The organism is Variovorax sp. GW823-FHT02B07 (assembly GCF_058797695.1).
On the sequence record NZ_JBXAJX010000010.1, the window covers coordinates 1 to 54,090 of the forward strand.

General features: G+C 69.2%; 55 protein-coding genes (1 of these 55 only partly in view). 30 read left to right on the forward strand and 25 right to left on the reverse strand.

What is annotated here, in order from left to right:
* Window positions 1–206: 206 nt before the first annotated feature.
* The 4 genes from AC1RGU_RS29040 to gstA form a co-directional block, all read right to left on the reverse strand.
* Window positions 207–1,310 (reverse strand): alkene reductase, encoded by a 1,104-nt coding sequence (locus tag AC1RGU_RS29040; RefSeq protein WP_159279063.1) that lies wholly within the window; start codon window positions 1,308–1,310, stop codon window positions 207–209.
* Window positions 1,311–1,396: 86 nt separating this feature from the next.
* On the reverse strand, window positions 1,397–3,223 hold the full coding sequence (locus tag AC1RGU_RS29045) for an acyclic terpene utilization AtuA family protein (RefSeq protein ID WP_492699701.1): 1,827 nt from the start codon (window positions 3,221–3,223) through the stop codon (window positions 1,397–1,399).
* On the reverse strand, window positions 3,220–4,017 hold the full coding sequence (locus AC1RGU_RS29050; RefSeq protein ID WP_492699703.1) for an enoyl-CoA hydratase/isomerase family protein: 798 nt from the start codon (window positions 4,015–4,017) through the stop codon (window positions 3,220–3,222). Before AC1RGU_RS29050 ends, AC1RGU_RS29045 begins: the two co-directional genes overlap by 4 nt.
* Window positions 4,018–4,157: 140 nt before the next feature.
* Window positions 4,158–4,766, reverse strand: coding sequence for a glutathione transferase GstA (gene gstA, locus AC1RGU_RS29055; RefSeq protein WP_369645751.1), 609 nt, complete (start codon window positions 4,764–4,766; stop codon window positions 4,158–4,160).
* A 190-nt stretch (window positions 4,767–4,956) separates the two neighbouring features.
* Here gstA and AC1RGU_RS29060 point away from each other — a divergent pair, with 190 nt between their 5' ends.
* The 9 genes from AC1RGU_RS29060 to AC1RGU_RS29100 all read left to right on the forward strand — a co-directional run bounded on the left by AC1RGU_RS29060 (window position 4,957) and on the right by AC1RGU_RS29100 (window position 13,107).
* Window positions 4,957–5,142, forward strand: coding sequence for a DUF1328 family protein (locus tag AC1RGU_RS29060; protein ID WP_013538518.1), 186 nt, complete (start codon window positions 4,957–4,959; stop codon window positions 5,140–5,142).
* Window positions 5,139–6,026: a transglutaminase-like domain-containing protein gene (locus AC1RGU_RS29065; protein WP_492699705.1), complete on the forward strand. Its 888-nt coding sequence runs from the start codon at window positions 5,139–5,141 to the stop codon at window positions 6,024–6,026. The genes AC1RGU_RS29060 and AC1RGU_RS29065 overlap by 4 nt, the downstream gene beginning before the upstream one ends.
* A 197-nt stretch (window positions 6,027–6,223) precedes the next feature.
* Window positions 6,224–8,209, forward strand: a complete 1,986-nt coding sequence (gene mnmG / locus AC1RGU_RS29070) for a tRNA uridine-5-carboxymethylaminomethyl(34) synthesis enzyme MnmG (RefSeq protein WP_492699707.1) — start codon at window positions 6,224–6,226, stop codon at window positions 8,207–8,209.
* Complete coding sequence (gene rsmG / locus AC1RGU_RS29075) at window positions 8,206–8,850, forward strand: 16S rRNA (guanine(527)-N(7))-methyltransferase RsmG (protein ID WP_492686802.1); 645 nt, start codon at window positions 8,206–8,208, stop codon at window positions 8,848–8,850. The genes mnmG and rsmG overlap by 4 nt, the downstream gene beginning before the upstream one ends.
* Before the next feature lie 114 nt (window positions 8,851–8,964).
* Window positions 8,965–9,579, forward strand: a complete 615-nt coding sequence (locus AC1RGU_RS29080; RefSeq protein ID WP_095743039.1) for a LysE family transporter — start codon at window positions 8,965–8,967, stop codon at window positions 9,577–9,579.
* Window positions 9,580–9,608: 29 nt separating this feature from the next.
* The gene (locus AC1RGU_RS29085) at window positions 9,609–10,529 is read left to right on the forward strand and encodes a ParA family protein (protein ID WP_062473764.1); all 921 of its coding nucleotides are present in this window, start codon (window positions 9,609–9,611) and stop codon (window positions 10,527–10,529) included.
* Between the two features lie 48 nt (window positions 10,530–10,577).
* A complete protein-coding gene (locus AC1RGU_RS29090) occupies window positions 10,578–11,123 on the forward strand; it encodes an RBBP9/YdeN family alpha/beta hydrolase (RefSeq protein WP_492686803.1) in 546 nt (181 codons plus the stop codon).
* Entirely contained in the window at window positions 11,123–12,076 is a 954-nt protein-coding gene (locus AC1RGU_RS29095) for a ParB/RepB/Spo0J family partition protein (protein ID WP_062473760.1), read from the forward strand. Before AC1RGU_RS29090 ends, AC1RGU_RS29095 begins: the two co-directional genes overlap by 1 nt.
* Window positions 12,077–12,207: 131 nt before the next feature.
* A complete protein-coding gene (locus AC1RGU_RS29100; RefSeq protein ID WP_070061439.1) occupies window positions 12,208–13,107 on the forward strand; it encodes a CsgG/HfaB family protein in 900 nt (299 codons plus the stop codon).
* An 87-nt stretch (window positions 13,108–13,194) separates the two neighbouring features.
* On the opposite strand, the gene AC1RGU_RS29105 is transcribed toward AC1RGU_RS29100, so the two are convergent.
* Entirely contained in the window at window positions 13,195–14,619 is a 1,425-nt protein-coding gene (locus AC1RGU_RS29105) for an FAD-binding oxidoreductase (protein ID WP_070061438.1), read from the reverse strand.
* Window positions 14,620–14,695: 76 nt separating this feature from the next.
* On the opposite strand from AC1RGU_RS29105, the gene AC1RGU_RS29110 reads away from it, so the two are divergent.
* The 4 genes from AC1RGU_RS29110 to AC1RGU_RS29125 all read left to right on the forward strand — a co-directional run bounded on the left by AC1RGU_RS29110 (window position 14,696) and on the right by AC1RGU_RS29125 (window position 16,992).
* Window positions 14,696–15,196, forward strand: coding sequence for a DinB family protein (locus tag AC1RGU_RS29110; protein ID WP_095948436.1), 501 nt, complete (start codon window positions 14,696–14,698; stop codon window positions 15,194–15,196).
* Between the two features lie 14 nt (window positions 15,197–15,210).
* Window positions 15,211–15,810: a cob(I)yrinic acid a,c-diamide adenosyltransferase gene (locus tag AC1RGU_RS29115; protein ID WP_062473752.1), complete on the forward strand. Its 600-nt coding sequence runs from the start codon at window positions 15,211–15,213 to the stop codon at window positions 15,808–15,810.
* A complete protein-coding gene (locus AC1RGU_RS29120) occupies window positions 15,807–16,163 on the forward strand; it encodes a hypothetical protein (protein WP_492699710.1) in 357 nt (118 codons plus the stop codon). Before AC1RGU_RS29115 ends, AC1RGU_RS29120 begins: the two co-directional genes overlap by 4 nt.
* Before the next feature lie 304 nt (window positions 16,164–16,467).
* Window positions 16,468–16,992 (forward strand): class IV adenylate cyclase, encoded by a 525-nt coding sequence (locus AC1RGU_RS29125; RefSeq protein ID WP_492699711.1) that lies wholly within the window; start codon window positions 16,468–16,470, stop codon window positions 16,990–16,992.
* On the opposite strand, the gene AC1RGU_RS29130 is transcribed toward AC1RGU_RS29125, so the two are convergent.
* Complete coding sequence (locus tag AC1RGU_RS29130) at window positions 16,959–17,336, reverse strand: MerR family transcriptional regulator (protein ID WP_492699712.1); 378 nt, start codon at window positions 17,334–17,336, stop codon at window positions 16,959–16,961. The two genes, AC1RGU_RS29125 and AC1RGU_RS29130, sit on opposite strands and share 34 nt — an antisense overlap.
* Window positions 17,337–17,432: 96 nt before the next feature.
* On the opposite strand from AC1RGU_RS29130, the gene AC1RGU_RS29135 reads away from it, so the two are divergent.
* A complete protein-coding gene (locus AC1RGU_RS29135; protein ID WP_307696833.1) occupies window positions 17,433–17,894 on the forward strand; it encodes a hypothetical protein in 462 nt (153 codons plus the stop codon).
* Here the strand turns inward: AC1RGU_RS29135 and AC1RGU_RS29140 are convergent.
* Window positions 17,872–18,513 (reverse strand): GDSL-type esterase/lipase family protein, encoded by a 642-nt coding sequence (locus AC1RGU_RS29140; protein ID WP_492699713.1) that lies wholly within the window; start codon window positions 18,511–18,513, stop codon window positions 17,872–17,874. The genes AC1RGU_RS29135 and AC1RGU_RS29140 overlap by 23 nt on opposite strands.
* A 162-nt stretch (window positions 18,514–18,675) precedes the next feature.
* On the opposite strand from AC1RGU_RS29140, the gene AC1RGU_RS29145 reads away from it, so the two are divergent.
* From AC1RGU_RS29145 to AC1RGU_RS29170, 6 genes are read left to right on the forward strand one after another with little or no spacing between them, the layout of a single operon-like run.
* Entirely contained in the window at window positions 18,676–19,866 is a 1,191-nt protein-coding gene (locus tag AC1RGU_RS29145; protein WP_492699714.1) for an ABC transporter substrate-binding protein, read from the forward strand.
* Complete coding sequence (locus AC1RGU_RS29150; protein ID WP_492699715.1) at window positions 19,867–21,696, forward strand: ABC transporter permease; 1,830 nt, start codon at window positions 19,867–19,869, stop codon at window positions 21,694–21,696.
* A gap of 14 nt (window positions 21,697–21,710) precedes the next feature.
* Complete coding sequence (locus AC1RGU_RS29155; protein WP_492699716.1) at window positions 21,711–22,268, forward strand: OsmC family protein; 558 nt, start codon at window positions 21,711–21,713, stop codon at window positions 22,266–22,268.
* A complete protein-coding gene (locus AC1RGU_RS29160; RefSeq protein ID WP_492699718.1) occupies window positions 22,252–23,100 on the forward strand; it encodes an ABC transporter ATP-binding protein in 849 nt (282 codons plus the stop codon). The genes AC1RGU_RS29155 and AC1RGU_RS29160 overlap by 17 nt, the downstream gene beginning before the upstream one ends.
* Window positions 23,097–23,942 carry an ABC transporter ATP-binding protein gene (locus AC1RGU_RS29165; protein WP_492699720.1) on the forward strand — a complete coding sequence of 282 codons (846 nt, stop codon included), beginning with the start codon at window positions 23,097–23,099 and terminating at the stop codon, window positions 23,940–23,942. The genes AC1RGU_RS29160 and AC1RGU_RS29165 overlap by 4 nt, the downstream gene beginning before the upstream one ends.
* A 37-nt stretch (window positions 23,943–23,979) precedes the next feature.
* Window positions 23,980–24,873 carry a VOC family protein gene (locus tag AC1RGU_RS29170; protein ID WP_070061427.1) on the forward strand — a complete coding sequence of 298 codons (894 nt, stop codon included), beginning with the start codon at window positions 23,980–23,982 and terminating at the stop codon, window positions 24,871–24,873.
* A 9-nt stretch (window positions 24,874–24,882) separates the two neighbouring features.
* On the opposite strand, the gene AC1RGU_RS29175 is transcribed toward AC1RGU_RS29170, so the two are convergent.
* Window positions 24,883–25,305, reverse strand: a complete 423-nt coding sequence (locus AC1RGU_RS29175) for a winged helix-turn-helix transcriptional regulator (protein WP_492699722.1) — start codon at window positions 25,303–25,305, stop codon at window positions 24,883–24,885.
* A 110-nt stretch (window positions 25,306–25,415) separates the two neighbouring features.
* Here AC1RGU_RS29175 and AC1RGU_RS29180 point away from each other — a divergent pair, with 110 nt between their 5' ends.
* The gene (locus tag AC1RGU_RS29180; protein WP_492699724.1) at window positions 25,416–26,006 is read left to right on the forward strand and encodes a dihydrofolate reductase family protein; all 591 of its coding nucleotides are present in this window, start codon (window positions 25,416–25,418) and stop codon (window positions 26,004–26,006) included.
* 146 nt (window positions 26,007–26,152) lie between these two features.
* The gene (locus tag AC1RGU_RS29185) at window positions 26,153–26,614 is read left to right on the forward strand and encodes an RcnB family protein (protein WP_159279047.1); all 462 of its coding nucleotides are present in this window, start codon (window positions 26,153–26,155) and stop codon (window positions 26,612–26,614) included.
* A gap of 90 nt (window positions 26,615–26,704) precedes the next feature.
* Here AC1RGU_RS29185 and AC1RGU_RS29190 read toward each other — a convergent pair whose 3' ends face one another.
* Window positions 26,705–26,971 (reverse strand): hypothetical protein, encoded by a 267-nt coding sequence (locus AC1RGU_RS29190; RefSeq protein ID WP_062473728.1) that lies wholly within the window; start codon window positions 26,969–26,971, stop codon window positions 26,705–26,707.
* Between the two features lie 113 nt (window positions 26,972–27,084).
* Complete coding sequence (locus AC1RGU_RS29195; protein WP_062473726.1) at window positions 27,085–28,029, reverse strand: CysB family HTH-type transcriptional regulator; 945 nt, start codon at window positions 28,027–28,029, stop codon at window positions 27,085–27,087.
* A 178-nt stretch (window positions 28,030–28,207) separates the two neighbouring features.
* On the opposite strand from AC1RGU_RS29195, the gene AC1RGU_RS29200 reads away from it, so the two are divergent.
* The 3 genes from AC1RGU_RS29200 (at window position 28,208) to AC1RGU_RS29210 (ending at window position 32,933) form a co-directional block, all read left to right on the forward strand.
* A complete protein-coding gene (locus tag AC1RGU_RS29200; protein ID WP_062473724.1) occupies window positions 28,208–28,810 on the forward strand; it encodes a TetR/AcrR family transcriptional regulator in 603 nt (200 codons plus the stop codon).
* Between the two features lie 217 nt (window positions 28,811–29,027).
* The gene (locus tag AC1RGU_RS29205) at window positions 29,028–29,927 is read left to right on the forward strand and encodes an alpha/beta fold hydrolase (protein WP_070061422.1); all 900 of its coding nucleotides are present in this window, start codon (window positions 29,028–29,030) and stop codon (window positions 29,925–29,927) included.
* Between the two features lie 90 nt (window positions 29,928–30,017).
* Window positions 30,018–32,933, forward strand: a complete 2,916-nt coding sequence (locus tag AC1RGU_RS29210; RefSeq protein ID WP_492699726.1) for an SEL1-like repeat protein — start codon at window positions 30,018–30,020, stop codon at window positions 32,931–32,933.
* 24 nt (window positions 32,934–32,957) lie between these two features.
* On the opposite strand, the gene minE is transcribed toward AC1RGU_RS29210, so the two are convergent.
* From minE to AC1RGU_RS29235, 5 genes are all read right to left on the reverse strand, one after another.
* Window positions 32,958–33,230 (reverse strand): cell division topological specificity factor MinE, encoded by a 273-nt coding sequence (gene minE, locus AC1RGU_RS29215; RefSeq protein WP_056574726.1) that lies wholly within the window; start codon window positions 33,228–33,230, stop codon window positions 32,958–32,960.
* Window positions 33,231–33,232: 2 nt separating this feature from the next.
* A complete protein-coding gene (minD, locus tag AC1RGU_RS29220; protein WP_062481817.1) occupies window positions 33,233–34,048 on the reverse strand; it encodes a septum site-determining protein MinD in 816 nt (271 codons plus the stop codon).
* 68 nt (window positions 34,049–34,116) lie between these two features.
* Window positions 34,117–34,893, reverse strand: coding sequence for a septum site-determining protein MinC (minC, locus tag AC1RGU_RS29225; protein ID WP_492699728.1), 777 nt, complete (start codon window positions 34,891–34,893; stop codon window positions 34,117–34,119).
* A gap of 131 nt (window positions 34,894–35,024) precedes the next feature.
* The gene (locus tag AC1RGU_RS29230; protein ID WP_070061419.1) at window positions 35,025–36,311 is read right to left on the reverse strand and encodes a solute carrier family 23 protein; all 1,287 of its coding nucleotides are present in this window, start codon (window positions 36,309–36,311) and stop codon (window positions 35,025–35,027) included.
* Between the two features lie 157 nt (window positions 36,312–36,468).
* Window positions 36,469–36,891, reverse strand: coding sequence for a hotdog fold thioesterase (locus AC1RGU_RS29235; protein WP_062481810.1), 423 nt, complete (start codon window positions 36,889–36,891; stop codon window positions 36,469–36,471).
* 87 nt (window positions 36,892–36,978) lie between these two features.
* Here AC1RGU_RS29235 and AC1RGU_RS29240 point away from each other — a divergent pair, with 87 nt between their 5' ends.
* Complete coding sequence (locus tag AC1RGU_RS29240; protein ID WP_492699731.1) at window positions 36,979–38,301, forward strand: AsmA family protein; 1,323 nt, start codon at window positions 36,979–36,981, stop codon at window positions 38,299–38,301.
* Between the two features lie 287 nt (window positions 38,302–38,588).
* Here AC1RGU_RS29240 and AC1RGU_RS29245 read toward each other — a convergent pair whose 3' ends face one another.
* The 3 genes from AC1RGU_RS29245 to AC1RGU_RS29255 form a co-directional block, all read right to left on the reverse strand.
* On the reverse strand, window positions 38,589–39,932 hold the full coding sequence (locus tag AC1RGU_RS29245) for a tripartite tricarboxylate transporter permease (RefSeq protein WP_139140391.1): 1,344 nt from the start codon (window positions 39,930–39,932) through the stop codon (window positions 38,589–38,591).
* A gap of 41 nt (window positions 39,933–39,973) precedes the next feature.
* Window positions 39,974–40,429 (reverse strand): hypothetical protein, encoded by a 456-nt coding sequence (locus AC1RGU_RS29250; protein WP_492699733.1) that lies wholly within the window; start codon window positions 40,427–40,429, stop codon window positions 39,974–39,976.
* Window positions 40,430–40,522: 93 nt separating this feature from the next.
* The gene (locus AC1RGU_RS29255) at window positions 40,523–41,809 is read right to left on the reverse strand and encodes a hydroxymethylglutaryl-CoA reductase, degradative (RefSeq protein ID WP_492699735.1); all 1,287 of its coding nucleotides are present in this window, start codon (window positions 41,807–41,809) and stop codon (window positions 40,523–40,525) included.
* Between the two features lie 137 nt (window positions 41,810–41,946).
* Here AC1RGU_RS29255 and AC1RGU_RS29260 point away from each other — a divergent pair, with 137 nt between their 5' ends.
* A complete protein-coding gene (locus tag AC1RGU_RS29260) occupies window positions 41,947–43,338 on the forward strand; it encodes an aminotransferase-like domain-containing protein (RefSeq protein WP_492699737.1) in 1,392 nt (463 codons plus the stop codon).
* A gap of 15 nt (window positions 43,339–43,353) precedes the next feature.
* Here AC1RGU_RS29260 and AC1RGU_RS29265 read toward each other — a convergent pair whose 3' ends face one another.
* Window positions 43,354–44,898, reverse strand: a complete 1,545-nt coding sequence (locus AC1RGU_RS29265) for a class I adenylate-forming enzyme family protein (RefSeq protein WP_492699739.1) — start codon at window positions 44,896–44,898, stop codon at window positions 43,354–43,356.
* A 45-nt stretch (window positions 44,899–44,943) separates the two neighbouring features.
* Window positions 44,944–45,726, reverse strand: a complete 783-nt coding sequence (locus AC1RGU_RS29270) for a crotonase/enoyl-CoA hydratase family protein (protein WP_492699741.1) — start codon at window positions 45,724–45,726, stop codon at window positions 44,944–44,946.
* Window positions 45,727–45,836: 110 nt separating this feature from the next.
* Here AC1RGU_RS29270 and AC1RGU_RS29275 point away from each other — a divergent pair, with 110 nt between their 5' ends.
* On the forward strand, window positions 45,837–46,619 hold the full coding sequence (locus AC1RGU_RS29275) for a PaaX family transcriptional regulator (RefSeq protein WP_492740814.1): 783 nt from the start codon (window positions 45,837–45,839) through the stop codon (window positions 46,617–46,619).
* Window positions 46,620–46,629: 10 nt separating this feature from the next.
* On the opposite strand, the gene AC1RGU_RS29280 is transcribed toward AC1RGU_RS29275, so the two are convergent.
* From AC1RGU_RS29280 to AC1RGU_RS29295, 4 genes are read right to left on the reverse strand one after another with little or no spacing between them, the layout of a single operon-like run.
* Complete coding sequence (locus AC1RGU_RS29280; protein ID WP_492699745.1) at window positions 46,630–48,438, reverse strand: feruloyl-CoA synthase; 1,809 nt, start codon at window positions 48,436–48,438, stop codon at window positions 46,630–46,632.
* A 1-nt stretch (window position 48,439) separates the two neighbouring features.
* Window positions 48,440–49,387 (reverse strand): 3-hydroxyacyl-CoA dehydrogenase NAD-binding domain-containing protein, encoded by a 948-nt coding sequence (locus AC1RGU_RS29285; RefSeq protein WP_492699747.1) that lies wholly within the window; start codon window positions 49,385–49,387, stop codon window positions 48,440–48,442.
* On the reverse strand, window positions 49,384–50,592 hold the full coding sequence (locus AC1RGU_RS29290; RefSeq protein WP_492699749.1) for an ABC transporter substrate-binding protein: 1,209 nt from the start codon (window positions 50,590–50,592) through the stop codon (window positions 49,384–49,386). The genes AC1RGU_RS29285 and AC1RGU_RS29290 overlap by 4 nt, the downstream gene beginning before the upstream one ends.
* A gap of 33 nt (window positions 50,593–50,625) precedes the next feature.
* Window positions 50,626–51,546: a beta-keto acid cleavage family enzyme gene (locus AC1RGU_RS29295; protein ID WP_492699751.1), complete on the reverse strand. Its 921-nt coding sequence runs from the start codon at window positions 51,544–51,546 to the stop codon at window positions 50,626–50,628.
* 169 nt (window positions 51,547–51,715) lie between these two features.
* On the opposite strand from AC1RGU_RS29295, the gene AC1RGU_RS29300 reads away from it, so the two are divergent.
* A complete protein-coding gene (locus tag AC1RGU_RS29300) occupies window positions 51,716–52,096 on the forward strand; it encodes a DUF1090 domain-containing protein (protein ID WP_095948462.1) in 381 nt (126 codons plus the stop codon).
* A 14-nt stretch (window positions 52,097–52,110) separates the two neighbouring features.
* Window positions 52,111–52,821: a Crp/Fnr family transcriptional regulator gene (locus tag AC1RGU_RS29305; RefSeq protein ID WP_062470280.1), complete on the forward strand. Its 711-nt coding sequence runs from the start codon at window positions 52,111–52,113 to the stop codon at window positions 52,819–52,821.
* A 40-nt stretch (window positions 52,822–52,861) separates the two neighbouring features.
* Here AC1RGU_RS29305 and AC1RGU_RS29310 read toward each other — a convergent pair whose 3' ends face one another.
* On the reverse strand, window positions 52,862–54,090 hold the 3' portion of the coding sequence (locus AC1RGU_RS29310; protein WP_492699753.1) for an NAD(P)-binding domain-containing protein. Its footprint extends 586 nt past the window's final position; only the last 1,229 of its 1,815 coding nucleotides appear in the window; its start codon lies beyond the right edge, outside the window — the gene reads right to left on this strand; it ends in the stop codon at window positions 52,862–52,864.

The window sequence follows — 54,090 nt, forward strand, 5'->3', positions numbered from 1 at the left end:
CAGTGCAGCCTGACCAAGAACAACAGGGATCGCAGCAGAAGAGACAGACAGCGTGCGCGGCATCGACGACTTCCTTGAGAGAAGGAGGAGAGGTCGGCGCAGTCTGCAGGGACTGCGCGGCGCACACTGCGAACAATCGTCACCTCACGCGCTGCCCGTCAAAAAGGGCGAAGCAAGCGCGAAGAAGTTGACGCTGGAAGGCTGGCTCAGCCCAACGCCGGATAGTCCGTATACCCCTTCACCCCACCCCCATACATCGTGGCCTTGTCGAGCTCGTTCAGCGGCGCGTGCTCGCGCAGGCGGCGCACCAGGTCGGGGTTCGAGATGAAGGGCTTGCCGAAGGCCACGAGGTCGTCGCCTTCCTTCACGGCTTCTTCGGCCAGGGGGCGGTCGTAGCCGTTGTTGACCATCCAGGCGGCCTTGCCGCCAGCGGCGCGGTAGGCGGCCTTGAGGGCTTCGTAGTCGAAGGGGCGGTCGGCGATTTCGCGCGGGCCGCCGGTGGCGCCTTCGATGATGTGGATGTAGGCCAGGTTCAGCGGCGCGAGCTGCTGCACGACATAGGTGAACAGCGGCTGCGGGTCGCTGTCGTGCGCGTCGTTGGCGGGCGTGACGGGCGACAGGCGGATGCCGGTCTTGCCGCCGCCGACGGCGTCGACCACGGCGCGCGTGGACTCGAGCAGCAGGCGCGCGCGGTTCTTGATGGAGCCGCCGTAGTCGTCGGTGCGCTTGTTGCTGCCGTCTTTCAGGAACTGGTCGAGCAGGTAGCCGTTGGCGCCGTGCAGTTCCACGCCGTCGAAGCCTGCGGTCTCGACGGCGTTGCGTGCGGCCGCGGCATAGGCGTGGACGATGCCGGGCAGCTCGGCCGCGTCGAGCGCGCGCGGCTCCGAGGTCTCGACGAAGGTGGGCACGCCGTCCTTGATGAGCACGGTCTTGGTCTTGGCGGTGATGGCCGAGGGCGCGACGGGCTTGCCGCCACCGGGTTGCAGTTCGGTGTGCGAGACGCGGCCCACGTGCCACAGCTGCACGACGATCTTGCCGCCCTCGGCGTGCACGGCGTCGGTCACGCGCTTCCAGGCGTCGAGCTGTTCGGTACCGTAGAGGCCGGGCACGTCGGCGTAGCCCTGGCCCTGGTGGCTGATGGCGGTGGCTTCGGTGATGAGCAAACCGGCGCTGGCGCGCTGGGCGTAGTAGGTGGCAGCGATGTCGGGCGGGATCGCGTTGGGCGAGCGGTTGCGCGTGAGCGGCGCCATCACGATGCGGTTGGCGAGCTGGAGGTCGCCGGCCTGGACGGGGTCGAAAAGGGTGGACATCGTGGATTGAGGGGGCAGAGTTGAAACAGGCGCAAGGCTAAGCCGCCCGTCTCAACCCTGCTGTCGCACGGTTGTCTCGATTGGTGCTAGGGAAGCAACCGCGCCAGCAACGCCGGGCTCACGCGCACGGGCAGCGCGAGCAGGATCTGTCCCATGCCCTTGCCGAGCGGGTCGTTGCGCAGAGAGGCCATGCCGCCGCCGCCCAGCGCCTGCTCGCAGACGAAGTTGAAGGCGTGGATGCCGGGCACCTCGTGGCGCGTGACGTGGCCCTGCACCAGGTGCGCGAGCCATGCGGCCACGCGCGCCTCGGTGAGTTGCGCGCGCAGCAGCGGCAGCAGCTCGGGATGGCGCGCGATGACGCCGATGTTCGAGGTGTCGCCCTTGTCGCCGCTGCGGGCCCACGCGAGGCGGATCAGCGGCACTTCGATGGCGTCGTCGCCGGGCGTGGCCAGGGGCCATGCGTCGTTGGTGTGCGCAGCGGGTGGGTCGTTGCTGGTGGCGTGCGTCGCGGGCACATCGACGGCCTGCCCATCGACGCGCACCTGCGGGCTCACGCGCGCCTTGTCGAGCAGGAATGCGTACTGCCGGATCGACGGCGACACCGAGGCGCGCCCGCCGCCCGCGCCCGTCGTGCCGGGCGCCCACGAGGTGCCGGCCGGCGCGACCTCGCGCGCGAACAGCTCCAGCGCGTCCTTGCGCGGATGCGTCACGGCGAGCCGCAGCACGGCCTCGCGGATCTGCTGCGCCTGTGTCTGCGCGTGCGGGCCGTAGCAGGACTCGGCGCCGAGCACTTCGAGCTGCGTGCCGCTGTAGGGCCCGAGGCCCTGTTGCGCGAAGAGGGCGCCGGTGCGCGCGAGGATCGCTTCGCCGGTGCGCCGCGCCTTGGCCACCGCGTCGAAGCCGACGATCGTGAGCTGCGCCGCGGTCTTGAAGCCGTCGACATACGTGGCGTAGACCTTGTAGCTGCCGGTGGGTGCGCGGCCGCGCGCGCCGTGCACGCGCACGCGGTGTTCGCCCGCCTGTTCGATGCGCACCTGCGTGAAGTCGGCCACCACATCGGGCAGCAGGTAGGCGGCGGGGTCGCCGATTTCGTAGAGCATCTGCTCGCCGACTACGGCGGGCGTGAGCTTGCCGCCGGTGCCCGCGGGCTTGGTGACGACGAAGCTGCCGTCGGCGGCGCATTCGACGATGGGGTAGCCGATGTTCGGCCAGTCGGGCACGGTGTCCCAGTCGGTGTGCAGGCCGCCGGTGGCCTGGCAGCCGCACTCCATGATGTGGCCTGCGAGGCTGCCTGCGGCAAGCAGGTCGTGGTCGCCGGGCTGCCATTGGAATTCGTGCATGAGCACGCCGAGCGTGACGGCCGAGTCGACGCAGCGGCCGGTGATGACGACCTGCGCACCCGCGTCGAGCGCGGCCTGGACCGGGCGCGCGCCCAGGTAGGCGTTGGCGCTGAGCACGCGCTCGGGCAGTGGCGCGCCGCTCTGCAGTTCGCGCACGGGCGGTTGCGAGGCGCGCAGCTCGGGCAGCAGCGGCGACACGTCGTCACCGCTCACCACGGCGATCTTCAGCGAGACGCCTTGCTCGGCGGCCAGTGCCGCGAGCGCATCGGCGCAGCCTTGCGGGTTGACGCCGCCCGCGTTGCTCACGACGCGGATGCCCTGTTTCACGACGTCTTTCAGCACGGCCTTCATCGCGACGGAGACGAAGTCGGTCGCGTAGCCCAGCTCGGGCTTCTTCAGTCGCGCGCCCGCGAGGATCGACATGGTGAGTTCGGCGAGGTAGTCGAACACGAGGTAGTCGATCTGCCCGCTGGCCACGAGCTGCGGCGCGCCCACGCTGCTGTCGCCCCAGAAGCCCGAGGCGCCGCCGATGCGCACGACGCGACCGTTGGGGTTGCGTTTGTTGATGTTCATCGTCCACTCCATTGCGGCTTGCGCTTCTCGCGGAAGGCGAGCTGGCCTTCGGCCGCGTCTTCGGTGAGCGCGAACAGGCCGATCTGGCTTTCGGTGAAGGCCATCGATTCCTCGAAGGCCATGGCCTCGATCTTCTTCATCGTGTACAGGCCGCGGCGGATGGCGGCGGGCGACTTGTCGAGCAGGCGGGCGAGCAGCCAGTCGACGCTCTCGTCGACGTCGTCGCTCACGCGGTTGATGAGCTTCAGCTCGAGCGCCTGCGCGGCGTCGATCGGTTCGCCGGTGATGCACATCTCGGCCAGCACGCGGCGCGGCAGCAGGCCGCCGAGCACGCTGAGCACCTGCGCGGGAAACACGCCGACCTTCACCTCGGGCAGGCCGAACACAGCCTGGCGGCTGGCCACGGCCAGGTCGCACATCGCCATGAGGCCCATGCCGCCCGCCATGCAGGCGCCGTTGACGCGCGCGATCAGCGGCACGGTCGATTGCCGCGCTTGGCGAAAGAGGTTGGCGATGCCCTGATAGGGCGCGGCGTAGTCGAACTTGAAGGAGGTGCCGCTTTGCAGGTCGGCGCCGGCGCAGAAGGCGCGCGTGCCGGCGCCGGTGAGGACCACGGCGCGCACGGCGGTGTCGCGGTTGGCGCGGGCCAGTGCATCGGACAGGCCCTCGAGCACGGCCGCGTTGATGGCGTTGCGGCGTTCCTGGCGATCGATGGTGAGCCACATGACGGGCCCGCGCATCTCTTCGCGCAGCTCGACGGGGGACGGGGAAGAAGGGGGAGGGGATTCGGACATGGGCGGCTCGGCTTCCTGGTGACGGATGCCGTAGCGTCGCCCGAAAAAAAAGCCGCGGCATGCGGCTTGTGGCTGCGGTGATCCGGGTTTTCCCTGGGTGGCCCGGATCGTCGCTGGCGTCGCGTTCTGCGCGCTTCGGCTTACTTCAGCAGGCCTTCGGCCTTCATCGCTTCCTGAACGGCGGGGCGGGCGGCGACGCGGGCGTGCCAGGCCAGCACGTTGGGGAAGTCCGAGATGTCCACGCCGGTGGGCTTGGTCCAGTTGGTGACGGTGAACAGGTAGCCGTCGGCCACGCTGAAATGCTCGCCCATCAGGTACTGCTTGGCGGCGAGTTCGCTGTCGAGCCACTGGAAGCGGGCCTTGAGCTTGTCCTTGGAGATGGACTTGGCTTCCTCGGGCATGGCCGGGTTGAACAGCGGGCTGAAGCCCTTGTGCATCTCGGTGCCGATGAAGGTCAGCCACTCCTGCAGGCGGTAGCGCGGCATGGTGCCGTTGGCGGGCGCGAGGTTCTTGGTGGGGGCGAGGTCGGCAATGTACTGCACGATGGCCGGGCCTTCACGCAGGCGGGTGCCGTCGTCGAGCTCGAGCATCGGCACGTAGCCCAGCGGGTTGATGCCGTAGTAGTCGGTGCCGTCCTGCAGCTTGTGGCTCTTGGTGCTGGCCAGCACGGGCTCGAAGGCGATGCCCGCTTCGTGCAGCGCGATGTGGGGGGAGAGCGAGCAGGCGCCGGGCGAGTAGTACAGCTTCATTCGAAAAAACTCCAATGGATAGAAGGAAAAGATCTGTGCGACCGGAGGGGATGCTAGCGGGTTTGGCTGCATCGCGTTTTTGTCCTACGGAGGCTCGCGCGTGCCGACTATCGGGCGGCGCAGCGGGGCTTCCTACAGTCCGGACACGGCGGTGCATGCCCGCCGCAAAGCAACCAAGGAGTGGTTCACCATGCTCAAGTACGCGATCATTTTTGCGGTCATCTCGCTCGTGGCGGGTCTGCTGGGCTTCGGCGGCGTGGCGGCCGGCGCGGCGGGCATCGCCAAGCTGCTGTTCGGCCTGTTCCTCGTGCTGGCGGTGCTGTTCGTGGTGCTGGCCGCACTTGGCGTGGGCGCGGTGAAGAAGGCGCTCGATTGACCGCCTTGCCCCATGCCATGCACCTGTCGCACGTCGACCTGCGCCTGGACTACGAGGTGGACGCCCCGGCGCACCTGCGGCTGAACATCGAGGCCGCGCGCACGGGTGCGCAGGCGGTGCTGGCCGAGACACTCACCATCGAGCCGCCCGCGCGGCTGCGGGTGGGCTGCGAGGCCGACAGCGGCAACCGCTTCGTGCGTTTCGACGCGGCGCCCGGGCCGCTGACCATCGTCTACCGCGCGACGGTGCGGCGCCCGGTGGTGCATGTGCCGGCCACCTTGCCCGAGGTGCCGGTGAGCCAGCTGCCCGACGCCGTGCTGGGCGACCTGCTGCCCACGCGCTATTGCGAGTCGGACCTGCTGGCGCGTTGCGCGCAGCAGCTCTTCGGCGACCTGCCGCCGGGCATCGGCCGCGTGCAGGCGATTGCCGACTGGATCCACGACAGCATCGTCTACGTGCCGGGCAGCAGCGACTCGACCACCACGGCGCGCGAAGTGTTCGTGCAGCGCGCCGGCGTGTGCCGCGACTTCGCGCACCTGGGCATCACCTTCTGCCGCGCGCTCAACATTCCGGCGCGGCTGGTGGTGGGCTATGTGTGGTTCGACGAACCGCCGCAGGACTTCCATGCCGTGTTCGAAGCGTGGCTCGGCGGGCAGTGGGTGCTGTTCGATCCGACGCGCATGGCGCCCGTCGACCGGCTGGTGCGCGTGGGCACGGGGCGCGACGCGAAGGACGTGGCCTTCTCCACGATCTTCGGCGCGGTGCGCATGACCGACAAGAAGCTCGCCGTGCGCGAATTGCAGGACGAGCGGGTCATTGCGCCGCGCACGCCGGCACCCAGTGGCGAGCTGCGGGGCATCGAGAAGCCCGAACCGGTGCTCTGACCCTCCCAAGTGACCGCCCGATGCGGGTTGTTTGCTATTAAATATGTAGCAAACTGCGCAATGCCGACAAGGCTCCAGGCCGATTTTGGCGCGGCTCCCTAGCTTGTCCACACAGGGGTTGCGGCAGGGCATCGCCGCTTAAAATTAGTGCCCTTTTTTGCGCCGCGCACGCGTCTGTGGTGCGCCCCCTTTTTCCAATGCTGTACCCCGAAGAATTCGATGTGATCGTCGTCGGCGGTGGCCATGCCGGCACCGAAGCCGCGCTCGCTTCCGCACGCATGGGCGCCAAGACGCTGCTGCTCTCCCACAACATCGAGACGCTGGGGCAGATGAGCTGCAACCCGTCGATCGGCGGCATCGGCAAGGGCCACCTCGTGAAGGAGGTCGACGCGCTCGGCGGCGCGATGGCCATTGCCACGGACGAGGCGGGCATCCAGTTCCGCATCCTCAATTCGAGCAAGGGCCCGGCCGTGCGCGCCACGCGTGCGCAGGCCGACCGCGTGCTGTACAAGGCCGCGATCCGCCACCGCCTGGAAAACCAGCCGAACCTGAGCCTGTTCCAGCAAGCCGTCGACGACCTGATGATCGAAGGCGATCGCGTGGTCGGCGCCGTCACGCAGGTGGGCATTTCTTTCCGCGCACGCACCGTGGTGCTGACCGCGGGCACTTTTCTCGACGGCCGCATCCACGTCGGCTTGGACAACTACCAAGCCGGCCGCGCGGGCGACCCGCCGGCCATCAGCCTGTCGGCGCGCCTGAAGGAACTCAAGCTGCCGCAGGGCCGCCTGAAGACCGGCACGCCGCCGCGCCTGGACGGTCGCAGCATCGACTTCTCGAAGTGCACCGAACAACCCGGCGACGGCATGCCCGGTGGGGCAGGGCCGATGCCGGTGTTCAGCTTCATGGGCAAGGTCGAGATGCACCCGCGGCAGATGCCGTGCTGGGTGACGCACACCAACCAGCGCACGCACGACATCATCCGCTCGGGCTTCGACCGCAGCCCGATGTTCACCGGCAAGATCGACGGCGTCGGTCCGCGCTACTGCCCGAGCGTCGAAGACAAGATCAACCGCTTTGCCGACAAGGACAGCCACCAGATCTTCCTGGAGCCCGAAGGCCTGACGACCAACGAGTACTACCCGAACGGGATCTCGACCAGCCTGCCGTTCGACATCCAGTACCAGCTGGTGCGCTCGATGCCGGGCCTGGAAAACGCCCACATCCTGCGCCCGGGCTACGCCATCGAGTACGACTACTTCGATCCGCGCGAGCTCAAGAGCAGCTTCGAGACCCGTGCGATCCGCGGCCTGTTCTTTGCCGGACAGATCAACGGCACCACCGGCTACGAAGAAGCGGCGGCCCAGGGCCTGTTCGCCGGCATCAACGCCGCGCTGCAGTGCCGTGGCGAAGATGCCTGGCTGCCGCGCCGCGACGAGGCCTACCTCGGCGTGCTGGTCGACGACCTGATCACCAAGGGCGTGACCGAGCCGTACCGCATGTTCACCAGCCGCGCCGAGTTCCGGCTGCAGCTGCGCGAGGACAACGCCGACATGCGCCTGACCGAAGCAGGGCGCAAGCTGGGCCTGGTGGACGACGCGCGTTGGGACGCTTTCAGCCGCAAGCGCGACGCTGTTTCACGTGAAACAGAGCGGCTCAAGTCGATCTGGGTGAACCCGCGCAACCTGCCGGCGACCGAGTCGGCCCGGGTGCTGGGCAAGGCCATCGAGCACGAATACAACCTGGCCGACCTGCTGCGCCGGCCCGACGTCAACTACGAAACCCTGATGTCGCTGGACGGCGGCAAGTACGGCCCGTCGTCGGCGCTGAGCGCTTCCGAGATCGAGCAGATCGAGATCTCGGCCAAGTACTCCGGCTACATCGAGCGCCAGCACGACGAGGTGGAGCGCGCCGCCCACTTCGAGAACCTGAAGCTGCCGGCCGACTTCGACTACAGCCAGGTCAAGGCCCTGAGCTTCGAGGTGCGCCAGAAGCTGGACAAGCACCGGCCTGAAACGCTGGGGCTGGCATCGCGCATCTCGGGCGTCACGCCCGCCGCGATCTCGCTGCTGATGATTCACCTGCGCAAGGGCGGGCACAAGGCCTTCGCCCGCGACGCCGCCGATACCGCCACAGCCACAGAAACCACCGAAGCTGCTGCCACCGAGCCGCACACCGCACCATGAGCGCGACGCCCCTCGACACGCTGCGCGCAGGCGCAGCCGCCCTGGGCGTGGCCCTGTCCGACACGCAGGGCGAACAGCTGCTGGCCTACGGCACGCTGATGCTCAAGTGGAACAAGGTCTACAACCTGACGGCCGTGCGCGACCCGGCCGGCGTCATGACGCACCACCTGCTCGACAGCCTCGCGGCCGTCGCACCGCTGCAGCGCGAGTGGGCAGGGAAGGGCAGGCTGCTCGACGTCGGCTCCGGCGGCGGTCTGCCGGGCGTGGTGATCGCCATCATGCGGCCCGACATCGAGGTCAGCTGCCTCGATGCGGTCGCCAAGAAGGCGGCCTTCGTGCAGCAGGTGGCGGCCGAGCTGGAGCTGCCGAACCTGCGCGGCCTGCATGCGCGGGTCGAATCGCTGGCCGGCAGCTACGAGGTGATCAGCTCGCGCGCCTTCGCGTCGCTGCCCGATTTCTTCAACGGCTCGGTGCACCTGCTGACACCGGGCGGCGTCTGGCTGGCCATGAAGGGCAAGGTGCCGACCGACGAACTGGCCGTCTTGCCGGCCGGCGTTGCAGTGTTTCACGTGGAACAACTGACGGTGCCGGGCCTGGACGCCGAGCGCTGCATCGTCTGGGCGCGCAAAGAGGCCGCCTGATTTCGTAAAAGATGCGACGGCGCCGGCAAAAGCCGGTGCCGGAGCAATCTTCCCGGCGCTGGCCTGCCTTAGACTCGAAGCCTCCCCCTGGCTCTCTTTTTCGAGGCAAATCCCATGTTCGGCATCGCTGACTACGGCGCATTCGTCGCCGCCATCGTCCTGTTCCTTCTGATTCCCGGTCCGGGCAATCTGGCGCTGATCACTTCGACCAGCAAAGGCGGCATTCGTGGCGGCCTGGCAGCGACCTTCGGCGTGATCCTGGGAGACCAGGTCCTGATGTGGGCGGCGGTGGCGGGCGTGTCGGCCGTGCTGGCTGCTTACCCGGCCGCCTTCAAGGCGGTGCAGTGGCTGGGCGCCGCCTACCTGGCGTGGCTCGGTCTCAAGATGCTCCTGGCCAAGCCCGGCGCGGCACCGATCCTGAACATCCGCCCGAGCCATTTCCTGCGCCAGGCGCTGACGATCACCTTGCTGAACCCCAAGGCGATCGTGTTCTACATGGCCTTCTTCCCGCTGTTCGTCGATCCGGCGCGCCACCAGGGCGTCATCACCTTCGGCGCCATGGCCGTGACCATCGCCGCGCTGACCTTCCTGTACGGCCTGACCTCGACGCTGCTCACGCACTTCCTGGCCGAGCGCATCCGCGCCAATCCCCGCATCTCGGCCACGCTCGAAAAGCTGGCTGGCACCTTCTTGATCGCCTTCGGCATCAAGCTCGCGATCTCGCGCTGACCGACCCCGACGACCCGCACTGACGACACATGGCCAAGATTTTCTGCATCGCCAACCAGAAGGGCGGCGTCGGCAAGACCACCACCACCGTCAATCTCGCCGCCGGCCTGGCCAAGGTGGGCCAACGGGTGCTGATGATCGATCTCGACCCCCAGGGCAACGCGACCATGGGTTCGGGCATCGACAAGCGCCAGCTGGAGCTCACGGTGTACGACGTGCTGCTCGAATCGGCCTCGGTGGCCGAGGCGCGGGTGAAGTCCGACAAGCTCGTGGAGGCCGAAGCCAGCTACGACGTGCTGGGCGCCAACCGTGAGCTGGCCGGCGCCGAAGTCGAAATGGTGGCGCTCGACCGCCGCGAAAAACGCCTGCGCACCGCGCTGGCTGCGGTCGGTGCCGAGTACGACTTCGTGCTGATCGACTGCCCGCCGAGCCTGAGCCTGCTGACGCTCAACGGCCTGTGCGCGGCCCACGGCGTGATCGTGCCGATGCAGTGCGAGTACTTCGCGCTCGAAGGGCTCACGGACCTGGTCAACACCATCAAGCAGGTGCACGCCAACCTCAACAAGAACCTGCAGATCATCGGCCTGCTGCGCGTGATGTTCGATCCGCGCATCACGCTGCAGCAGCAGGTGAGCGAGCAGCTCAAGTCCCACTTCGGCGACAAGGTGTTCGACACCGTGATCCCGCGCAATGTGCGCCTGGCCGAAGCGCCGAGCTACGGCCTGCCGGGCGTGGTGTTCGACCCGTCCGCCCGCGGCAGCCAGGCCTTCATCGCCTTCGCCGAAGAGCTGGTCGCCAAGATGCCGCCCGCGAGCGCCTTCGCCTCGGGTGCGGTGGCGCCGCCGGTCACGCCCCCGCCGCGCGTGGTGCCCGATCTGCCGATCCCCGACGATGTGCTGGCCGCCGCGCCTTCCGCTTCCGTCGCCGATACCGATCAAAACCCCGTCTGATGCCCGCCCGAAGGGCGGTAGGCGCTATCAAGTTCGTAGCAATCAGCCATGAGTGAACCCCACATCCTGCTGCTGCCCGGATGGCAGAACAGCGGCCCCGGCCATTGGCAGACCCGCTGGGAGTCGGTCTACGGCGACCACCGCGTCGACCAGCACGAGTGGATGCGCCCGCTGCGCGGCGACTGGTCGATCCGCCTCGAAGAAGAAGTGCTGGCCGCGCCGCGCCAAGTGGTGCTGGCTGCCCACAGCCTCGGCTGCATCCTCACCGCCGCCTGGGCCGCCCACTCGCGCAACACGCACAAGGTGCGCGGCGCGCTGCTGGTGGCGCCCGGCGACCTGGAGCGCGACGACCTGCGCCAATTGATTCCCGGCTGGGCTCCCATCGTGCGCCAGCCGCTGCCGTTTCCGGCCGTGCTGATCGCCGCCAACGACGACCCGTACTGCGAAGCCTCGCGCTCGAAGCAGCTGGCCAGCGATTGGGGCGCACGCTTCATCGATGCCGGCACCGGTGGCCACCTGAACGCCGAATCCGGCCTGGGCGACTGGCCCGAAGGCCGGAAACTCCTGAACGACCTCTCGAAAGACACGCACTGATGGCGACCAAGAAACCCAAGGGCCTGGGCCGCGGCCTCGAAGCGCTGCTCGGCCCGACGGCCGCACCCTCCGCCGATCCACTCGGCAATGGCGGCGACCGCGCCACGGAAGAGGGCGGTGCCCCGCAGAACCCCAACACCCTGAAGCTCGACCAGATGGTGGCCGGCGTCTACCAGCCGCGCACCCGCATGGACGAGGGCGCGCTGTACGAGCTGGCCGAGAGCATCAAAGTGCAGGGCATCATGCAGCCGATCCTGGTGCGCCGGCTCGACGCCGAATCGGCCGCGGCCAAGAACGCCGAGTACGAAATCATCGCGGGCGAGCGGCGCTTCCGTGCCGCCCGGCTCGCGGGCCTGGACACCGTGCCGGTGCTGGTGCGCGACGTGCCCAACGAGGCCGCGGCGGCCATGTCGCTCATCGAGAACATCCAGCGTGAAGACCTCAACCCGCTGGAAGAGGCCCAAGGCCTGCAACGCCTGGTGACCGAGTTTGGGCTCACTCACGAAATGGCGGCCCAGGCCGTCGGCCGTTCGCGCAGCGCCGCCAGCAACCTGCTGCGCCTGCTGAACCTGGCCGAGCCCGCGCAGCTGATGCTGATGGCAGGCGACATCGACATGGGCCATGCGCGCGCGCTGCTGTCGCTCGATCGCGGCACGCAGATCACCGCCGCCAACCAGATCGCCGCCAAGAAGATGTCGGTGCGCGAGGCCGAGGCGCTGGTGAAGAAGCTCGCGGCCGAGTTCACGCTCACGCCCTCGCGGCGCGGCAATGCCGGCGAGAAGTCGCGCGACCTGCAGCGCGTGGAAGAAGAGCTGGCCGACCTGCTCACGGCCGAGGTCGAGGTGCGCATCAAGAAGCGCACGAAGCGCGGCGAAAGCGGTGAGCTGGCGATCCACTTCGGCTCCATCGAGGCGCTCAACGGACTCATCGAACGCATCCGCCGAACGGCCTAGTTCGGCTTGCGTTGCGAAGACGGACCCCAGCGTTCGTTTGATTGATTCCTGCAATCCTTTGCGCGTATCCTCGATCGCGGTTTTTCTTTCAGCCCTGCAAGACCACCACCATCGAAACGAGGGAGTCGACCATGCCGTTCTTCGCCACCAAGTTCCCGCTCGCCGCAGTCGCCGTCGGCGCACTGCTGCTCACGGGCTGCGCCACCACCGACATGCAGATGGGCAGCCAATCGGCCAAGACCATGGCCACGGGCAGCGCCGCCGGCGGTGCCACCTCGGGCGAGAGCAGCCAGCTCGAGCGCTGCGAATCGCCACTGGGCACCGTGTCGCTGGTCGAGAACGTCAACGCCGGTTGGTACACCATCCTCACGGGCGAGTACCGCTTGCCGCCTACTGCAAATCTGTTGCGTTTGCTGGTGCAGCAGTCGAACTGCTTCATCGTGGTCGAGCGCGGCGCGGCCGGCATGAACGCGATGACGCGTGAACGTGCGCTGCAGCAGTCGGGCGAGATGCGCGGCGGCAGCAACTTCGGCCGCGGCCAGATGGTGGCCTCCGACTACGGCCTGTCGCCCGAGATCGTGTTCAGCAACAGCGATGCCGGCGGCATCGGCGGCGCGCTCGGCGGCCTCGTGGGCGGCGGCCGTGGCCGCGCCATCGCAGCCGTCGGCGGCAGCCTGCAGACCAAGGAAGCCAGCGCCTTGCTGACGCTCATCGACAACCGCTCGGGCGTGCAGGTCGCAGCAGCCGAGGGCAGCGCCTCCAAGACCGACTTCGGCGCCTTCGGCGGCCTGGCCGGCCGCAGCGGCGCCGGTGGCCTCGGCGGCTACACCAACACGGCGCAGGGCAAGGTGATTGCGGCAGCCTTCATGGACGCCTTCAACCAGATGGTTCGCTCGCTGCGCAACTACAAGGCGCAGACGGTGCGCGGCCAGGGCCTGGGCGGCGGTGGCCGCTTGGGTGTCGATGGGGGCGCTGCGCCTTCGCAGACCTACGTGCCGCCGGAGCCGGCACCGGCACGCCGCCGCAGGTAAGAACAGGACGCGGGCCTTCGGGCCACGAAAAAGCCCGGTGCTCTTGCGAGCCGCCGGGCTTTTTCATTGATGCGTGATCGCGAGGAATCAGAGGCTGAAGATCTTGCCCGGGTTCATGATGTTCTTCGGATCGAGTGCGCGCTTGATCGTGCGCATCATGTCGATCGCGCCCACGCCGGCTTCGGTCACCAGGAAGTCCATCTTGTGCAGGCCCACGCCGTGCTCGCCCGTGCAGGTGCCTTCGAGCGCCAGCGCGCGGCTCACCAGCGCGTGGTTCAGCTCTTCGGCCTTCACGCGCTCTTCGGGGATGTTCGGGTCGAGCAGGTAGCCGAAGTGGAAGTTGCCGTCGCCCACGTGGCCGACGAGGAAGTAGGGGATGCCGCTGGCATCGGCTTCGGCCACCGAGTCGAGCAGGCAGTCGGCCAGGCGCGAGATCGGCACGCAGGTGTCGGTCGAGATCACGCGGCAGCCCGGGCGCGACTGCACGGCCGCGAAGTAGCTGTTGTGCCGCGCGGTCCACAGGCGCGTGCGTTCTTCCGGCGTGCTGGCCCATTCGAAGGCGTTGCCGCCGTGGCCGCTCGCGAGTTCCTGCACCGTCTCGGCCTGCTCCTTCACGCCCGCGGGCGAGCCGTGGAATTCCATCAGCAGCATCGGCTCTTCGCGCAGGTTGAGCTTGGCGTAGGCGTTCACCATGCGCACCGTGTTCACGTCGATCAGTTCCACGCGCGCGATCGGCACGCCCAGCTGGATGGTCTCGATGGTGGTGCGCACCGCGGCCTCGATGCTCGGGAACGAGCAGATCGCCGCCGACACCGCCTCGGGCAGCGGGTAGATGCGCAGCGTGACTTCGGTGACCACGCCCAGTGTGCCTTCGCTGCCCACCATGAGGCGCGTGAGGTCGTAGCCGGCCGACGACTTCTTGGCGCGCGTGCCGGTGCGGATGATGTCGCCGCTGGCTGTGACCACTTCGAGCGCCAGCACGTTCTCGCGCATCGTGCCGTAGCGCACCGCGTTCGTGCCGCTGGCGCGCGTGGCTGTCATGCCGCCGATGGAGGCGTCGGCGCCCGGGTCGATGGGGAAGAACAGGCCCGTGCTCTTGATCTCTTCGTTGAGCTGCTTGCGCGTGACGCCGGGCTGCACCGTCACCGTGAGGTCGTCGGCGTTGATCGACAACACCTGGTTCATGCGCGACACGTCGATGCTGATGCCGCCTTGCACCGCGAGCAGATGGCCTTCGAGCGAAGAGCCCACGCCGAAGGGAATGACCGGCACGCTGTGCTCGCTCGCGAGCTTCACGGCATCGGCAACATCCTGCGTGCTTTCGGCGAACACCACGGCCGCGGGCGGCGGTGCGTCGAACGACGACTCGTCGCGCCCGTGCTGCGTGCGCACCGCCATCGCCGTGGAACAGTTGTCGCCGAAGCGCGCCTTCAGCCCGTCGATCAGGGCCGCGGGAACGTCGCGCAGATGAAGCGCCGGCATCAGGTGCGAGGTGGAAGTCGGGGCGTTCATCGGGCGTCTCCTGGAGGGGCTGAGGGGGATCGGCCATTTTACGGAGCGCGCACCATAATGCGCTTCGGTAAAAGACATGAACCCCACGACCCTTGCAGCCCTCGCGGCCTTTCCCTCGCAGCTCGAAGCCCACTACGCGGCCATTCCCAAAGCCTTTCGGCATTGGGCGCCGCCTTCATGGGAGGGCGTGCCCAGCGAAGCCTTCACCGCCATCGAGCAGCTGTGCCATGTGCGCGACATCGAGATCGAGGGCTACCACGTGCGCTTTCGCCGCACGCTCGCCGAGACCCATCCGACGCTCGCATCGATCGACAGCGAGCCGCTGGCCATCGAGCGCCATTACGGCGCGGCCGACCCTGCAGCGGTGCTCGCCGAGTTCCGCCAGGCGCGCGTGCAGACGATGGAAATCATCTCGCAGCTGAGCGACGCGCAGCTGGCGCGCACGGCCGTGTTCGAGGGCTACGGCCCGCTCACGATGCGCAGCCTCATCCATTACCTGTGCAGCCACGACCATCAGCATCTGGCCGGACTGCAATGGCTGGCCGGCAAGATCGACGCCGCCGGCCTTTCGACCTGAACCGAGGAGCGCCCATGGGCAACCGACTTTCCCAGATCGCCACCCGCACCGGCGACGACGGCACCACCGGCCTGGGCGACAACACCCGCGTGCCCAAGGACCACCTGCGCGTGCACGCGATGGGCGACGTGGACGAACTCAACTCGCACATCGGCGTGCTGCTGTGCGAGCCGCTGCCAGAGCCCGTGCGCGAGCTGCTGGTCGACGTGCAGCACCAGCTCTTCAACCTCGGCGGCGAACTCTCGATGCCCGGTTTCACGCTGCTCAAGCCCGAGGCGCTGCTGCAGATCGACAACGCGCTGGCCGACCACAACGCCGCCTTGCCGCGCCTGGCCGAATTCATCCTGCCCGCCGGCACGCGCGCCGCCTCGCTCGCGCACGTGTGCCGCACCGTGGCGCGGCGTGCCGAGCGCGCCGTGGTGTCGCTGGGCGCCACCACCGAACTCAACGACGCGCCGCGCCAGTACCTCAACCGGCTCAGCGATCTGCTCTTCGTGCTCGCACGCGTGCTCAACCGCATGAACGGCGGCGACGACGTGTACTGGAAGAGCGAGCGCATGGCCCGCGCGGCCGCCGCCGAATCCGAAGACCACTCCCAGGGGACGACGCCATGAAGAAGCTTCACATCACCACCGCATCGCTCGCCGCCATCGCCGCCGCGCTCTGGCTGCCCGTCACCGCGCAGGCGCAGAGCGCCGACAACCCGCCCCAGGCCGAACGCGCCCAGACGATCAAGTCGCCCTCGCGCAGCGGCAAGGTGGTGGGCAGCGTGCAGCGCGGCACCAACGCCGCCGGCCGCGGCGTCAACCGCGCCGATGCCGCCACGCGGCGCGGCGTGAGCAACGTGTCGGAAAAAGCCAGCCGGCCCGTGCGCAACGTGGGCGAAGCTTTCGGACGCAAGCTGGCGCCGGGCTCGAGTGGGCGCGCGGCGCCACCGCCTGTGGGGCCGCAGGGCAACGCGCCTTGATTCGCTGTTGCTGAGTTGTTGTTCAGGGCGTCGCTCCCGCCGACGCGGTACCTTGCTCCGCGAATGTCCTCCGCCCTTCGGGCTCCCCCTTGATTTCGCTGCGCAAGGCACCGCATCGGCGTGAGCGTTGGGCAGCGCGGTCGTTGATCGGCCGCACGACGACCGCGCCCATCGTGCGCAGGACACTGGGTGCTTCCCGCAGCGAAATCAAGGAGGAGGGCGAAGCCCGGGGGACATTCGCGGAGGGAAGTACCCGGTGGCCTGTGCACGCGCCCCGAACCCAGCCTCAAGAAAACGAGAAGACATGGCCAGAAACATAGAGATCAAGGCCCGCATCGACAGCGTGGACCGCATCGCAGAAATCGCCGCAACACTCGCCGACCAGGGTCCCATCGAGATCGCGCAAGACGACACCTTCTTCCGCTGCGAGCACAGCGCCGACCGCCTCAAGCTGCGCACCTTCGCACCCGACCGCGCCGAGCTCATCTTCTACCGTCGCGCCGACAGCACCGGCCCGAAGGAATCGTTCTACCTGATCACGCCCACCGCCACGCCCGACGCGCTGCGCGAATCGCTCACGCTCGCCTGGGGCCAGGCCGGCCGCGTGCGCAAGCAGCGCCGCCTGTTTCTCGTGGGCCGCACGCGCGTGCACCTCGACCGCGTCGAAGGCCTCGGTGAGTTCCTCGAACTCGAAGTGGTGCTGCAAGACGGCGAGCCCGCCGACGCCGGCGTGGCCGAAGCCCATGCGCTCATGGCCCGGCTCGGCGTCGCTGAAGACCAGCTGGTGCAGGGCGCCTACGTCGACCTGTTGCGCGCGCAGGCCGCCTGAGCCATCGGACAGCCCGCGGGCACGCGTGCCAGCAGGTCTTGCCGCAGCGCATTCAGCTCGGCGATCTTCTGGTCGATGACCGCGACCTTGTCGGCCAACAGTGCCGCAATCGCCTGGTCGGGCGCGGCCGACTCCCACACCGCGGGCAGGTTGTCGCCGATCTCGTGGAGGCTGAAGCCGAGCTTCTGCGCGGTGCGGATGTAGCCCACCATCTGCACGGTTTCCCTCGCATAGACGCGGTAGCCGTTGCTGCCGCGTTGCGCGCGGATCAGGCCGCGCTCTTCGTAGAAACGCAGCGTGTCGCGGCTCAAGCCCGTCGCCGAAGCCAGCTGGCCGATCTGCATGGTCGTGGTTCCTTCGCCGAAGAATGTGCTTGACCCTGGAGCGTACCCGAGGCTTTAGCTTCCGGGGCTTCTTCACTCCCTGCAGGGCTCTTTTTCATGATCGCGCTTCCCACCTACCAACGCATCGTCCGCGCCAGCGCCTGGTACGACCTCGTGGTGACCATCGGCTTCGCCACGCCGTGGACCTTCGCCGCAGTGCACGCTCTGCTGCTGTGGACCATCCAGACGCTGCAGCTGCCGGGCAGCTTTCCGGCCTTCGACCCCGTGCACATGCTGATGGCCAACCTGCTGGGTTCGGTGGTCACCGTCTGGGCCGTGCTGCGCATCCGCGATCCGCGCCTGCGCTATGGGCGCTACGACGCCGTGGCGCGCTTCCTGTTCGCGACCTGGCAGGTCTACGCCGTGACGCAGGGCGCCAGCCTGATCATCCTCGGCTTCACCGCGATGGAGCTGCTGTTCGGCGTGCTCGAGAGCCTGCCAGTGCGCGGCGCCACGGCACGCGCGCCGATGCACGCCGACGACCGCGCCACAGGCCTCAGCGCCAGCCCGCAGCCTTGAGCTGCTCGGCCAACTGCTGCGCCACCTGGGCGTAGCCCTTCGCGTTCGCGTGGATGCGGTCCGAGCGCAGGGCCGCGTCCGACAGCACGCCCGAATACACACCGGCGACCAGCAACGCCTGCCCCGACTTCGCGACCTCTTCGTAGAACGGCGCATCGCTGAGCGAGCCGACCACCGCGCGCATCGCATCGGGCGCCGGCGTGGCCAGCACCGCCACATGCGACGTGTGCGCGCGCGCCTGCTCGATGAGTGCTGCGAGGTTCTCGCGCGTGCTGGCGGGCGACACGCCGCGCAGCATGTCGTTGCCGCCGATGCCGATCAGGATCGCGTCGTAGCTGCCGGCGGACAGCAGCGCGGGCAGGCGTTCCAGCGCGCCCGCCGAGGTGTCGCCGTTGACGCCCGCGTTCTCGACCTGCCAGCCCGTGAGCTCGCCCAGCTTCGCGGGCCACGCCGTCTCGGGCGACGCGCCGTAGCCGAAGGTCAGGCTGTCGCCCAGCGCCAGCACGCGGGCATCGGGCTTCAACGCGTTGGCTGAGGCCTTTCGTTTGCCGCACGCAGAGAGCAGCAGGGCGGTGGCCGGCACGCCGGCGAGCATCTGGAGGAGGTGGCGTCGCTTCATGTGGCGCGCAGCTTAAACGAGGCCGCGCGGCCGTTGGCGTTTGCCCCTTCGCTTGCTCGGAAAGCGCATAAGCCTCTCCGTTTTCGTTCCTTCCCGGCGACGGGACAGCGGCGAAGAATCGCAGCCCTGCACATCCCTTCACTGCCACCGAGGTCCGACGCCATGCTGCCGCCGCTGTTCACCCGCCATCGTTTCCTGCGCCATGCGGTCGCACTGTCCGCCGCCTTGCTCACCGCGCCGCTCGCGGCCTGGGCCGCACCCGCCAGCGGCGAGCCCGTGTGGTTCGGCGTGAGCGGCCCGCTCACCGGACAGAACGCGCAGTACGGCGCACAGTGGAAGGCCGGCTTCGACCTCGCGCTCGAGCACATCAACGCGCAGGGCGGCATCCACGGCCGGCCGTTGGCCTACAACTTCGAGGACAGCCAGAGCGACCCGCGCCAGTCCGTCGCCATTGCGCAAAAACTCGTGAACGACAAGCGCGTGCTCATCGAACTCGGCGACTTCTCCAGCCCCGCCTCGATGGCCGCCTCGCCCATCTACCAGCGCGCGGGCCTCGTGCAGCTGGGTTTCACCAACTCGCACCCCGACTTCACCAAGGGCGGCGACTACATCTGGAGCCCGTCGATCAGCCAGGCCGATGCGCAGCCGCTGCTGGCCGACCTGGCCGTGAAGACGCTGGGCTTCAAGCGCATCGCCGTGCTCTTCCTGAACACCGACTGGGGCCGCACCAGCAAGGACGTGCTCGTGAAAGCCGCGCAGGAACGCGGCGCGCAGCTGGCCATTGCCGAGGGCTACCAGCCCGACGAGAAGGACTTCCGCTCGACCCTGGTGCGCGTGCGCGACGCCAACCCCGACGGCGTGGTGCTCATCTCGTACTACCCCGACGGCGCGCTCATCGCGGGCCAGGTGCGCAGCGTGGGCCTGAAGCAGCCGATCGCGGCCGTCGGCTCCGTCTACTCGCCCAAGTTCATCGAGCTCGGCGGCGCGGCCGTGAACGGCATTCACACCAACACCGCCTTCTTCCCCGAGGAGCCGCGCGCCGAGGTGCAGGCCTTCGTGAAGAGCTTCCGCGCCAAGTACAGCAAGGAGCCCGACGCCTTCAACGCCTATGCCTACGACGCCGTGGTGTACGCCGCCGCCGCGCTGCGCGAAGCCGGTCCCAAGGCTGACCGCAAGGCCGTGCGCGATGCGTTCTACAAGATCAAGGACGTGCCCAGCGTCATCTTCGGCAAGGCCACCTTCGACGCGCAGACGCGCCGCGTGATCGGCGTGAAGAGCGTCAACCTGGTGGTGAAGGACGGCAAGTGGGCGCAGATCGACGAGAAGGCGGCGGCGCTGGCATCGGCCAAGTAGATGAGCTTCACCTCCTTCTTCGACCACACGGTCAACGGCCTGATCATCGGCAACATCTATGCGTTGCTGGCGGTCGGGCTCGCGCTGATCTTCGGCGTCTCGCACCTCATCAACTTCGCGCACGGCTCGGTGTACACCGTGGGCGCCTACATCGGCTGGGCGAGCATCACGTACCTGCACACGCCGCTGCCCATCACCATCGCGCTGGTGGTGATCGGCTCGGGCGCGCTGGGCATGCTCATCGAGCGCGTGGGGCTGCGGCCACTGCAGGGCGCCGCGCGCATCGCGCCGCTGCTGGCCACCATCGGCATCAGCTTCGTGCTCGACATCCTCGTGCAGCTGGTGTTCAGCCCCGACCCGCGCGCGCTGCCCACACAGCTGCCCGACTGGCGCCTGCAGATCGGCACCGGCACCATCGGCGCGCTCGACCTCTTGATCGCGGGCATCGGCATCGCGAGCGCGGCGGTGCTGTTCGGCTTCCTGCGTTTCACGAAGCTGGGCTGGGCCGTGCGCGCCACCGCGCAGGACCGCGACGCCGCGCAGCAGATGGGCGTGGACGTGAACCGCGTGAACCAGACCGTGTTCGCCATCGCTGCCGCATTGGGCGGGCTCTCGGGCCTGCTGGTGGGCATGTACTACAACAACATCAGCCCGGCGATGAGCTTCCAGGCCACGCTCAAGGGCGTGGTGGCGACGGTGGTCGGCGGCGTGGGCAACGTGCCGGGCGCCATCGTCGGCAGCCTGCTGCTGGGGCTCATCGAAAGCTATGGCGTGGCGATCCTCGGCACGCCGTACCGCAACCTGTTTGCCTTCGCGTTGCTGCTGGTCATCCTGGTGTGGAAGCCCAACGGCCTGTTCGGCCGCAAGCGTGTGCTGCCGCCCGAGCCGCTCACCGGCACCTTCATCGCACCGAGCAAGCCGTGGCGCGTGCCGCCGCGCGTGTTGCTCGCGCTGTTCGCCGCGGCCGTGCTGCTGCCGCTGTTCGATCCGTCGCCCTACGTGCTGCAGACGCTCACCAACGCGTGGCTCTACGGTGCGCTCGCGCTGAGTCTTACGCTGGTGGCCGGCACCATCGGCCAGATCTCGCTGGGCCATGCGGGGCTGCTGGCCATCGGCGCGTATGCCTCGTCGCTGCTGGTGCTCGACCTGCACCTGCCCGTGGGCACGGGCATCGTGGCCGCGGGCGTGCTCACCTCGCTGATCGGCACCGCGTTGATCTTCCCGGCCTTCCGGCTGCGCGGGCACTACGTGTCGATCGCCACGCTGGGCATCGGCGAGATCGTGGCGCTCACCATCCTCAACTGGGAAAGCCTCACGCGCGGGCCCATCGGCGTCTCGGGCATTCCGCCGCTCTCGCTGTTCGGGCGCGATGCGTCGTCGAACGAAGCGATCTACTGGGCCTCGTTCGGTGCGCTGGTGCTGCTGGCCCTGCTGCAGTGGCGCCTCTTGCGTTCGCACCTGGGCCGCACCTTCCGCGCGGTGCGCGAAGACGAGGTGGCCGCGCGCGCCTACGGCGTGAGCCCCGACCGCTACAAGGCGCTGGCCTTCGGCTTCGGCGGCTTCGCAGCGGGCGTGAGCGGCGCCTTCACCGCGCACATGTACTCGTACATCAACCACGAGACCTTCGGCTCGCAGATCTCGATCCTTGCGCTCACGATGGTGATCCTCGGCGGGCTCGGGAACATCAGCGGCGCACTGCTGGGTGCGGTCGCGCTCGTGAGCCTGCCGGAGCTGTTCCGAGTGACGGCCGAGTACCGCATGTTGATCTACGGCGTGGCACTGCTTCTGTTGATCCGCTTCCGTCCCCAAGGCCTGCTCGGCACCGTCTGAAAGAACCCCATCTCATGAGCCACCTCAACGACTACCTCGCCGAGAAACGCGCCGCCGTGCTGGCCCGCAACGCCGCCGTCGCGGCCGGCACCGCACAGCCCTCGCAACTCAAGGCCAGCGTGCGCGCCGAAGGCCGCAGCGGCGTGCGCCGCCTGCGCATCCGCGAGCACCAGGTCATCAGCGACAGCCCGCCCGATTTCGCGGGCTACAACCTCGGCCCGAGCTCGCCCGAGCTGCAGCTGGGCGTGCTCGGCACTTGCGTGACGCACATCTTCCTGATCCAGGCGGCCGAGCGCCAGGTGCCGCTCGAAAGCCTCGAGGTCGAGGTGACCGGTGTCATCGATCCGCGCGGCGGCAAGCCGGGCCACGAGCAGACGCCCATCTGGCCGCACGAGATCGGCTACACCGTGCACATCGATTCGCCCGCCAGCCGCGATGAGATCGATGCGCTGTTCGAAGCGGTGGAGCGCAACTGTCCCATCCTCAATCTGCTGCGCAACCCGCAGGCCATTCGCGCCGAGGTGAAGCTCGTGAACTCGAAGGCGAAGGTCGCCGATGCCGTCGCTGCTTGAGGTCCGCGGCCTCGTGCGCCGCTTCGGCGGGCTCACGGCCGTCAACGCCGTCGACCTGCAGGTGGGCGAGGGCGAACTGCTGAGCGTGATCGGCCCGAACGGTGCGGGCAAGACCACGCTGTTCAACCTCGTCACCGGCCTCGACAAGCCCGATGCCGGGCAGGTGCGCTTCGACGGCCACGACATCACCGGCCTGCCCGCGCAAGCGCTCGCACAGCGCGGCCTGGCGCGCACCTTCCAGCACGGGCGCGTGTTCGCGAACCTCTCGGTGCTCGACAACGTGCTGGTCGGCGCGCACACGCGGCTGCGCGCCGTGAAACCGCGCGTGAGCGGTGTGCCGGGCCTTGGCGCGCTGGCCGAACTGGCGCTCGCGCTGGTGCAGCCAGGGGCGGTGCGGCGCGAGGAAGAAGCGCTGCGCGACGAGGCGCGCGAGATCATCGCGCTCTTCGGCGAACGCCTCACGCCGCGCACCGACCATCCGGCCTACAGCCTCTCGTACGCCAACCGCCGCCGCGTGGAGATCGCGCGCGCGCTCGCGCTGCGGCCGCACCTGCTGCTGCTCGACGAGCCCACGGCCGGCATGAACGAGAGCGAGACGGCCGAGATGCTGGAGATCATTCGCGGCCTCAAGGCGCGCGGCCAGACCATCCTGCTGATCGAGCACAAGCTCGACCTCGTGATGCAGCTGTCCGACCGCGTGGCCGTGCTCGACGACGGCCGCAAGATCGCCGAAGGCCTGCCCGACGACGTGCGCAACGACCCCGCGGTGATCGAGGCCTATCTCGGCCATCGCCACGTGGGCGAAGCGCAGGAAGAAGCGGTGCCCGCATGATCGCCACCGTCGCGCGCACCGGCCTGTCGCCTTCTTCCCTCTGGGGAGAGGGGAGAAACGACGATCTGCCTGAACGCGCCGTCACGCAGGCGCCGGCGGGTGCGGTTGCGCCCCTGCTGCAGCTCCAGAAGGTCAACAGCTTCTACGGCCCCGTGCAGGCGCACTTCGATCTCGACATCGAAGTGCGCAAGGGCCAGATCGTCAGCCTGCTCGGCGGCAACGCCAGCGGCAAGTCGACCACGATGAAGATCGTGCTCGGCCTGCTCAAGCCGCGCTCGGGCGAGGTCCGCTTCAACGGCGAATCGACGCTGGGCCTGAGCACGCCGCAGATCATCCGCAAGGGCATCGGCTCGGTGCCCGAGGCGCGCCGCCTGTTCCCCGCGATGACCGTGCGCGAGAACCTGCTCATGGGTGCCTATGCGCGCCGCGACCGCGCGGGCGTGGCCGAAGACCTGGAACGCATGCTCGAACTGTTCCCGCGCGTGGCGCAGCGCCTGGGCTTCCTGGCCGGCACGCTCTCGGGCGGCGAGCAGCAGATGGTGGCCATGGCGCGCGCGCTCATGGGCCGGCCGCAACTGCTGTGCATGGACGAGCCCACCATGGGCCTGTCGCCGCTGTACGTCGACAAGGTGCTCGAGCTCATCGCGCGCATCAACGCGCAGGGCGTCTCGGTCTTCATGGTCGAGCAGAACGCCAGCCTCGCGCTGCAGATCGCGCACCACGGCTACGTGCTGCAGACGGGCCGCATCGTGCTCTCGGGCCCGGCGCGCGCGCTGCTGGCCGACGCGCGCATCCGCGATGCCTACCTGGGCGGCGAGGGCGCTGCCCGCACCGCCTCCTGACCACGACGACCCCTTTGCCGCGAGGAAGACCTTCACCATGCCCCTGACCCTCGACCATGTCGTGATCGCCGTGCACGACCTCGAACGCGCCATCGCCGACTACGCCGCGCTCGGCTTCCACGTGCTGCGCGGCGGCGACCATCCGGGCCGAAGCACGCACAACGCGCTCGTCGTGTTCAGCGACGGCAGCTACTTCGAACTCATCGCGTGGCGCGAACCGGCGCCGGCCGAGCGCTGGTGGCAGCTGCTGCAGCGGCACGGCGAAGGCATCGTCGACTTCGCCCTGCTGCCGCGCGACACGGCCGTCACCGTGGCCGATGCGAAGGCGCGTGGCCTCGTGCTCGAAGGCCCGCTCGACGGCGGGCGCGTGCGCCCCGACGGCGAACACCTGCGCTGGCAGACCGCGCGCGCCCCGTCGGCCGACCTGCCGTTCCTGTGCGGCGACCTCACGCGGCGCGCCCTGCGCGTGCCCGAGGGCGCCGCGCGCGTGCATCCCAACGGCGTGCTCGGCGTGGCCAGCCTGGCCATCGCCGTGCGTGACCTCGACGCCACGCTGGCGCGCTACCGCGCCTTGCTGGGCACGGTCTCCGACGACACGAGCACGCACATCGGCGAACCCGTGGCCGTGCCTGCCAGCCAGGTGCGCGTGGCCGTGATCGCCCTGGGCAGCAGCGTGCTCGTGCTGTCGTCGCCGCGCGACCGTGCCCCGGCGGCGGAGCTGGGCGGCGACGCGCTCGCACAGCGCCTCGCCGTGCGCGGCGAGGGCCCCTACGCGCTGGTGCTGCACACCGACCGGCCGCAGTCGACCGGCACCTTCGACCTTGCACGTGCGCACGGCGCGTGGATCGAACTCGACCTGCCGCCGGTGGACGCGCTGGAGGCACAGGGCCGCGTGCGCGCCGACGCGGCGAACAGCACGGTGGGCGGGTAGGGCGCAGCCCTAGCGGCCGCCCAGGTGCGCCTTGCGCAGCGCGGCCCGCATCTTCTTCTGCAGCGCCGGCCCGCCCTTTTCCAGCGCGGCCGCAGGCGCGCCGCTCTCGGCCGTCACCGGCCGGTGCTTGCGCCCCCAGATGCCGAGCTGCGTGATCACCGGCAGCAGGTCGATGCCCATGGGCGTGAGGCTGTAGAGCGCCTTCTGCTTGTGCGTGGGGTCGTCGGTCTTGCTGAGCACGCCGTGCGCGACCAGCGTGTTCAGCCGCTCGGTGAGGATGTTCGAGGAGATGCCTTCCTCGGACTGCAGGAACTCGCGAAAGTGCCGCTTGTCCGCAAACATCAGGTCGCGAACGATCAGCAGGCTCCAGCGGTCGCCGACGACTTCGAGCGCGAGGTTGATCGGGCACAGGGACTTCTGCTGGATGGCCATCGGGATTCCGCCGGGTCGAGAAACTGCTTGCATTTTCGCATCGGTTTGAGAATACTGAAACTGCTTGCATTTAGAGATCGGTTTGCGCAAGCGACCTGAAGGAGACGCCGATGCGAAAGCTCATCGTGCAAATGCAGATATCGGTCGACGGGTTCGTGTCGCCGGCCAACGGCGACATCGACTGGCAGCTGTGGGGCTGGGGCGACCGGTGGCGCTGGGACGCGGCGCTCAGGCGCGACTTCAACGCCGTGTTCGCGGGCGTCGACACGATCCTGCTGAGCCGCAAGATCATCGAAGAGGGCTATCTCGATCACTGGGGCCGCGCGGCGACGCGCTTTCCTGCGAACCCCGACTACGCCTTTGCCCAGCGGGTGGTTGACGCACGCAAGGTCGTGCTTACCAACAAGCTGCAGGCCTCGCGCTGGGAACGCACCGACATCGCGCGCGGCGCCATGGCCGATGAGGTGAACGCGCTCAAGCGCCAGCCGGGCCAGGACATCCTCACCATCGGCGGTGTCGGCTTTGCGTCGTCGCTCACGTCGGCAGGGCTGGTCGACGAGTTCCAGTTCTTCGTGAATCCCACGGCCGTCGGCGCGGGCCGCTCGGTGTTCCACGACACGCGCCGTGGCCACGCGCTGCGCTTGCTCGGATCGACGGCCTACGACTGCGGCATGGTGGTGAATCGCTACGCGCCCGCGTGAAGTACGTCACGCGCGTGCAGGACAACACGCCGCGGAGATACCTGCGCTTACCGGATTTCATCTGACGGTGACCTGACGCACCCGAAGCAGACACACGCGCTGCACAGAATGGAGGCGTCATCACAGACACACCAAAGGAGTTCCAGATGATCTTCCGTACCAAGCGCCTCACCACTGCCGCCGTTGCGGCGCTCGCAATGTCCCTGGCAGCAGGCAGCGCGCTGGCGCAAGATCGCCGGGGCGACGACCACCGCCCGGGCGGCGGCCGCTACGAGCAGCGCGATGACCACCGTCCTGGCGGCGGTCGTTATGACCAGCGCGACGACCATCGCGGGCATCGCGGCCCTCACGCCGGCTACCGCGGCGACCAGGACTTCCGCGACGGTCGCCAGTTCGACCGCCGGGGCTTCCCGCAGCCGCACAGCGAGTGGCGCCGTGGTGGCCGCGTGCCGACCGAATACCGGGGCCGCAACTACGTGGTGAACGACTGGCGCGCCTACCGTCTGCAGCAGCCGCCGCGCGGCTACCAGTGGGTGGGCGTGGGTGGCGACTACGTGCTCGCGGCCATTGCCACCGGCCTCATCGCGCAGATCATTGCGGGTCAGTAAGCCTTCGCACCGCGTTCACGTCACGCACATGCAAAAACCGCCACAGGAGACTGTGGCGGTTTTTCTTTGGGGAATTGGGAGAGGTGCTTGTCAGGCCACCGCGGTGGCGGCCGATTGGGCGCACACGTTGCGCCCGGTGATGGTGAGGCGCAAACCGCCGCCATGCCATTCGAGCCAGTTGAGATCGACATACGCGTCGATGTCGCGATCGTCGATGCGATCGGCCTGGCGGCTTTGCAGCAGCTCGACCGTGGCGGGCAGGGCACGTTTCAGGCGTTCGCGTTTCTCCGCTGCATCGGCCGCCTTTTGGGCGGCCCGGGTGGCCTGTAGTTGCTGCTGCTGCGAAGTCGATGCCATTGCTGATCCGTTCCGGAAGCCAAGGAATTAACCCGAATGTACGCCGCTTGTGTGAAGCTGCGCGCATTCTTTTCAACCCTGGAGCCGGAAGTGTCGATTTCGTTGCGCTTGAGCTAAATCTCGTAGTGAGACACCTTGACCTCGTCGCCCAAGGCCTTCTCGACAATCGCGCGCGTCAACGTCGGCGCGAACGACTCGATGAACGCGTAGACATATTTGCGCAGGTAGGTGCCGCGCCGCACCGCGAGCTTGGTGAGGTTGATGCCGAACAGCCGCCCCGCATCGAGCGCGCGCAGCTGCGTGTCGCGCTCGGCCTCGTAGGCCACGCCGGCGACGATGCCCACGCCCAGGCCCAGCTGCACATAGGTCTTGATGACGTCGGCGTCCATCGCGGCCAGCACGATGTTGGGCTGCAGGCCGCGCTGCTCGAAGGCCTCGTCGATGCGCGAGCGGCCCGTGAAGCCGGTGTCGTAGGTGATCAGCGGGTGCTGCGTGAGCGCCTCCAGCGTGAGCGGCGCGTCGAGCAGCGGATGGCCGGGCGGCACGATCACCGAGTGCGTCCAGCGGTAGCAGGGCAGGGCGACCAGCTGCGGGTAGTCGCCCAGCGCCTCGGTGGCAATGCCCACGTCGGCCTCGCCGTCGAGCAGCATCTGCGCGATCTGCTTGGGCGAGCCCTGGTGCAGGTGCAGTTTCACGTTCGGGAACTGCGCGCGGAATTCCTGCACTGCCACCGGCATCGCATAGCGCGCCTGCGAGTGCGTGGCCGCCACCGAGAGCAGGCCGCTTTGCTGCGCCACGAACTCCTGGCCCGCGTGCTTGAGGTTGCTGCTTTCCATCAGCATGCGCTCGATGATCGGCAGCACGTGGCCGCCGGGCTCGGTGAGGCCCGTGAGCCGTTTGCCGGCGCGCACGAAGAGCTCGATGCCGAGTTCTTCCTCGAGTTCGCGGATCTGCCGGCTCACGCCGGGCTGCGAGGTGTGAAGGGTGTGGGCGACCTCGGTCAGGTTGAAGCCGCAACGAACGGCCTCGCGTACCGAGCGCAGTTGTTGAAAGTTCATCGGGCGCGCAGGAGGTGAAAAGAGGTCCGGACCCCGGGTCGGGGCCGACCGGCGATTCTCGGCAGAAGCGCTTATGCGGGGAACGATGCGTTTGTTGGTTTCACATGAGCAAAACATCTATGAAGCCTTTCTGCGTGGGGAGATTGATATTTCGCACGACTGTGCTAAAGTCCGCCGAATGGACGCCAAGACCCAGAAAAGCGAACTCACCCGCGCCGCCATCGTCGGCGCGGCGATGCACCTCGCGCTGGCCGAGGGGCTGGAGGCGATCTCGCTGCAGGCCGTGGCGAGCCGGCTGGGGCTGTCCAAGAGCGGCGTGTTCTCGCGCGTGGGCTCGCGCGAGGCGCTGCAGAAGGCCGTCATCGAGGAGTACGGCCGCGGCTTCCTGGCCGAGGTGTTCGTGCCCGCCATGCAGAAGCCCAAGGGCCTGCCCCGCCTGAACGACATCGTCGCGCGCTGGATCGCCCGCACGCGCGACGTCGAAGCGCAGAACGGCTGCCTCTACGTGGCCGGCGCCTTCGAGTTCGACGACCGCGAAGGCGAACTGCGCGACCTGCTCTTCGACGAGATCACGCGCTGGCGTGCCGCGCTGCGCCGCACGGTGCTGCAGGCGGTCGAGACCGGCGAGCTCCAGGCCGACACCGACCCGGCCCAGCTCGTGAGCGAGATCAACGGGATCATGATGAACCAGCTGCACGACGCGCGCTTCCTGCGCGACGGGCATGCGGCCGAGCGCGCGGGCCAGACCTGGCAGCGCCTTCTTTCCAGCTACCGCGCCTGAGGCGCACCCGCAGACGACGGCCACCGCCTCTTCGTTTGCCTTAATTTCGCACCACCGTGCGATAAAAAAGGAGAAGCACCATGCTGATCATTGCCCTCTTTCTCGCCGCCTACGCGGTGCTCCTCGGTGTGCGCGGCGTGCAGGACACGCTGCGCAGCCTGCCGCGCAGCAACCAGGACTGGGTCTGGTACTGAGCCCCTGAACGAAAGCCTTCCCCATGACCACCACCACCCACACCACCGCCCCCGTGGGCTACTACAGCGCCAGCCCGCTGATGCGCGCGATGCGCTTCGGCCTCGGCGCCTCGCAACGCCTGTGGCCCGCGCTCGGCGTGCGCGCGGCCTACCGCGTGTTCGGCACGCCGCTGCCGCCCAAATGGCTGTACCGCGGCCAGCAGCCCGGTGCCGACTGGCGCCGCGAGGCCTGGGCGTTCGAGGACGCGAACCTTGGCATCTACCACCTGGCCGCGCAGGACTCGGGCGCCGAGTCGGCGCCGGTCGTGCTGCTGGTGCACGGCTGGGGCGGCCACGCGGGCCAGATGCTGCCGCTGGCGCAGGCCGTGGCTGCGCAAGGCCTGCGGCCCGTGCTGCTGGAGATGCCGGCCCACGGCCGCAGCGCGGGCACGGCCAGCAACCTGCCGCAGTTCGCGCGCGCCATCGACTACGTGGCGGCGCGGCTCGGCGCCGACGGGCACGTGCTGCGCGCGGCGGTCGCGCATTCGCTGGGGGCCAATGCGCTGGCCTATGCGGCGGGGCGCGGCCTGCCGGCGCAGCGGCTGGTGCTGCTGGCACCGCCCGCGTCGCCGCGCGAGTACACGCGCTACTTCGCGCAGGTGTTCGGCCTCAGCGAGCGCACGCGGGCTGGCATGCAGCGCCTGATCGAGGCGCGCGAAGGCATCCTGATGCAGCAGTTGGAGCCCGCCGCCGTGGGCCCGCGCATCGCGCAGCCGACGCTCATCGTGCATGACCGCGACGACCGCGTGAACCGCTTCGCCGACGCCGAGGCTTTTCGCGACGCGATCGCCGGCGCGCGGCTTTTTCCCACGCAGGGCTGGGGCCATCGCCGCATCCTGAAAGAGCAGGCCGTGCTCGCGCAGGTCACGCAGTTCCTGGCGTAGCGGCCGGCGGTCACGTGCGCGTGAAACGGCGCCCCTAAACTGGGCGCCACCCATGGCCTTCGCCATGGACGACACACGCACCGACCACACATGGGCAATCGTTCCTGGCTCTATCTCGAACACAGTCTTCCCGACACCGAAGAAGCATCGGCCGACGAAATCGCCGAAGCCAACAACAACTTCCCCGTGCTCTGGCAGCTGCTGCTGGCCGATGGCGCGGCCGGCGACGCCATCGACCACCAGCGCGTCTTCGGCGATGCGGGCACCGACAACCTGGTCAGCGACGCGCACGCCGCGCTCGCGCGCATCCGGCAACTGCACGCCTTTGTCGAGCGGCACCCGATGCTGCACGCGCTGCCGCAGATCGCGCTGCAGTTCGAGGCTGTGGCGCTGCACCTGGCCGAGCTGATCGACGACACGCCGGACGACAGCACGCCGCGCTTCTCGGCGAACCTCGACGAGTTGTCCTGGCTGGGCGGCGATGCGGATGGCGAGGGCTTCATCGAACGCAACCGCCGCGAGTGCAATGAACTGTGGGCCGAAGTGCAGCGCTGCATCGACAGCGGCAACCACCCGGGCGTGGACGCGGCGCTAGGCATCCAGCGCTTTGCGGACTGGGAGGCCTGGGCCTGGCAGTTCGGCTTCGGCAGCCTGTCGCATCCGTACTTCGACGGCTACGAGGCGCCGCGCGACGAGCGCTTTGCCGACTTCGAGCCCGAGGAAGAAGACGAAGACGACGGCGAACGCCCCGACTACGACAACCACCTGGGCGAGGACCTCTGGCGCTTCGAGGTCGACGGCCGCTGGGGCGTGATGCGCGTGGTGTACGACGACGACGGGCGCAGCCAGCGCACGACCGTGGTCGAGCCCGCGTGGGACGACATCCGCTACGCCGGCGCCGACGATCCGCGCCTTCTCTGGATCTCGCAAGGCGAGCGCTCCGGCCTGCTGCTTGCCGACGCCGAGGCGCCGCGCGTGCTGCTCGAACCGCAGCTCGACGAGGTCTGGGCCTTCGAGGACGACATCGCCACGGCCCTGGTCGGCGACCACGTCGGCCTGCTGCGCACCGACGGCAGCTGGCTGCTGGCGCCCTCGGTCGACGAGGTCTGGAGCTTTGTCGAAGGCCGGGTGCGCGCCCGCGTGGGCGAGCGCATCGGGTATGTCGACCTGCAGGGCCAATGGACGATTTCGCCCCGGTTCGAAGAAGCCGAAGACTTCACGCCTTTCGGCCTCGCGCCCGCGCGCAGCGACGAGGGTGGCTGGGGGCTGGTGCGCGCGGACGGCGAATGGGCCGTGCCGCCGCATTTCGAAAGCCTTCAGTGGCGCCACGACTGGGAGGGCTTCGACGCCAAGCGCGACGGCAAGAGCGGGCTGCTCGATGCGCAAGGCCGCGTCGCGATCGAGCCGGTCTACGAACAGGTCGACCTGCTCGAGGAATACCCCATCGAGATCCTGACGACCGAAGACAACGATCCGTCGAATGAGCGCGGCACGCCGGCCCGGCCGAAGCGCTTCGCCGTGGAACGCGCCGACGGCCTGTGCGGCTTGATCGACGGGCAGGGCCGTGTGCTCGTGCCCTTCGACTACGGCCGCTTCGAGACCCTGGAACCGCTGACCGGCCAGGAGCGCGGGCACGCCATGGTCCGGCGCGACCTGGTGCGCGTGGCGTCCAAGGGCGGGCGCACGGCGAAGAACGCGCCGTGGCTGCGCGGCATCTACGACGTGGCCGCCGGCCGCGAGCTGGTGCCGTGCCGGCACCGCACGCTGCAACCGCTGGCCTGGGGCACGCAGGACATCGGCTGGCTGGTCGCCGATCCGGTGCCGCGCGCCGCGAAGGTCGAGAAGGGGCAACTCGCCGTGGGCGTGCTGCGCGCCGACGGCGCCGTGCTGCACCCGCAGGCCTACCCGTGGATCACGGCCGCGTTGTCGGTCGCCGACGGTTGGATGGCCGTCGCGGTCCGCTCGCAGCTGTGCAAGCGCTGGAGCGCGGGCGAGCCGGTGCAGGCCGCGCGCAACGACACCGGCCTGTACGTCTGGCTGCATGCCGACGGCCGCGAGCAGGCGCACACCGAGCACATGGCCGCGCGCCATGCCGCCGGCGACCTGCGGGCCGCCTACGAGCTGGCCTGCCACCTGCGCGACGGCGAGGGCATCGAGGCCGACCCGCGCGAAGCCCTGCGCTGGATGGCACGCGCCGCCGGCGTGCGCGAGCCCGGCGACGCCCCCGCCACCGCGTTGCCCGACGGCCTGCCCGTGGCGATGTGCGAGCTCTCGAAGATGCTGCGCTGGGACACGGCCGGCCTCGGCGCCGAACCCGCCCTGGCGCGCGCCTGGCTGCTGCACGCCATCGCCCATGGCGGCGAGGACGACGCCGCCACGCACGCCCATCTCGGCTACATGCTGAGCGAAGGCGAGGGGGGCGAGCGCGACCTGGAAGGCGGCATGCGGCACTACGAACGGGCCGCCGAGCACAACCACACGATGGCGCTCTACAACCTCGGCCTGGCGTACAAGCTCGGCGAACCCGGGGAGCCCGACCTGGCGCGGGCGATCGGCTACTTCCGCCGTGGCCACGAAGCCGGCGATGTCAGCGCCACGATGCAGCTCGGCCGCACGCTGTGCCGGCACGCCGGGGCGCTGGCCGAACAGGGCCAGGGAGAAGCGGAAGTGAACGTCCTGTACGCCGAAGCCCTCTATGCGCTGCAGAAGGTGGCGGAAGACAGCACCCAACGCCAGCAGGGCTGGGCCTGCTACGAGCTGGGCTGGATGCGCATGCAGGGTCAGGGCGCGCCGGAAGACGCGGCAGCCGCAGAGCGCTGGCTGCTCACCGGCGCCGCGCTCGATGACTGCGAAGAGAACCTAGAGAGCCAGCGCGCCTGCGTGGAATCCCTGGCGGCGCAGTTCTACGGCGACCGTGAAAGTCCGCTCTTCGACGAAGACAAGGCCCGCGAGTGGGCACAGCGGCTGGAGGCGCTGCCCGCTGCGGCCCCGGGTCAACCGGCGTGAGCCGGTTGATCGGGGTTGCGGCGCTCAGCGCGCCGGAACCGGATCGGGCAGTTCGATCTTGATGTCCAGCACTTCGAGGTTGTCCTGGGTTTCCAGGTGCACCTTGATGTCGTCGGCGTTGATCGACACGTACTTGGAAATCACCGCCACCAGCTCGCGCTGGAGCTCGGGCAGGTAATCGGGGCGCTTCTTGCCGCTGAGGCTGGAGCGCTCGTGAGCGAGGATGATCTGCAGGCGCTCCTTGGCGACGCTCGCAGTCTTCTTCTTCTCACCAAGCAGGAACGAAAGAAACGACATGCCTACTTGCTCCCGAAAATCCGTTTGAAGAAGCCCGGCTTCTCGGCTTCGACAAAGCGCATCGGCTTGTCTTCGCCAAGGAAGCGCGCGACCACGTCGCTGTACGCCTGGGCCACGTCGGTGTCCTTGTCGTGGATGGCGGGCACGCCCTGGTTGGAGGCGTGCAGCACGCTTTCCGACTCGGGGATCACGCCGATCAGCTTGATGCGCAGGATGTCCTGGATGTCTTCCAGCGAGAGCATCTGGCCGCCGGCCACGCGGTTCGGGTTGTAGCGGGTGATCAGCAGGTGTTCCTTGATCGGCTCGCCGCCGTCCTTGGCGCGCTTGGTCTTGCTGCTGAGCATGCCCAGGATGCGGTCCGAGTCGCGCACCGACGAGACTTCGGGGTTGGTGACGATCAGCGCCTCGTCGGCGAAGTGCATCGCCATCATGGCGCCGGTCTCGATGCCCGCGGGGGAGTCGCAGACGATGTAGTCGAAGTCCATGGCGGCCAGGTCGGTCAGCACCTTCTCCACGCCGTCCTGCGACAGGGCTTCCTTGTCGCGCGTCTGCGAGGCGGCCAGCACGAACAGGTTGTCGCACTGCTTGTCCTTGATGAGCGCCTGGCTCAGGTTGGCCTCGCCCTGGATCACGTTGATCAGGTCGTACACCACGCGGCGTTCGCAGCCCATGATCAGGTCGAGATTGCGCAGGCCCACGTCGAAGTCGATCACGGCCGTCTTCTTGCCGGCGAGCGCAAGGCCCGACGCGAAGCTGGCGCTCGTGGTCGTCTTGCCGACGCCGCCCTTGCCCGAGGTCACCACCACAATTTTGGCCATCGCCATTCCTTCTTGTTTCGATTCAGTTGTCGATTGATGCTCAGCGCTGCCGCGTTCCTGGTTTTTCATCAGGGAATCGCGTCGATCGCTATTTTTTTGCCGTCCAGGCGCACCTGGGCGGGCTTGCCCAGCACGGGCTCGGGCAGCGGCACTTCGTTCGTGCGGTAGATGCCCGCAATGGCCACCAGCTGCGCTTCCATGCAGGTCGAGAAGATCCGCGCCTCGGTGTTTCCGCGCGCGCCGGCAATGGCCTTGCCGCGCAGCGGCGCGTACACATGCACGTTGCCGTCGGCGATGACTTCGGCGCCGAAGCTCACGATGGCCGTCACCACCACGTCGCCGCCACGCGCGTAGATCTGCTGGCCCGAGCGCAACGGCTTGTCGATCAGCAGCGTGCCGTTGGCCGGCACCGGCAGCTCGCGCACGATCTGCGGGGCCTCGGAGGCCGCAGGCGCCTCGGCGGGCGGGGCCGGCGGGCGGGGCGCGGGGGCCGCGGGCATGGCGGCCACCGACAGGCCGGCTTCACGTGCCGCGGCATGCTGCTCGGGGCTGCCGCCACGCACGGCGATCGGCTGGGTCTGGTGGCGCGCCAGCAGGCTGCGCAGGGCGGTAAAGTCGATTTCGGGGGCGTCGGTGCCGCCCTCGGCCGCCTGTTCCTGCAGCAGCGAGAGGTCGATCACCACCGGCTCCTGCTCGAAGAAGTCGGGCGAATCCGCCAACTGGGCGTCGAGCGCCTCGGCCAGCACGTCGAGGTCGGCTGTCTTGAGGATCACTGCGATCAGCGGCAGTGTGGCGCTCTTGAATTCGAAAACCGCCTTGGTACGAGCGGCGGAAACATCGGCCATTGGAAAACGTGTGTGAACGTCGGTGCGAAAAGCGTTGGAGTCTAACGGGCGCCGGCCAAAGCCCGGTGACCGGCGCCGTGTTCACTGACCCCGCACAACAGTTATTGCACGAGGTTTCACTTTGTCTGCGCTCAGGCGTTGCGCGAACGGCCCAGCAGGGCGTAGAGGATGATGGCGCCGAAAGTGGCGGTTCCGATGCCGCCGAGCGCGAAGTCGCCGAACTTCAGCGTGAAGTCGCCGGTGCCGATGATCAGCGTGATCGCGGCCACGATCAGGTTCTTGTTCTGCGAGAAATCGACCTTGTTGTCGACCCAGATCTTGGCGCCGGCAATGGCGATCAGGCCGAACACCACGATGCTCACGCCGCCCATCACCGGCAGCGGAATGGCCTGGATCAGCGCGCCGAACTTGGGGCTGAAGCCCAGGATGAGCGCAATGAAGGCCGCCACCACGAACACTGCCGTCGAGTAGATGCGGGTGGCCGCCATCACGCCGATGTTCTCGGCGTAGGTGGTCACGCCCGTGCCGCCCGCGGCGCCGCTCACCACCGTGGCAATGCCGTCGCCGATGAAGGCGCGGCCCATGTACGGGTCGAGGTTGCGGCCGGTCATGGCCGTCACCGCCTTCAGGTGGCCGAGGTTTTCCGCCACCAGGATGATCGCCACGGGCGCGATCAGCAGCATCGCGTTGGCCGTGAACACCGGCGCCGTGAAGGTCGGCAGGCCGAACCAGGCCGCGTTGGCGATGCCGCTCAGGTCGACCGGCTTGCCCAGGCCCATGCCGTTGGTGAGCGCGGCGTAGACCAGCGTGGCCAGGATCAGGCCGATGAGGATCAAGAGGCGCTGCACCATGCCGCGCGTGAACACCGCCACCAGGCCCACGCACAGGAAGGTCACGGCCTGCATCCACGAATCGAAGTTGCTGGCCGCCATGTTCTTGATGGGAATGCCCGCCAGGTTCAGCCCGATCACCGCCACCACGGCGCCCGTGACCACGGGCGGCATGAAGCGTTCGATCCAGCCCGTGCCCACGGCCTGCACGATGGCCCCGATCAGGATGTAGACCACCCCGCAGGCCACGATGCCGCCCAGCGCCACCGCGATGTTGGCGTTGGCCCCCTTGCCCGCGTAGCCGCTGGCCGCGATCACCACGCCGATGAAGGCGAAGCTCGAGCCCAGGTAGCTGGGCACCTTGCCGCCCGTCACGAGATAGAAGATGAGCGTGCCGATGCCGCTCATCAGGATCGCGATGTTGGGGTTGAAGCCCATCAGGATCGGCGCCAGCACTGTGGCGCCGAACATGGCGATCACGTGCTGGATGCCCATCGCGCCGGTCTGCAGCCAGGGCAGCCGCTCGTCGGGCGCGATGACCGCGCCGTTGGCCAGTGTGGACACCGGCTTTTCAGTCCAGTTGAACATGTGTTTTCTTCTCCTCGGTTGGTGTGTGTTGGGGGTCGACGCGCTCCCTGGGGCGAGATTGTGGTCGATCCACCCCGTGCTGAACACGGGTGCCACCCGCAAGAGGCGTACCAGCGGGAGAAGAAAGAAAAGAAGCGCCCCGGGGGCGCGCCCGCGCTCAGCGCGGCTGCAGCACCGCCATGGTGATGCGCGAGACGCAGGTCAGCTCGCCCGCCTCGTTCGTCAGGTCGATCTGCCAGACCTGCGTGGTGCGCCCGCGGTGCACCGGCCGCGCTGTGCCGGTGACCCAGCCGCTGGTGGCCGAGCGGATGTGGTTGGCGTTGATGTCCAGGCCCACGGCGCGGTCGCCCTCGGGGGCCGAGTAGTGCGCGCCGCAGGAGCCCAGCGTCTCGGCCAGCACCACCGACACGCCGCCGTGCAGGATGCCGTAGGGCTGGCGGGTGCGCTCGTCCACCGGCACGCGGGCGCGGATGAAGTCGTCGCCCACCTCCAGGAATTCGATGCCCAGGGCGGCCACGGCCGTGCCCACGTGGTTGGCGGTCAGCGATTCGACCGAGATCTCTTTCTTCCAGATACGCATGCAGGGGTCTCCGATACAGGGGGTGCGAGGGCACTATAGCGACGACGGCTGACAACCGCAGTCGCCTTTGCGTGCTACCTTGGCCCGATGACCTTCCCTTCGGTGCGGCGGTGGCTCCTGGGCTCGGTGGCGGTGCTGCTGCTGGGCTTCGGCGCGCTGGCGCTCGTGGTGGCCGCGCGCCTGCCCGACGACGAGGAGGTGGCGGCCCGCATCGCCGCGGGCTTCTCGCAGCGCTACGGCGTCGAGCTGACCGTGGGCGGCGCCCACTGGTCGCTGTGGCCGGTGCCCGTGCTGGCGCTGTCCGAGCTGGCGACCGACCAGCCCCAGCCCATCACCCTGCGCCGCGTGAGCGTGCGGCTGCACCTGTGGCCGCTGCTGCTGCGCCGCGAGGTGGCCATCGACGAGATCGCGCTCGAGAGCCTGGTGCTGCCGCGCGCCTCGGTGCGCGCCTTCCGGGACAAAGGCCCCGAGCCGCAGGAAAGCGAGCGCATCGTGCCGCTGCCCGCGCCCTGGACCCTGGCGCCCGTGCCGGTGGAGCGCGTGCGCTGGCGCGACGTGGTCTGGATCGATCGCCGCGACATCGCGCTGGCCTACGACGGCGAGGTGACGTTCGACGACAACTGGCGCCCTCGCAACCTGCGTCTGGAGCGCGCCGGCGCGGCCTCGCCCGTGCGCCTGCGGCTGGACCGCGAGGGGAACGAAGACCGCTGGCGCACCCGCATCGACGCCGGCGGCGGCACGTGGAACGGGCAGGCGCGGCTCGAGGTGCTGCCCGAGGGGCGGGGCTTGCGCGTGTCGGCCGAGCTCGACCCGCGCCAGGTCGACATCGAAGCACTGGTGCAGGCCTTCGGGCGCCGCTCGGCGGTGGCGGGCAAGGTCTCGGGCCACACCTCGCTGGTGGCCGAGGCCCGCGAGGTGGGCGCGCTGATCCGCGGCCTGCACACGCGCACCACCTTCTCGGTGCAGCCCGCCACGCTGACCCGCCTCGACCTGGCCAAGGCCGTGACCACCGTCGGCATCAGCCGCGGCGGCACCACGGCGCTGGACGAACTCACGGGCACGCTCGACACCCAGGGCACCGAAGACGGCATCGTGATGCGCTACACGAACCTCAAGGCGCGCTCGGGTGTGCTCACCGCGAGCGGCAACCTGCGGCTTTTCAATCGCCAGATGACGGGCGAGATGGCGGTCGATCTCGTCGATGGCGTCGTCGGCGTGCCGCTCAAGATCGGCGGCAGCGTGGCCGAGCCCGAGGTGTCGATGACCGGGGGCGCGCTCGCGGGGGCGGCGGTCGGCAGTGCGGTGCTGCCGGGGGTGGGCACGGCGATCGGGGCGCGCGTGGGGCAGCAGGTGGAGAAGCTGTTCGGCGGGGATGAGCCGGCGAAGAAGAAGCCTGCATCGAAGCGCTGACTGGGTGCCGGCGTGTTCAGGGCGCGTGCCCAGGCCACCGGGTACTTCCCTCCGCGAATGTCCCCCGGCCTGCGGCCTCCTCCTTGATTTCGCTGCGGGAAGCACCCAGTGTCCTGGGCTCGGGACGCGGCGCTGGTGTGCAGCCGATCAACAACCGCTCTGAACACGCTCACGTCGATGGGGTGCCTTGCGCAGCGAAATTAAGGAGGAGGGCGAAGCCCGGGGGACATTCGCGGAGCAAGGTGCCCCGTCGGCGGGAGAGTCGCCCTGAACAGCGCATCAAGCCATCAGGAGAACGCCTTGATCACCGCCGGCACCGTCAGCACCGCCGTGTAATAGCCCATGAACTGCACGCCCGTGTTGAAGCCGATGGCGCGCGACAGCAGGCCGCCGAGCAAACCCATCGTGAGGATCACCAGGAGGCCGAGCAGTTGGCCTTCCCACACGCTGATCACCACGATCAAGCCGACGAAGGTCGCGATGATCGCCTCGTGGCTCACCTTGCGCGAGACGAACAGCGCTGCGCGGCGCGCGAAGTTCATGGTGAAGGGGTAGGCCACCAGCGCCGCGAGCACCACGGCCAGCATGCCGTAGCCCAGGAACTCCCAGTGGTTCAGCAGGTTGTGCAGGTTGTGAGTCTGGCCCGTGGCCGAGTCGATGGTGAACACCGGCGGTGCGTTGAACAGCGGCGCCGCGGGGCCGGCCGCCACGGGGCTCAGCGGCAGGCCGATGGCGATCAGCGGGATCAGCGCCTCGGCGATGTAGGTGGCCTCGGTCACGCCGTTGCGCGCGGCCAGCGTGGTGGTGAGGCGGTGGTACGCATGCTTGATGCGCGAGCCCACCAGCTCGCCCAGCACCACCGTCATCGCGACCGGGCTGAACACGAAGGTGGCGCTGGAGATCGCGGCGGTCGCGAAGGTCCACTTCACCTGGCCGCGGTCGAGCACCTTGAACGGGTTGGGGAAGTAGCCCGACCAGCCCTTCACGTCGGGTGCGAGCGAGAAGGTGCGGACCTTGTCGCGCTTCATGCGCGCACGCGCCGCCGGCGAGATCACCGAGAACAGGTCGGCCACCAGCGGCCCGATGGCGATGCCCAGGAAGTAGCTGATGCTGAGCTTCACGCCGTACTTGCCGGTGAGCGCCTGCAGCGCCACGATCACCATCACGAACGGCACCAGCGTGGCCACCGAGGCCCAGCGCCCGCTCGAGAAATAGGCAATGGCCACGGCCGCGACCACGAAGATCCACGGCGCCGCCTTGGTGATGGCCGCGCCGTACGGCGCCAGCAGCACCGCGAACAGCACGGCCAGCGGCACCGCGAGAAAGGCCGCGATGATCGCGCCCGACACCATCTTGCGCAGCGCGATGTGCGGCACGCCCAGGTTGCGCAGCACGTTGGCGTCCTGCAGCAGCGGCGTGGCCATGGTGTCGCCCGGAATGCCCAGCAGCGCGGTGGGCACCGCGTGCGTCATGTGCTTGGCCACGGCGGCCGCCAGGAAGAAGGTGAACACGCCTTCGGGCGGCACGCCCAGCAGCACCACCAGCAAGGTGAGCGGTGCGAGCGTGGTGGTTTCGTCGGTGCCCGAGACGAGGCCGATGGCCGCGAACACGATGGCGCCCACGAGGCCCATGCCGGTGGCGACGAGGATCTGGTTGAACAGGGCAGCGTCGATCACGAGGCGGCTCCTTCGGAGGCCTTGGCGGCCTGGGGCTTGTACGACGCGAACAGCTCGTAGATCTCGAGCTCCTTCATCTCGCGCACCACCACCGGCGGCAGGTCGTCCACCGAGCCCAGGTCGCCGTGCTCGGCGGCCAGCTCGGCCAGCACCTCCTCGCGCCAGCGCGGATCGGCGGCGGTGCCTTCGACCACTTCGCGCTTGGGCGTGAAGAGCTTCGCGCAGATCACGCCCGAGACCACGCAGCCGCCCAGGCCCGCGAGCATCGCGTAGGCGCGCGCCAGCTCCGGCGTGCTCACCACGCTCGCGAGCACGCGGCTCGCCACGAGATAGCCCGTGAGGCTCACGGCGACGCCGATCGCGATCGACCACGCGAGGTGGCCCAGGTCGGCCGTGTCGCCCCATATCTCCACCAGCCGCCAGCGGGCGGGCGTTGCACTGTCTGCGTTCATTCGAGTTGTCTCCGTCTGTGGTTGTGTGACGGCCGCGTGCGCGACCGCCGCGGTGTCGGCCGCGGACCGTGGTGCGGGAGGCTCCCGCGTTGCTTACTTCTTGCGCAGCGCGTCGAGCAGTGCCACGGCGCGGTCGGTGCGCACGTCGTGCTCGGCGGCCATCTGTTTGGCGATGGCGTCGATCTCGTCGCCGGTGGCGCCCGCGACCAGCGCGATGTTGCGGGCGTGCAGCGCCATGTGGCCGCGCTGGATGCCTTCGGTGGCGAGCGCGCGCAACGCGCCGAGGTTCTGCGCGAGGCCGACGGCCACGGCGACTTCGCCGAGTTCCTGCGCCGACTTCACGTCGAGGATCTTCAGCGCGAGCCGTGCGAGCGGGTGCGTCTTCGTCGCGCCGCCGACCAGGCCCACCGGCATCGGCATCTCGATGGTGCCGACCAGCGCGCCGCCCGCGTCCTTCTCCCACGTGGTGAGCGAGGTGTAGCGTCCGCTGCGGCAGGCGTACGCATGCGCGCCGGCTTCCACCGCGCGCCAGTCGTTGCCGGTCGCGACGATCACCGGGTCGATGCCGTTCATGATCCCCTTGTTGTGCGTCGCCGCGCGGTACGGGTCGATGGCCGCGAAGGTGTAGGCATCGATCACGCCCTCGACCACCTCTTCGCCGCTGCGCTCGCGCGTGGCCAGCACGGCGGGTGCGAGTCGCACGCGCGCACGCGCCAGCCGCAGGTCCGCCAGGTTCGACAGGATGCGCAGGCGCACCGTGCCGCCGGTGAGCTTCTTGACCAGCGGCGACACCGCCTCGGCCATCGTGTTGACCGTGTTCGCGCCCATGGCGTCGCGCACGTCGACGATGAGGTGCATCACCACCATCGCGCCGCGCGGCGTGTCGCCGAACACATGCACCTCGATGTCGCGGCAGCCGCCGCCCAGGCCGATCAGCACCTTGTCGCGGCTGTTCGCCACGGCCAGGATCTCGTCGCGCGCACGCAGCAGCGCGAGCCGCGCACCGTACGGGTCGGTGATGCCGATCACCTGCACCTGCGCGCGCATCAGCGGGCCGGTGCTCGAGGCCTCGAAGCCGCCGCCTTCGCGCGCCAGCTTGGCCATGAAGGAGGCGGCGGCGACCACCGAGGGCTCTTCGACCGCCATCGGCACGAGGTAGTCGCGCCCGTTCACCGTGAAGTTGCCGGCCACGCCCAGCGGCAGCTCGAAGGTGCCGATCACGTTCTCGACCATGCCGTTGGCGCGCTCCACGCCCAGCGCGCCAGGTTGGGCGAGCAGCGCCACCTCGTCGTCGGTGAGCGCGGCGGCCTGTGCGATGTGGGCCAGGCGTTGGGCGGGCGTGAGTGCGCGGAAATTGGGAATGCGGGAATCGGCGGCCATCGGTGCGTGTCTCTTCGGAAGGTGAATTCGGGAGCAGGCAATTTAGGCCGGCTGTACCGCCCGCGGAAGGCACAGTTTGGCGGGACAGTGCGGACAGTGGTGCGCCGCCACGCCTCGCTGTGTCACAGTCCAAGCCCATGACCACGATCGCCGATTCGCTCGCCGACACCCTCGCGCGCCAGATCGCGAGCGGCGCCTACAAGGCCGGCGACAAGCTGCCCTCGCTGCGCGAACTCGCACAGCTGCATGGCTACGCCAAGAACACCGTGGTGGCCGCCTTCGAGCTGCTGGTGTCGCGCGGCCTCGTTGAGCCGCGGCGCGGTTCGGGCTACTACGTGCTGGCACAGGCCACGGCCACGCCCAAGCCTGCCGAGGACGACGCCGGCAGCCTCGGCCGCGCGATGGACATCGTGTGGCTCATGCGCGAGCAGCTCAAGACCCAGCCCGATGCGGTCGCCGTGGGCGACGGCTTTCCGCCCGTCGAATGGCTGGCCGACGTGCGGCTGGATAAGTACCACCCCAAGGTCGTGCGCACGGGGCTCGGCGCGCTGTTCCGCTACGGCAGCCGCTTCGGCTACGCGCCGCTGCGCGACCACCTCGTGCGCAAGCTCGCGGACTTCGGCATCGGCGCCGAGCCGCGGCAGATCGTGCTCACGCACGGCGCCAACGAGGCGATGGACATCGTCATCCGCTACTTCGTGCCGCCCGGCGGCAAGGTGCTGGTCGACGACCCGGGCTACTACCCGCTGTTCGGCAAGCTCAAGCTCGCGGGCGCGCAGATGCTGGCGGTGCCGCGCCTGGCGGACGGGCCCGACCTCGACGTGCTGGAGCAGTTGCTCGTCACCGAGCGGCCGCGCCTCTTCTTCACGCAGTCGCTCGCGCACAACCCCACGGGCTCCGACATCTCGCCGGCCAAGGCCTTCCGCGTGCTGCAGCTCGCGCAGAAGTACGACCTGCTGATCGTGGAGAACGATCCGCTGGCCGACTTCAAGCCGACCGCGTTGCCGCGGCTCTCGGCGCTCGACCAGCTGGAGCGCACCATCTACATCGGCAGCTTCTCGAAGTCGTTCTCGGCGGCGCTGCGCGTGGGCTTCATCGCCTGCGGGGCGGACCTTGCGAGCGACCTTGCCGACCTGAAGGCGCTGATCCACGTGAGCAGCTCGGAGTACAGCGAGCGCACGGTCGACGTGATCCTGAGCGAGGGGCACTACCAGCGGCACCTCAAGCGCCTGCAGCAGCGGCTGGGCGAGGCCACGCGCGACGCGCTGAAGCTGTTCGACGCCGTGGACGCCGAGGTCTTCGCGCGCAGTCCGCAGTCGCTCTACATCTGGGCCGCGCTGCCCGGCGTGGAGGACTCGCTGGCCTTCGCGAAGGAACTGCTGCCGCGCAAGATCGTGATGGCGCCGGGGCGCATCTTCAGCGTCGACTCGACGCAGGTCTCGCGCTGGTCGCGCTTCAACGTGGGCGCCATGGCCGATCCGCGTTTTGCGAAGGCGCTGCGCACCGCGTTGCGGCGGCGCGCAGGCTGACCGGCCGGCAGCGAATCAGCCGCGGTGCAGATCGCGCAGCTGCCGGCGGTTGAGCTTGCCCACCGCCGTCTTCGGAATCTCGCGGGTGAACAGCACGCGCTGCGGCTTCTTGTACGAGGCGAGCTGGTCCGCCACGTGTGCGATCAATGCGGCTTCGTCGGCCTGCTGGCCTTCGCGCAGCACCACGACGGCGGTGACGATCTCCACCCACTTCTCGTGCGGCAGGCCGATGACCGCGCACTCGCGCACGGCGGGGTGCGTCATGAGCGCGTTCTCGACCTCGCGCGGGTAGACGTTGTAGCCGCCGCTGATGATCATGTCGGAGGTGCGGTCCTTCAGGTGCAGGAAGCCGCGCGCGTCGAACTGGCCCACGTCGCGCGTGCGCACCCAGCCGCCGTCGACGAAGGTCTCGGCATTGAGCCCGGCCGCGTTGTGGTAGCCCGACACCGCCGAGGGCGCGCGCACCGCGATCTCGCCCGGCGTGCCGGGCGGCACGTCGTTGCCGGCCTCGTCGACCAGCCGCAGCTCGACGTCGATCGCCGGCTGGCCGCAAGCGTCGAGCAGCTCGTCGGTGTGGTCCTCGGGGCGCAGCACCGCCAGGCACAGCGGCACCTCGGTCTGGCCGTAGTACTGCCAGAAGCGGTGCTGGCCCCAGGCCGCCATGGCGCGCCGGATCACCGCGCGCGGCATCGGCGAGGCGCCGTAGATCACGTAGCGCAGCGCGGCCACGTCTGTGTGCGCGATGTCGGGGTGCTCGAACAGCATCTGCAGCATCGTCGGCACCAGGTTGATCGCGGTGATGCGCTCGGCCTGCAGCGTGCGCAGGAAGGCACCGGGCTCGAAGCCCGGCAGGATCACCGTGCGGCCGCCGCGCAGCCAGAAGGGCAGCACGAACACGCCGCTCGCGTGGATCAGCGAGGCCGCGTGCAGCATCGCGTCGTCGGGCGTGGCGGACAGCAGGTTGAGCAGCACGTTGCGGCAGATCGCCGCGTACGAGGCCTGCGTGTGCTGCGCCGCCTTCAGCGTGCCGGTGGTGCCCGAGGTGAAGAGCGTGAGCACCACGTCGTCGGGCCCGGGCTCGAAGGCGGGCGCTGTTGCGGGGCACGACGCGGCCTGCGCGAGCAGGTCGGCACCGCCGTCGAGGGCCGCGCCCAGGCCCATGCAGGCCAGGCCCGGCACGGCTTCGCGCAGCGCCGCCGCGCGCTCGGCGAGGTCGGGGCCGAACACGAGGTGCGTGCAGCCGGTGTCGGCCACCATGCGCGCATGCTCGGCCAGCGAGAGCCGCGCGTTCAGCGGCACGCGGTTGATGCCGGCCTTCACGCAGGCGAAGTCCAGCGGCACGCTGTGCAGGCCGTTGTTCAGCAGCAGCGCCACGCGCGTGCGCGGTGCGGCGCCGGCGGCGTGCAGCGCATGGGCGAGCCGGCTGCTGAGCTGGTCGACCTCGGTGAAGGTCATCGACCGGTCGCCGTAGACGATGGCGGTGCGCGGGCCGTGCTGCAGGGCGCCGCGGCGGATCAGTTCGAGGTAGGTCGGGCTGCGGGCGGGCGAGGGGGAAGGCAAGGCGTGTCTCCAGGAGGTTCTATGTGAAATCGAAAGAGCAGGGCGTCAGCGCTTGAACTCGCCGTGGCGCCCGGCGCCGCCGGCAAAGCGCGCGGCACCGGCCTCGCCCTCGGCTGCGACGATCGGCACGCCCTGCGCGCCTTCGCGGCGCAGCGCCTCGGCCAGCGGCAGGTCCCACTGCTCGAAGGCGGAGCGGCGGTCGGCCAGCATGCATTGCTGCGGAAAGGCGGCGATCTGCCGCGCCAGCTCCTGCGCGGCGGCCAGCGCGCCGCCCGGTGGCGTGGTGCGGTTCACCAGGCCCATCGCCAGCGCCTCGGCGGCGGACACCGGCCGGCCCGTGAGGATCAGGTCCAGCGCACGCCCCATGCCCACGAGGCGCGGCAGCCGCACGGTGCCGCCGTCGATCAGCGGCACGCCCCAGCGGCGGCAGAACACGCCGAACACCGCGTCGTCGTCGGCCACGCGCAGGTCGGCCAGCAGCGCCAACTCGAGGCCGCCCGCCACCGCGTAGCCGTTCACCGCCGCGATCAGTGGCTTGGACAGTGCCATGCGCGTCGGGCCCATCGGGCCGGCGCCGCCGCCGTCGGGGTCGAGCTCGTTGCGGCGCGCCGGGTCGCCCACCGCGCCCAGGTCGGCACCCGCGCAGAAATGGCCGCCGGCGCCCGTCAGCACGGCCACGCGCAATGCGTCGTCGGCCTCGAAGCGTTCGAAGGCCGCGCGCAGCTGGGCGGCCACGGCGCCGTCGACCGCGTTGCGTTTGTTGGGGCGGTTCAGCGTGAGCGTGCAGACGGGGCCGTCCACCTCCCAGGTCACGAAGGGCGTGGTCATGTGCGGGGTCCTTCCGGAGAAAAATTGCAGGAATCAGTCGGTCTCTGGCATCCTAGGAAACATTTCTTTATTTCGCAAACATGGACAAGGTATGTAATGTTCCCGTGGCGATGCCGAGCGCGCCGGAGCTGATCCTCGACCTGCTGGTGGCCGACGGCGGCACGCTGAGTTCGCAGGCGCTGTGCCGCGCGGGCGCGCTCATGGGCATCGGCGAGACCACCTTGCGCGTGGGGCTCACGCGGCTGGCGGCCGAGGGCAAGATCGCCCGCGGCGAGCGCGGCAGCTACAGCCTGAACCGCGCGGGGCCGGCGCTGTCGCGCGCGGTGGGCGACTGGCGGCACACGCGCGCGCAGGTGGTGGCGTGGCAGGGCGGCTGGCTCGCGGTGCACGACGCCGGCGTGGCGCGCGCCGACAAGACCGCTTGGCGCCGCCACAGCCTGGCGCTGTCGCTGCGCGGTTTCGCAGCGCTGCGCCCGGGCCTGCAGCTGCGGCCCGACAACCTGGCGGGCGGGCTCGAGGCCGAGCGCGCACAGCTCGAGGCGCTGGGCCTGTCGCCGCACGCGCTGGTGTTCCGCCTGGCCGACCTCGACCCCGCCGCGCAGGCCGCCGCGCGCGGGCTGTGGAACGTGCGCGCGCTGGCCGACGACTGCCGCCGCCTGCAGGCCGGGCTGGAGCGCGGCGAACAGCGGCTGCGCACCGTGCCGCTGGAGGTGGCGGTGCGCGAGTCGCTGCTGCTGGGGCGTGCCGTGATCGCGCACCTGGTGCGCGACCCGCTGCTGCCCGACGAACTGATGTCGCCCGCGCCGCGCACCGCGCTGCGGGCCGTCGCGCGGCGCTACCAGGACCGGGCGCGCAAGCTGTGGCGCCAGTGGCTGGCGCTGCCCGCCGCCTGACGCTGCGGCTTCAGAGCGGGCGGATCACGTCCGCATCGCCTTCCGCCGGCGCATGCAGCCGCGCAACCTCGGCCGCGCGCCGCGTGAGCACCGCGCGCTGGTTGATGTAGCCCTTGTCGGTGATCTCGCCCGCGTCGAGGCTGGGCGGTTCGGCCAGCACCAGCGCGCAGGCCGGGCACTGCGACGAGCCCGCGCCTTCGTCGCGCAGGGCGCGCAGCACCCCGGCGATGCGCGCGGCCAGGGCTTCGGGCGCGAGCGCCGCGCCTTGCGGGCTGGCGAACACCAGCATGCCGATCGCGTCGCGGTCGTGGCCGGTGAGCACGATGTCCTGCACATGCGGCGCCAGCAGCGACACCACCTTCACGCGCAGCGTGCCCACCGACACCCAGGTGCCGGTCGAGAGCTTGAAGTCTTCCGCCACGCGGCCGTTGAAGATCACGCCCTGCGTCGGGTCGCCGGGGTTCGCGAGAAAGCCGGCGTCGCCGATGCGGTAGTAGCCCTCGGCGTCGAAGGCGCTGGCGGTCTCGCGCGGTGCGTCGCGGTAGCCGGGGAACACCGAGACGCCCTTGACGCGCATCTCCAGCTTCTCGCCGTTGGGCACGAACTTCAGCTCCAGCCCCGGCAGCGGCGCGCCGATGCAGCCGGCGCCGTCGAGCTGCCAGTGCGCGGAGGTGATCGCGGGCGAGGTCTCGGTCGCGCCCCACGAGGTCGTGAGCCACAGCGGGCGCGCGGGCCGCACGCGCCGCGCCACGGCTTCGAGCCGCTGCCAGGTCGAAGGTGCGAGCGCCGCCGCCGCGTAGAAGGCCAGGCGCAGCCGCGAGAACACTTCGGCGGCGAGCGCGTCGTCGGCTTCGAGAAAGGGCAGCAGCATGTCGAAGCCGCGCGGCACGTTGAACAGCAGCGTGGGTTTCACCTCGCGCAGGTTCCGCACGGTCTTCTCGATGAGGCCCGGCGCGGGGCGGCCTTCGTCGATGTAGAGCGCGCCGCCGTGGCACAGCACCATGTGCAGGTTGTGGTTCGCGCCGAAGGTGTGGCTCCACGGCAGCCAGTCGACCAGCACCGGCTTCTCCTGCGCGAGGAAGCGCCAGGTCTGCGCCATCATCTGCTGGTTGGCGCACAGCATGCGGTGCGTGTTGATCACCACCTTGGGCTGGCCGGTGGAGCCGGAGGTCAGCAGGTACTTGGCGTGCGTGTCGGGGCCCACGGCGGCGAAGGCCTGCATGACGGCGGGCGTTTCCTTCGCGTCGAGCAACTGACCGAAAGCCAGCGCGCCCGGATGCGTGTCGGCGTTGCGGCTGAACACTGTCACGGCCTCGATGCCGCAGCCGGCGAGCGATGCGCCGTACACCTTCGCGTCGGAGGCGTAGATCAGCCCGGGCTGCAGCGCTTTCAACATGCCGTGCAGCCGCGACGGGTCTTTGGTCATGCGCGAGTAGGCGCTCGACAACGAGCAGGCCGTGCGGCCGATGTGCATCGTCGCGAGCATCAGCACGGCATGGTCGATGGCGTTGTCCGAGAGGATCACGACCGGTTGGCCTGCGGGCAGGTCCAGGTCGAGCAGGCCCTGCGCCACGGCACCGACGGCCGCGCGCAGCGCGCGGTAGTCGAGCCTGCGCCAGCCTTCGCCCGTCTCATCGCGCTCGGCAAAAGCCAGCGCATCGGGTGTCTCGCGCGCCCAGCGCTCGATCCATTCGCCGATGCAGCGCGCATACGGCTGCAACGCCGTCGGCGAGCGCAGTACGAACGAGCCGTCGTCGAAGTCGATGCGCACCGTGCGGGGCGGCGCGACCAGGGTGTCGTCGAGAAGGAAGTCGGTCATGTCAGTCCAGCGTACCCGTCTCGGCCTTGGCGCGAATCAGGTTCAACAGCAGGGTGTCGCGCGCGGCTTCGAGGTCGGCGGTGTGGCGCGTGCCCAGGGCCTCGTCCACGCCTTGCACCACCTGCTGCTTCAACGCGTCGGTCATCGACGGCGCGCCCAGGTCCTTCCACCAGTCTTCGATGGGCCCGCCCAGGTGCGCCAGCAGGTGCTCAATGCCGCCCGCGCCGCCCGAGAGGTGCAGGTTCATGAACGGCCCCATCACGGCCCAGCGCAGGCCGGGGCCGTGCGCGATGGCGGTGTCGATGTCGGCCACGCTCGCCACGCCTTCGTTGACGAGGTGAAACGCTTCGCGCCACAGCGCGGCCTGCAGCCGGTTCGCGATGTGGCCCTTGACCTCGCGCTTCACGTGGATCGGCCGCTTGCCGATGGCGGCATAGAAGGCCATCGTGCGGGCGATGGCGTCGGCCGAGGTCTGCTCGCCGCCGATCACCTCGACCAGCGGAATCAGGTGCGGCGGATTGAACGGATGCCCCAGCACCACGCGTTGCGGGTGCGCGCAGCCCGACTGCACACCGCTGATCGCCAGGCCCGACGAGCTCGACGCGAGGATGGTCTCCGGCGGCGCGGCGGCGTCCATGCGGCGGAACAGGTCGATCTTGAAATCCATGCGCTCGGGGCCGTTCTCCTGCACGAAGTCGGCCACGGCCACGGCGTCTTCCAGGCTGTCGTGAAAGCGCAGGCGATCGACCGAGGCGCCCTCGGCCAGGCCGAAGCGTTCCAGCGTCGGCCAGTGCTGCGCCACGGCGGCGCGCAGCCGGTCTTCGGCGCCGGGCGAGGGGTCGGTCGCGTTCACGTCGAGCCCGTGCGCGAGGAAATGCGCGGCCCAGCTGGCGCCGATCACGCCGGTGCCGACGACGGCGACGCGCTTCACGTCGGTGGTGAGGTTCATGCTGATTTCCACCGCGCGCAGCGGCTCTCCGTCTTGGTGGTCCACGCGGCTTCGCCGGGGATGTTCTCGATCACCTTGTAATAGTCCCACGGCTCCTTCGACTCGGCCGGCGCCTTCACCTGCATGAGGTGCATGTCGTGCACCATGAGGCCGTCGTCGCGCAGCCAGCCGCCCTTGACGAACATGTCGTTGAACTTCGTCTTGCGCAGCTGCGCCATCACCTTGTCGGCGTCGTCGCTGCCCGCGGCCTTCACGGCCTGCAGGTACTGCAGCGCGGCGGAGTAGTCGCCGGCATGGAAGGAGGAGGGCATGCGCTTGTGCTTGTCGAAGAAGCGCCGGGCCCAGGCACGCGACTCGGGGCTCTGGTTCCAGTACCAGCTGTCGGTGAGGTACATGCCCTGCGAGGCCTTCAGGCCCAGCGCGTGCACGTCGTTGATGGTGATGATCATGCCGGCGAGTTTCATGTTCTTGCTGATGCCGAACTCTGCCGCCGACTTGATGGCGTTCACCGTGTCGCCGCCCGCATTCGCGAGCGCCAGCACCTGCGCCTTCGAGCTTTGCGCCTGCAGCATGAACGAGGAGAAGTCGCTCGCGCCCAGCGGGTGCTTCACCGAGCCCGCCACCGTGCCGCCGCTGGCCTGCACGGTCTTGGTGGCGTCGCTTTGCAGCGCGGCGCCGAAGGCGTAGTCGGCCGCCACGAAGTACCAGCTCTTGCCGCCGGCCTTGACCACCGCGCTCGCGGTGCCGCGCGCCATGGCCACCGTGTCGTAGGCGTAGTGCACGGTGTAGGGCGAGCAGTACTCGTTGGTGAGGCTCGACGCGCCCGAGCCCACCACGAAGTACGGTTTCTTCTTGTCGGCCGCCACGCCGGCCATGGCAATGGCCGCGCCCGAGTTCACGCCGCCGATCAGCATGTCGACCTTGTTCACGTCGAACCATTCGCGCGCCTTGGCGGCGGCGATGTCGGGCTTGTTCTGGTGATCGGCCGTGACCAGCTCGATCTTCTTGCCGTCGATGGCGCCGCCCATGTCGGCGATGGCCATGCGGATCGCTTCGGCGCCGGCCGGGCCGTCGTAGTCGCGGTACAGGCCCGACATGTCGCTGATGAAGCCGATGCGGATGGTGTCGTCGGACACCTGGGCCGATGCGCCCGATGCGAATGCGGCGGCGAGTGCGAGAGCCAGGGCGGTGCGGGGAATGTTCATGTGCGTGTCTCCGTTCGTTGTTCTCGTGCGTCTTCAGCCCAGCGCGAACTCGGGCCGCGGGCCGCCCACGCGCGGCAGCCCCATGATCTGCCGCGCCTCGGCCGGCGTCGCCACGTCCATGTCGAGCTCGCGGATCACCCGCACGATGCGCTCGGTGAGCTGCACATTGGTCGCCAGCTCGCCGTGGCGGAAGTACAGGTTGTCTTCCAGCCCCACGCGCGCATGTCCGCCCAGCAGCAGCGCCGCCACGTTGGCTTCGAGCTGCGACATGCCGATGCCGCTCACGCCGAAGATGGCGCCCTTGGGCAGCGTGTCGACCATCATCTGCAGGTTGCGCGGCGAGTACGGCATCGCGTTCTGGAAGTTGCGGTGCACGTTCATCACCAGGTTGACGAAGTAGGGCTCGTCGTCATGGCCTTCCTCGATCAGCGTGGTCGTGTCCTGCAGGATGTGCGTGGGGCTGAACACCTCCCACTCGGGCTTGATGCCGCGCGCCTTCATGCCGGCGGCCAGCTCGCGCCCGCGCGTGATCGGCGTGTCCATGAGGATCTGCTTGCCCTCGAAGCTCAGGTTGAGCGTGGTGGCGTCCAGCGTGCACATCTCGGCGCCGGCGTCCATGCCCTTGATGCGCTCTTCCCACGCGATCTCCCAGCGGTCGCCCGCCAGCGGCTTCACCATGTCGCCGTGCACGCCGCCGCCGGTGGAATTGTTCAGCACGATGTCGCAGCCGGCCGCGCGGATGCGGCTGTTGATGTCGCGGTACACCTCGGCATTGCAGGTGGCGCCGTCGTCGGGGCGGCGCGCGTGGATGGCCACCACGCTGGCGCCGGCGTTCCAGCAGCGCAGCACGTCGGCGGCGATCTCGGCGGGCTGGGTGGGGAGGTGGGGGTTCTGCGACTTGTGCGCCATGCCGCCGGTGGGGGCGATGGTCACGATCACTTTGCGCTTCGACATGCTCGGGGCTCCTGGGGGCGGTCGTTCGGTCAGTCAGTCAGGGGGGCGCGCCATTATTTTTTGTGATGCGTTCGTACTCAGTCATCGCGACGACATTCAGGGGCAGGGTTTACGCGGCGCCAGCCGCTAAAGTCGCCCCTGCGCCGTTGCGCACACAAGGAACCTCTCCATGAAATTTCTGCCCCTCGTGCTGGCCGCCGCGGCCGCGTTCACCGCCCTCGGCGCCGCCGCGCAACCTGCCGGCCCCGCCACCTGCGACGCCAAGCGCGAAGCCATCGGCCGCGACATCGAGATGGCCCAGTCCAAGGGCCAGAAGCAGCGCGTGCGCGGGCTCGAGACGGCGCTGGCCGAAGTGAACCGCAACTGCACCGACGCCAAGCTCGCGGCCGAGCACCAGAAGCGCATCCGCGCCCAGGAGCGCAAGGTGGCCGAGCGTGAGCGCGACCTGCGCGCGGCCCAGGAGAAGGGGCGCGCCAGCAAGATCGCCGACCGCGAGAAGAAGCTGCACGAGGCGCAGGCCGAGCTGCAGCAGCTCAAGGGCGCGCAGTAAACAAAAAAGACGGCATGCCCTCGACCAAGCCGGCGATCCCCGCGGCCTCCCTGACCATTCCCCAGCTGCTGCAGGGCTCGGCCTGGTTTCCGCTGCTCGACGTGGGCGCGGGCGAGCGCGTGCTCGACGAGATGCGCGAGGTCGAGGTGGCCGCCGGCGCCGCGCTGTGCCGGCGCGGCGACACGCCGCTGCACTGGTACGGCACGCTCGAAGGGCTGCTCAAGTGGTCGATCACCTCCAGCGACGGCCGCTCGGTCACGCTGGGCGGGCTGTCGGTGGGCAGCTGGTTCGGCGAGGGCACGTTGCTGCGCGCCGTGCCGCGCTCGGCCGACATCATCGCGTTGCGGCCCAGCCGCGTGGCGCAACTGCCGCTGGAGACCTTCGAGTGGCTGCACCGCACGCAGCGCGGCTTCGATCACTTTTTGCTGCAGCAGATCAACGAGCGGCTGCACTGGTTCATGGGCAGCTACGCCGCGCACCGGCTGCTCGACGCCGACAGCCAGGTGGCGCGCGCGCTGGCCGGCCTGTTCCACCCCTGGTTGCACCCGGGCAGCGAGCCGCACCTGCAGACCTCGCAGGAAGAGATCGCCAACCTGTCGGGCGTGTCGCGCCAGCGCTGCAACGCGGCGCTCAACCGGCTGAAGGAGGCCGGGTTCCTGCACATCGAGTACGGCGGCATCACCGTGACCGACCTCGAAGGCTTGCGCCGCTTCATCCAGGAGTGAATGACTCCCTCTCCCCGAGGGGAGAGGAAGCCGGAGCCGCTCAGCGCTTGTGGTGCGACGCCGCCAGCTCGTACACCGGCGTGTCGATTCCTTCCATGCGCGCCTTCAGCTGCAGCGCCAGGAACTGCGAGTAGTGGCGCGACTGATGCAGGTTGCCGCCGTGGAACCACAGCTGGGGCACCTGCGTCGGCTTCCACATGTTGCGCAGCTCGCCCTCCCACGGACCCGGGTCCTTCGGCGTGTCGGAGCCCAGGCCCCAGCACTTGCCGACCTTGTCGGCGGTCTCGGGCGAGATCAGGTCGGCCAGCCAGCCGTTCATCGAGCCGTAGCCCGTGGCGTACACCAGAAGGTCGGCCGGCAGCTCGGTGCCGTCGGTGAGCGTGACCGAGCGTTCGTTCACGCGCTCGATGTTCACGCCGCTCTTGAGGTGGATGCTGCCGTTGGCCACCAGCTCCGAGGCGCCCACGTCGATGTAGTAGCCCGAGCCGCGCCGCAGGTACTTCATGAACAGGCCCGAGCCGTCCACGCCGAAGTCGAGCAGGAAGCCGGCCTTCTCCAGCCGCGCGTACAGGTCGGCGTCGCGCTTCTTCATCTCCTCGTACACCGGGATGTGGAAGGTGTGCATGATCTTGTAGGGCACCGAGGCGAAGATCAGGTCGCCCTTGTGGTGGTCGATGCCGCTCTTCACCGCCTGCTCGGAATACAGCCCGCCCAGTGCCAGCTCCATGAGCGACTGCGAGGGCGCGATGTGCGTGGACGAGCGCTGCACCATCGTCACGTCGGCGCCGTGCTCCCACAGCGCCGCGCAGATGTCGTGCGCCGAGTTGTTCGAGCCCAGCACCACGCACTTCTTGCCCGCGTAGGCCTCGGGCCCGGGGTGCTGGCTGGAGTGGTGCTGGTCGCCCAGGAAGTTCTCGGCGCCCGCCACCTTCGGCACGTTCGGGTAGCCCGACACGCCGAGCGCGAACACCAGCTGCTTCGGGCGCAGCGTCACGGGCTTGCCCTCGCGTTCCACCTGCACCTCCCAGCGCTGCGTGGCCTCGTCGAAGCGCGCCTTGGTCGCGTTGGTGGAGCTCCAGTAGTTGAGCTCCATGATCTTGGTGTACATCTCGAGCCAGTCGCCGATCTTGTCCTTGGGCGCGAACACCGGCCAGTCGTCGGGGAAGGGCATGTAGGGCAGGTGGTCGTACCAGACCGGGTCGTGCAGGCACAGCGACTTGTAGCGCTTGCGCCAGGAGTCGCCGGCCTTGGCATTGCGCTCCACGATGA

Bases quoted from the DNA above. Each gene is read 5' to 3' on its own strand.
- AC1RGU_RS29040 (WP_159279063.1), bottom strand. From the start codon at position 1,310: ATGTCCACCCTTTTCGACCCCGTCCAGGCCGGCGACCTCCAGCTCGCC.
- AC1RGU_RS29045 (WP_492699701.1), bottom strand. From the start codon at position 3,223: ATGAACATCAACAAACGCAACCCCAACGGTCGCGTCGTGCGCATCGGC.
- AC1RGU_RS29050 (WP_492699703.1), bottom strand. From the start codon at position 4,017: ATGTCCGAATCCCCTCCCCCTTCTTCCCCGTCCCCCGTCGAGCTGCGC.
- gstA (WP_369645751.1), bottom strand. From the start codon at position 4,766: ATGAAGCTGTACTACTCGCCCGGCGCCTGCTCGCTCTCCCCCCACATC.
- AC1RGU_RS29060 (WP_013538518.1), top strand. From the start codon at position 4,957: ATGCTCAAGTACGCGATCATTTTTGCGGTCATCTCGCTCGTGGCGGGT.
- mnmG (WP_492699707.1), top strand. From the start codon at position 6,224: ATGCTGTACCCCGAAGAATTCGATGTGATCGTCGTCGGCGGTGGCCAT.
- rsmG (WP_492686802.1), top strand. From the start codon at position 8,206: ATGAGCGCGACGCCCCTCGACACGCTGCGCGCAGGCGCAGCCGCCCTG.
- AC1RGU_RS29080 (WP_095743039.1), top strand. From the start codon at position 8,965: ATGTTCGGCATCGCTGACTACGGCGCATTCGTCGCCGCCATCGTCCTG.
- AC1RGU_RS29085 (WP_062473764.1), top strand. From the start codon at position 9,609: ATGGCCAAGATTTTCTGCATCGCCAACCAGAAGGGCGGCGTCGGCAAG.
- AC1RGU_RS29090 (WP_492686803.1), top strand. From the start codon at position 10,578: ATGAGTGAACCCCACATCCTGCTGCTGCCCGGATGGCAGAACAGCGGC.
- AC1RGU_RS29095 (WP_062473760.1), top strand. From the start codon at position 11,123: ATGGCGACCAAGAAACCCAAGGGCCTGGGCCGCGGCCTCGAAGCGCTG.
- AC1RGU_RS29100 (WP_070061439.1), top strand. From the start codon at position 12,208: ATGCCGTTCTTCGCCACCAAGTTCCCGCTCGCCGCAGTCGCCGTCGGC.
- AC1RGU_RS29105 (WP_070061438.1), bottom strand. From the start codon at position 14,619: ATGAACGCCCCGACTTCCACCTCGCACCTGATGCCGGCGCTTCATCTG.
- AC1RGU_RS29110 (WP_095948436.1), top strand. From the start codon at position 14,696: ATGAACCCCACGACCCTTGCAGCCCTCGCGGCCTTTCCCTCGCAGCTC.
- AC1RGU_RS29115 (WP_062473752.1), top strand. From the start codon at position 15,211: ATGGGCAACCGACTTTCCCAGATCGCCACCCGCACCGGCGACGACGGC.
- AC1RGU_RS29120 (WP_492699710.1), top strand. From the start codon at position 15,807: ATGAAGAAGCTTCACATCACCACCGCATCGCTCGCCGCCATCGCCGCC.
- AC1RGU_RS29125 (WP_492699711.1), top strand. From the start codon at position 16,468: ATGGCCAGAAACATAGAGATCAAGGCCCGCATCGACAGCGTGGACCGC.
- AC1RGU_RS29130 (WP_492699712.1), bottom strand. From the start codon at position 17,336: ATGCAGATCGGCCAGCTGGCTTCGGCGACGGGCTTGAGCCGCGACACG.
- AC1RGU_RS29135 (WP_307696833.1), top strand. From the start codon at position 17,433: ATGATCGCGCTTCCCACCTACCAACGCATCGTCCGCGCCAGCGCCTGG.
- AC1RGU_RS29140 (WP_492699713.1), bottom strand. From the start codon at position 18,513: ATGAAGCGACGCCACCTCCTCCAGATGCTCGCCGGCGTGCCGGCCACC.
- AC1RGU_RS29145 (WP_492699714.1), top strand. From the start codon at position 18,676: ATGCTGCCGCCGCTGTTCACCCGCCATCGTTTCCTGCGCCATGCGGTC.
- AC1RGU_RS29150 (WP_492699715.1), top strand. From the start codon at position 19,867: ATGAGCTTCACCTCCTTCTTCGACCACACGGTCAACGGCCTGATCATC.
- AC1RGU_RS29155 (WP_492699716.1), top strand. From the start codon at position 21,711: ATGAGCCACCTCAACGACTACCTCGCCGAGAAACGCGCCGCCGTGCTG.
- AC1RGU_RS29160 (WP_492699718.1), top strand. From the start codon at position 22,252: ATGCCGTCGCTGCTTGAGGTCCGCGGCCTCGTGCGCCGCTTCGGCGGG.
- AC1RGU_RS29165 (WP_492699720.1), top strand. From the start codon at position 23,097: ATGATCGCCACCGTCGCGCGCACCGGCCTGTCGCCTTCTTCCCTCTGG.
- AC1RGU_RS29170 (WP_070061427.1), top strand. From the start codon at position 23,980: ATGCCCCTGACCCTCGACCATGTCGTGATCGCCGTGCACGACCTCGAA.
- AC1RGU_RS29175 (WP_492699722.1), bottom strand. From the start codon at position 25,305: ATGGCCATCCAGCAGAAGTCCCTGTGCCCGATCAACCTCGCGCTCGAA.
- AC1RGU_RS29180 (WP_492699724.1), top strand. From the start codon at position 25,416: ATGCGAAAGCTCATCGTGCAAATGCAGATATCGGTCGACGGGTTCGTG.
- AC1RGU_RS29185 (WP_159279047.1), top strand. From the start codon at position 26,153: ATGATCTTCCGTACCAAGCGCCTCACCACTGCCGCCGTTGCGGCGCTC.
- AC1RGU_RS29190 (WP_062473728.1), bottom strand. From the start codon at position 26,971: ATGGCATCGACTTCGCAGCAGCAGCAACTACAGGCCACCCGGGCCGCC.
- AC1RGU_RS29195 (WP_062473726.1), bottom strand. From the start codon at position 28,029: ATGAACTTTCAACAACTGCGCTCGGTACGCGAGGCCGTTCGTTGCGGC.
- AC1RGU_RS29200 (WP_062473724.1), top strand. From the start codon at position 28,208: ATGGACGCCAAGACCCAGAAAAGCGAACTCACCCGCGCCGCCATCGTC.
- AC1RGU_RS29205 (WP_070061422.1), top strand. From the start codon at position 29,028: ATGACCACCACCACCCACACCACCGCCCCCGTGGGCTACTACAGCGCC.
- AC1RGU_RS29210 (WP_492699726.1), top strand. From the start codon at position 30,018: ATGGGCAATCGTTCCTGGCTCTATCTCGAACACAGTCTTCCCGACACC.
- minE (WP_056574726.1), bottom strand. From the start codon at position 33,230: ATGTCGTTTCTTTCGTTCCTGCTTGGTGAGAAGAAGAAGACTGCGAGC.
- minD (WP_062481817.1), bottom strand. From the start codon at position 34,048: ATGGCCAAAATTGTGGTGGTGACCTCGGGCAAGGGCGGCGTCGGCAAG.
- minC (WP_492699728.1), bottom strand. From the start codon at position 34,893: ATGGCCGATGTTTCCGCCGCTCGTACCAAGGCGGTTTTCGAATTCAAG.
- AC1RGU_RS29230 (WP_070061419.1), bottom strand. From the start codon at position 36,311: ATGTTCAACTGGACTGAAAAGCCGGTGTCCACACTGGCCAACGGCGCG.
- AC1RGU_RS29235 (WP_062481810.1), bottom strand. From the start codon at position 36,891: ATGCGTATCTGGAAGAAAGAGATCTCGGTCGAATCGCTGACCGCCAAC.
- AC1RGU_RS29240 (WP_492699731.1), top strand. From the start codon at position 36,979: ATGACCTTCCCTTCGGTGCGGCGGTGGCTCCTGGGCTCGGTGGCGGTG.
- AC1RGU_RS29245 (WP_139140391.1), bottom strand. From the start codon at position 39,932: ATGGGCCTCGTGGGCGCCATCGTGTTCGCGGCCATCGGCCTCGTCTCG.
- AC1RGU_RS29250 (WP_492699733.1), bottom strand. From the start codon at position 40,429: ATGAACGCAGACAGTGCAACGCCCGCCCGCTGGCGGCTGGTGGAGATA.
- AC1RGU_RS29255 (WP_492699735.1), bottom strand. From the start codon at position 41,809: ATGGCCGCCGATTCCCGCATTCCCAATTTCCGCGCACTCACGCCCGCC.
- AC1RGU_RS29260 (WP_492699737.1), top strand. From the start codon at position 41,947: ATGACCACGATCGCCGATTCGCTCGCCGACACCCTCGCGCGCCAGATC.
- AC1RGU_RS29270 (WP_492699741.1), bottom strand. From the start codon at position 45,726: ATGACCACGCCCTTCGTGACCTGGGAGGTGGACGGCCCCGTCTGCACG.
- AC1RGU_RS29275 (WP_492740814.1), top strand. From the start codon at position 45,837: ATGCCGAGCGCGCCGGAGCTGATCCTCGACCTGCTGGTGGCCGACGGC.
- AC1RGU_RS29280 (WP_492699745.1), bottom strand. From the start codon at position 48,438: ATGACCGACTTCCTTCTCGACGACACCCTGGTCGCGCCGCCCCGCACG.
- AC1RGU_RS29285 (WP_492699747.1), bottom strand. From the start codon at position 49,387: ATGAACCTCACCACCGACGTGAAGCGCGTCGCCGTCGTCGGCACCGGC.
- AC1RGU_RS29290 (WP_492699749.1), bottom strand. From the start codon at position 50,592: ATGAACATTCCCCGCACCGCCCTGGCTCTCGCACTCGCCGCCGCATTC.
- AC1RGU_RS29295 (WP_492699751.1), bottom strand. From the start codon at position 51,546: ATGTCGAAGCGCAAAGTGATCGTGACCATCGCCCCCACCGGCGGCATG.
- AC1RGU_RS29300 (WP_095948462.1), top strand. From the start codon at position 51,716: ATGAAATTTCTGCCCCTCGTGCTGGCCGCCGCGGCCGCGTTCACCGCC.
- AC1RGU_RS29305 (WP_062470280.1), top strand. From the start codon at position 52,111: ATGCCCTCGACCAAGCCGGCGATCCCCGCGGCCTCCCTGACCATTCCC.